Below are 55,345 nucleotides of genomic sequence, written 5' to 3' on the forward strand. Positions count from 1 at the left end.
TGGACACCGGTAACAACGTGCGCGCGCAGAACTGGCAGGCGGCGATCGATGCCACCGACCAGCTCGTGGTCACCATGTCCGCGCGTAACGACTCCGCGGAGACCGCCGCCCGCATGCTCGACCACCTGGAGCAGACCGGGCGGCAGCGGCTGGTGCGGCAGGCGGTGACGATCGTGTCCTCGCCGTCGACCAAGCGGGACCTGGACACCGACGCGATCTTCCGGCACTTCGCGGCGCGGACCCGGGTCGTGCTGTCCGCGCCGTACGAGCGGAGCGTGGACACCGGCGAGCCGATCCGGTACGGCACGCTCTCCTCCGCCACGCGCGACGCCTGGCTCAAGATCGCCGCCGCGGTCGCGGAAGGACTGTAGCCCCGTTCCCGGCCGGGCAGCTCGCCGCCGCCCGGCCGGGGTCCGGGGATCAGGCGCCGGCGAGCGCGTCCGCCGCGACCGGGTCGCAGTCGCGGAGGAACTGGGCGCAGCGCGCCGCCTCGTCCGCCTCGCCGATCGCGTCGGCGGCCCGGGCCAGCTCGTGCAGGCAGGCCAGGAAGCCGCGGTTCGGCTCGTGCGACCACGGCACCGGGCCGTGCCCCTTCCAGCCGTTACGGCGCAGCGCGTCCAGGCCGCGGTGGTAACCGGTGCGCGCGTACGCGTACCCGGTGATGGTCTGGCCGTTGTCGATGGCCCGCTTCGCCAGCGCCGCCCAGGCCGCGCTGTTCGTCGGGAAACGTGCCGCCACCTGGGCGTAGGCCTCGTCGTTGTCGGCCGCGGCCAGCGCGGCCGCCGCCTCGTCGTCGCCGGGCAGCAGCGTGGCCGGCGGCTGTGGCATCAGATTCTGCATGCGTTCATCTAACCCCGGCCGGGACGACAGCCCGGCGCACCGTGCCTGGCCGATCGGCTGAGTGTTTCGTCACGCGAGCGGCTCGCACGTCGACGCGCTCGGCCGGTGTCCGCGGATCGTCCGGTGCACTACAAACAGAGGTCCGGTGCCTCCCCAGGACCCGGAAGTCGAGAGCCCGGCGGCACCCCGCCGGGCTCTCCTCCTCGATCGGGTAGGAGACACTGAGCACGTGCCGACCCCTCCGCCGCATGACGTCCTCGACCATCACGACCACACCGAGTCCGAGGTGGAGACGCGCGCCGAGCTCGACCGCCACCTGGTCGCCGGATCGCTCGCCCGCCTCGCCGTGCTCGGGCTGACGCTGGACGAGGACCCGCCGGACCTGTCCGCCGTGGACGTGTCCGGCACGCTGTTCCTGGGTTGCGCGTTCGCCTCCGACGAGGTCGTCGCGGACCTGGTCCGGCGCGGCGCGTCCGTGGTGCCGGCGCTGCGCGCGCTGCCGTACCCGACGCATCCGGCACGGCTCTACACCCCCGAGGACCTGTCGGCCGGCTTCGCCGAGCACGGCTTCGACGGCATGTACGACACCGTGGTCTACCGGCACTTCCGGGCCAACGGTGGCGCGGTCCCGGAGGTCCGCGAGGCGCTCGCCCAGCGGCTGCACGACCACGGCATCGACAACGCGCTGGCGTACGCCACGCACGCCTGGCTGTCCGAGCACGGCCCCGCCTCAGTGGTCGGGGTGATGGGCGGCCACGCCGTCCCGCGCGGTTCCGCCGCGTACCGCTTGGCCGCCACGCTCGGCCGCGAGCTGGCCCGGCGTGACCGCCTGGTCGTCACCGGCGGCGGCCCCGGCGTGATGGAGGCCGCGAACCTCGGCGCCTACCTCTCCACCCGCCCCGAGGCGGACCTGATCGAGGCCGTCGACATGCTGGCCGCCGCGCCGGACTTCCTCGACCACGGCCCGTTCACCGAGGCCGCGCTCGCGGTGCGCACTAAGTTCGCCCCCGAGCCGGACTCGTCACCGACCGCCTGGGCCCGCCGCGGCGGGTTGTCCGTCCCCACCTGGCTCTACGGCCACGAGCCGGCCAACCTCTTCGCCGGCCGGGTCGGGAAGTACTTCAGCAACGCCATCCGCGAGGACCAGATCCTCCGCCTCTGCCGCGGCGGCCTGGTCTTCGCCCCCGGCCGCGCCGGCACGGTTCAGGAGGTCTTCCAGGCCGCCACCAAGACCTTCTACGGCACCGACGGCCCCAGCGGCGCCTACGTCTTCCTCGACGCCACCTTCTGGACCGACACGCTCCCGGTCCGCACCCTGCTGGCCCCTCTCTTCGCCCAGTCCCCCCACGGCGACCTCACCCCCTCCATCCACCTCACCGACGACGTCCACCACGCGGTACGACTCCTCACCGCCGCGGCATGAGAACGGGACCGGATCGCACGGGCTAGGCTGCTCTCGGACACCCTAGGAGGCACGATGCCGACGCTGGACCGGCCGCGGATCGAGTATCGAACTCCGGTCGATCTCGTGCGGGAGTTGCGCAACGGATCGCTGCGCATTCCGCCGTTCCAGCGGGGATTCAAATGGGAGTCGACCGACGTCATCGCGCTTTTCGACAGCCTGTTGCGCGGGTTCCCTATCGGGAATCTGCTGCTCTGGCGCCGTCCGGCACCGGCGGCCACCGTGCGCATCGGACCGCTCCAGATCGAGGCCGCGCGGATGGACTCGGCGTACTGGGTCGTCGACGGTCAGCAGCGGGTGACCAGCCTCGGTGGCGCGCTCCTGGCGGCCGAGGAGGCCACGGACCCGCGATTCCGCGTCTTCCTGGATCTGGAGACCGCCAGATTCCATTCGCTCGGCGTACGGCAGCAGGCGCCGCGTCAATGGCTCCCGGTGAATCAGCTGGTGGAGACGACGGCGCTCCTCACCTGGATGCGGTCGAATGCCGAGTGGCTGACGGATGCGCACCTCGCGACGGCGGATGCCGTGGCGAAGGCCGTTCGTGAATACCAGATTCCGACGTACATCGTCGACACCGACGACGAGAGCGCGCTACGGCAGATCTTCGACCGGCTGAACAACACCGGGAAGCCGCTGACCAAGGCGGAGGTCTTCCACGCCCTGCACTCGGGTCTGTCCGGGGAGGTTCCGAGCGACCTCCGCAGCATCGGCGCGGTGTCGGCGGAGGCGGGCTTCGGCAGCATCGATGACCGGCTGGCCCTGCGCTGCGTGCTCGCCTACCGCGGCGGTGACCTGTTCCGGGACGACTTCCACGACGAGTTCGTCTCCGACACGGACCGCGAGGAGACGTTCCGCGAGGTGGCCACGATCCTGCGTGTCGTCGTCGACCTGCTTCGCGGTGAGGTGGGCATCCCGCATCTCCGGCTGCTGCCGTACTCGCACGTGATCCCGGTCCTGGTCAGGTTCGTGCGCGTCCACGGAGAGCCGTCCGATCGGCTGGCACGGTTGCTGCGCCGGTGGGTGTGGCGGGACGCGATCGGCGGGCTGGCCGCCCGGGGCACGAGCGTCGCGGCGGTACGGCAGGCGATCGAGGTGCTGGACGCGGAGGACCCGTACGACGCGGCGGAGACGCTGCTGTCGCTGGCGGTGGATCGCGGTGACTTCCGGCCGGACCTGTCCAAGGTGCATCTGAACCACGCGGCCGCGAAGGTCAACCTGCTCGGCCTGCTGTCGGCCCGGCCCGTCGATCCCGCCACCGGGCAGCCGTTCGACCCGGCCGTGCTGTTCGACGCCGGGCACTCGACGAAGGACATCGTCAAGGAGATCGTCGCCGACCACTCGCTGCCGCTGGCGGACGGCTTCGCCAATCGGGTCGTGCTCGGGCGCGGACTCAACCGTACGGCGCGGAGCGTGCTGTCGACCGCGTCGGCGGGGGTACGCGCCTCGCACCTCATCGACGACGCCGCGCTCGAATTCCTGCGGTCCGGCCAGGACACGGAGTTCCTCGAGGCCCGTGCGGCGCTGGTCGAGCGGGCCATCCGCGAGCACGTCGGGGGCATGGCGGAGTGGGGAGCGCGCGGCGGCCGCTCGATCGCCGACATGATCCGGACCGCGGCCTGACGTGGCTGCCCAGGTCACGGCCGAGGTACGGCTGCACGGCGAGACGGTGGGTCTGCTCAGCTCAAGTTCTCGCTGCGCGGCGACCGTCTCACCGTACCGATGCGAAACAGCGACGGTTGGGTGATCGCCAAGCTGCCGGACCGCGCGCTGAACCGGCTGGCGGAGAACGAGTTCCTGACGATGCGCTGGCTGGCGGTGGCGGGGTTCGACGTCCCGGCGGTCGCGCTGGTCCCGGCCGAGACGCTGCCGACCGTACCGCCGGGTCTTCTGGAGCCGGGGGCGCCGGCGTACGTGATCGAGCGGTTCGACCGTACGCCGGACGGCCCGGTGCATGTCGAGGACTTCGCGCAGGTGGCGGACGTCGGCCCGCGGGAGAAGTACGGCGAGTCCGGGGCCACCTACGACACCATCGGCGGCGTTATCCGCCTGCTGGCCGGCGATGCGGACTTCGAGGCCTACGTCGATCGCCTCGTCGCCCTGGTCGTCACCGGGAACACCGACGGCCATCTGAAGAACTGGGCGCTGTGGTACCCCGACGGCGTGACGCCGCGTCTGGCGCCGGTCTACGACTTCCACTCCCTCTCGGTCTACCAGCGCTTCCGGTACCAGCCGCTGGTGCTCAGCCTGGGCGGTGAGCAGACGCCCGAGTACGTGACCGCCGACCACTTCCGGCGGCTGGCCGAATCCGCCGGCGCCGACCCCGATCGCGTCGGCCGGCGGGTCACCGAGACGATCGCGCGCCTCCGCCAGGCGTGGGAGACCGACGCACACCCGGAGGCGAAGCGGCTGTTCCCGGCCCTGGCCGACCACTACGAGCAGCGCCTTCGCCGGCTCCCGCTGACCCACCCCTGACGGCCGGGACCGGATCGTCAGGGGTGCGGGAGATGCGGTTGCGGCCGGCGTGTTTGGCGGCGTAGAGGGCCGTGTCGGCGTTCTCCAGGAGAGTCTCGGGGGTTTCCGGGCCGGTGCGGGTGGTGAGGCCGGCGCTGAAGGTGACCGTGACCGTGTGGCCGTCGCCGAGGTCGATCGGGGTGGTGGCGACGCGGGTGCGCAGCGCCTCCAGGCGGGGGAGGGCGTCGGTGCCGGTCAGGACCAGGACGAACTCCTCGCCGCCGTAGCGGGCGACCAGGTCGCCGGGGCGGGTGGCGGCGGCGAGGTGGGAGGCGACGCGGGTCAGGACCGTGTCGCCGGCGGCGTGGCCGTACCGGTCGTTGATGCTCTTGAAGTGGTCGAGGTCGATCAGCGCGACCGAGAGCGGGCCGTCCCCGGCGACCGCGCGGGCCAGGCCGGCCATCAGGTGGCGCCGGTTGTGCAGGCCGGTGAGGTGGTCGCGGAGGGCCTGCTCGGCGAGGTCGGCGCGGAGCAGTTCGATGGTCTCGAGCTGGCGTTCGAGTTCGCGGCGCTGGCGGTTGAGGTCGGTGACGTCGCGGGCGACGATGGCCCAGCCGACGCAGCGGTCGCTGCGGCCGTAGAGGCGGCTCACCCGGATGTCGAGGTCGAGGCCGGAGCCGTGCGCGTTCTCCACGGTGAGGTCGCGGTCCTCGCCGGGGAGCAGTGAGCGGCCGGGCGTCAGGACGGTGGTGGGGCCGAGGAGGTCCGCCATGGTCTGCCCGACGACGCAGGCGGGCGGGTTCGCGGCCAGCAGGCGGAGCAGTGACTCACCGGCCGGGTTGAGGTCCAGGACGCGGCCGTCGCGGCCGATCACCGCGACCGCGTCGCTGATCTTCTCGAAGACGCGGCGGTGGGCGACCGGGGCCTGAGCCGGCATCGACGCGCGGACCACCATCCAGTACATCAGCGGCGCGGTGATCACGAAGCCGAGCGCGGTCAGGTCGGTGAGCCGGCCGTGCTGGGCCAGGCCGAGCAGGTTGAGCAGCGCCGACGGCATCGAGATCAGCACCGCGAACGCGGCTGCGTGGTAGCGCGTCGAGGTGACCGCCCACAGGCGCACCACGCGGACGACCGCGAAGCCCAGGACAACGTAGCTGTAGGCGGAGTGTGCCCAGAACAGCGGCCCGTAGACGGGGACCAGGCCGCCGTCGAAGCCGGTGTTCCGGAAGCCGGCGAAGAAGAGCAGGTGCCACGGGTTGGTGGCCACGGCCGCCAGGCAGAGCGCCGGCTCGATCGCGAGCAGCGACACGAACCGGCGGGTCGGGTGCCAGGCGCGGTCCGCCAGCGCGTACGACAATCCCAGCCAGCCGACGACCACGACGCAGACGAAGGCGAACGACGTCGCGATCGTGACCTGGAACAGGCGCACGTCGTGCACGGTCAGCTCGATCGAGTCGACGAGGGACCAGCCGGCCAGCCCGAGGTTGAGGAACGCGGTCGCGGCGAAGCCGGTCGCCTCCCGTCGCCGCCGCCACGCCACCGCCGCGATGCCGGCCGAGACCACGGCCGCGGCCAGGAAGAGCACGCACAGCACCGCGGTGATCATGTGCGCACCCCCCGGACCCGATCTGGAACGCAGCTCCATCGGCGGGCCGGGGTGGCGGCCTGAGGCGATGTGAGCGGAGCTACCGGATCTGGTGCCCGGTGACGGCGCGCGCGATCACCAGGCGCTGGATCTCGGACGTACCCTCGAAGATGGTGTAGATCTTGGCGTCGCGGTACCAGCGCTCGACCGGGTGTTCGCGCAGGTATCCGGCGCCGCCGAGGATCTGCACGGCCCGCTCGGTGACCGCCACCGCGACCTCGCCGGCCTTCAGCTTGGACATCGAGCCCTCGCCGGCCGCGAAGGGGCGGTTGTTGCGGCCCATCCACGCGGCCCGCCAGACCAGCAGCCGCGCGGCGTCGATCTCCATCCGCATGTCGGCCAGCGCGAACGCGATCGCCTGGTTCTCCACGATCGGCCGGCCGAACTGCACCCGGTTCCGCGCGTAGTCCAGCGCGTACTCGTAGGCGGCGCGCGCCACGCCGATCGCCTGCGCGCCGACCGTGGGCCGGGACAGCTCGAACGTGCGCATCGAGGCCTGGCCTGCCGCGCGCTGGTTGGCGCGTGCCTTGGCCAGCCGCGCGTCCAGCCGGTCCCTGCCGCCGAGCAGGCAGCGCCCGGGCACGCGCACGTCGTCGAGGAAGACGTCCGCGGTGTGCGAGGCGCGCAGGCCGAGCTTGGCCAGCTTCCGCGGCGAGGACAGACCCTTCGTTCCCGGGGGTACGACGAACGCCGCCTGGCCACGGGTGCCGAGCGAGGGGTCGACGGAGGCGGTCACCACGTGCACCGCCGCGATGCCGCCGTTGGTGGCGTACGCCTTCTGCCCGTTGAGCACCCACTCGTCCGAGGCCTCGTCGTAGACCGCGCGGGTGCGGATCGCGCCGACGTCGGAGCCGGCCTCCGGCTCGGTGGAGCAGAACGCGGCGACGGCGGGCGCGGACTCGTCACCGAAGCACGGCGGCACCCACTCGGCGAGCTGGTCGGGCGTGCCCGAGCCGAAGATCGCGGCGACCGCCAGCGACGTGCCGGCGATCGACATCGCCAGCCCGGCGTCGCCCCAGAACAGCTCCTCGTTGGCGATCGGCATGGACAGCCCGCTCGGGTCGGACCAGGCGTTGGCCAGGAACTCGAACCCGTACAGCCCGACCCTGGCCGCCTCCTGGATCACCGGCCAGGGCGTCTCCTCGCGGGCGTCCCACTCCGCGCCGGCCGGGCGGAGCACGCCGGCCGCGAAGCCGTGCACCCAGTCGCGGAGCGTGGTCTGTTCCTCGTTGAGGTCCAGCGAGAACTCCACGGGCTCACGCCTTGGGGATGTCGAACAGCGTCTGGATCTGCGCGGCGAGGCCGAGGTCGCCCTGCGCCTTGAGCTTGCCGGTCATGAACATCATCACGGGGTTGCCGAGGCCGGCGATCAGCTTGACGAACGGCACCGGAGCCACCGCGAGCGTCAGGTCGGGCTTGCGGTCCGTGCTCGGTGAGAGCGCGCAGGTGCCGCCGTCGATCACCACTTCGTAGGTGTCCGCGCCGCCGTCCGGCCGCCCGGTGACGGTCCAGTGGATGACCGCGCTGGTGTCGCCCGCGCGCTCCGGCCGGAACTGCTTCGGCATGCGGCTGAAGACCTCGTCCAGGATGAGCTGGCGATGCGGGCCGCTCATGATCTCGGTGATCGCGGAGTCCGGCATCGACTTGACGATCCGCGCGAACTCCCGGGGCTCCATCGTGGCGAAGGTACTGGGATCGAAATCGGTCATTTCCGGCGTTCCTCTCCGCTAATCTACCCTGGCGTAACGTTACGCGTGGGTAGGTATGCTGACAAGCGTGCCGGCCTTCAAGCGCCTTCCGCGCGCCGTCCGAGAGCGGCAGATGCTGGACTCGGCCGTCCGCGTCTTCTCCCGCCGCGGCTACCACGCCGCGTCGATGGACGAGATAGCCGAGGCCGCCGGCGTCTCCAAGCCGATGGTGTACGCGTACCTCGGCACCAAGGAGGAGCTGTTCACCGCCTGCCTGCACCGGGAGGCGACCCGCCTGATGGAGACCGTCGCGGGCGCGGTGGAGCCGGACGTCCCGGCCGACCGGCAGCTCTGGAACGGTCTGCGCGCGTTCTTCGACGTCGTGGCCACCAGCCGGGAGGGCTGGACCGTGCTCTACCGCCAGGCCCGCGGCCTGGAGCCGTTCGCGGCCGAGCTGGCCGACATGCGCTCCCGCATGGTGCGGGTGGTGACCGTGCTGCTCGGCCGCGCGATGGCCGGCTCCGGCGGCCGGGCCACCGAGACCGAGCTGGAGGTGATGGCGCACGCGCTGGTCGGGGCCGGCGAGTCGCTCGCGGACTGGATGACCGACCACCCCGGCGCCGATCCGGCCAAGACCGCCACCCAGATGATGAACGTCGCCTGGCTCGGCGCCGACCGGCTGCTCGGCGGCACCAGCTGGCACCCGGAGGCCGGCCGCTAGGCGCTCACCGCGCGGGCGTGACGCTCCCGGTCAGCAGGGGTTTCCCGGTGCGCGGGTCGGTCACCGCGAACGTGCGCAGGTCCGTGCCGAACGCGACCGTGCCGGACAGCGGCACCGGCCGGCGGAACTCCGCGGTGATCATGCCGGTGGCGGGCAGCCGGCCGGCCATCGCGGCCAGGCACCGGGCCAGCGTCCACATGCCGTGCGCGATCGGCGCGCCGAACCCGAACGCGCGGGCGCCCAGCCAGGACGTGTGGATCGGGTTGTGGTCGCCGGAGACGGCCGCGTACTCCGGGCCGAGGTCCGGCGCCAGTCGCCAGCGCGCGGACGGTGCCGGCAGCTCCGGCGCGTCCCCGGTGCCGGACCGGCCGGGTCCGCGCTCCCTGCGCAGGTAGGTCGACCACGAGCGCCACGCGATCGCGCCGCCGGAGCTCACCGTGGTCTCCAGGTCGAACTGCCGCCCGCGCGGATGGTCCCGTAGGTCCACGGCGCGTACCGAGAGGTCCAGCCGGTCGTCCGCGGTGAGCGGCCGCAGCACCTCGATCCGGTTCGCCACGTGCAGCAGCCCGACCGCCGGGAACGGGAACGCGCGATCCGTCATCAGGTCGAGGGCCACACCGAAACCCAGCACATGGGGGTACGTGGCGGGCAGCGCGTCGGAGAGCCGGAAGCCGCACACCCGGTCGTACCGCGCCAGCCGGTCCCGGTCCACGACCACGCCGGTGCGCGCCGCCGTCCGGTCCGGCAGCTCGCCGGGCCGGGAACCGAGCGGCAGCAGCCCGAGCGCCGCGCGCAGGTAGACCGACATCAGGCGCCGATCAGGCTCTGGCCGCAGACGCGCACGACGTTGCCGGTGACGCCGGACGAGCCGGGCGACGCGAACCAGGCGATCGTCTCCGCCACGTCGACCGGCAGCCCGCCCTGGCTGAGGCTGTTCAGCCGGCGGCTCACCTCGCGCAGCGCGACCGGCATCCGCGCGGTCATCGGCGTCTCGATGAAGCCGGGCGCGACCGCGTTGACCGTCACGCCGCGCGCGGCCAGCGCCGGCGCCAGCACCTGGACCAGCCCGATCACGCCGGCCTTGGAGGTGGCGTAGTTGGCCTGCCCGCGGTTGCCGGCGATGCCGTTCATCGAGGAGACCTGGATCAGCCGGCCGCCGGGCGGCAGCAGGTCCAGGATCGCGTCGTTGATCCGCTCCTGGCTGGAGAGGTTGACGTCGAGCACGGAGTCCCACTCCGCCGCGCTCATCCGGCCCAGCGTCCGGTCCCGGGTGATGCCCGCGTTGTGCACCACCACGTCGACGCGGCCGTGCCGGTCGCGCAGGTACGCGGCGAGCCGAGCGGGCGCGTCCGCGGCCGTGACGTCCAGCTGCAGCGCCTCGCCACGGATCTCGTTGGCCAGCGCGGCCAGCGGCTCACCGGCGGCCGGCACGTCCAGCGCGATCACGCGGGCGCCGTCGCGGGCCAGCACGCGCGCGATGGCCGCGCCGATGCCGCGCGCCGCGCCGGTGACCAGCGCGACCTTCCCGGTCAGCGGGTGCTCCCAGTCCACCGAGGACGCCGCGGCCGGCCCGACCGCCGGGCCGACACGGACGACCTGGCCGGAGACGTACGCGGAGCGGCCGGAGAGCAGGAAGCGCAGCGTGGACTCCAGGGGCGCGTCCGGCGCGGCGTAGACGAGCTGGGCCGTGCTGCCGCGGCCGAACTCCTTGCCGATCGTGCGGACCAGGCCCTCCAGCGCGCGCTGCGCGACCGCCTCGCGCGGCGCGGCACAGTCCTCCGGCGCGGTGCCGAGCACGATCACCCGGCCGGACGGCAGCAGCGTGCGGGCGTGCGCGTGGAAGAAGTCGTAGAGCGTGCGCAGCCGCTCCGACGAGGTGACGCCGGTGGCGTCGAAGATCAGCGCGGCGAGCCGGCCGGGCGTGGCGGACGCGCCGGCCTCCACCGCGGCGGCGACCGGGTCGCGCAGTGGCACGCCGGCCTCATCCAGGATCGCGCGGACCGCCGGGCCCAGCCGCCCGCCGGGCGCCGCGTCGACCAGCACCGGGCCGGTGACCAGCGGGTCGCCGGGGGAGTAGCGGCGCAGCGGCGTCGGCGCGGGCAGGCCCAGGCGCGTGACGAGCGCCTTTCCCGCCGCGGAGTTGGCGAAGGTCGCGTACCGGTCCACCATAGGCGTAGCCTACCCGTGAGTAAGTCTGGAGGGAGAACTCGTGCAGAGCATCCGTCGGGTCGCGATCCTGGGCGGCAACCGCATCCCGTTCGCCCGGTCCAACGGGCGGTACGCGCAGGCCTCCAACCAGGACATGCTGACCGCCGCGCTGGACGGGCTGGTCGCCCGGTTCGGCCTGGCCGGTGAGGTGCTCGGCGAGGTGGTGGCCGGTGCGGTGCTCAAGCACTCCCGCGACTTCAACCTGACCCGCGAGGTGGTGCTCGGCTCCCAGCTGGACCCGCGCACCCCGGCGTACGACGTGCAGCAGGCCTGCGGCACCGGGCTGGAGGCCGCGATCCTGGTCGCCAACAAGATCGCGCTCGGCCAGATCGAGGTGGGCGTGGCCGGTGGCGTGGACACCACGTCGGACGCGCCGCTCGCGCTGAACGAGGACTTCCGCCGCGCGCTGCTGGAGCTGAACTCCGCGCGCACGCTCGGCGCGCGGCTCCGCGCGGCGGCGAAGCTGCGCCCGGCCCAGCCGTTCACGCCCCAGCTGCCGCGCAACGCGGAGCCGCGGACCGGCCTGTCCATGGGCGAGCACGCGGCGCGGACCGCGGAGACGTGGGAGGTCGGCCGGGAGGAGCAGGACGAGCTCGCGCTGCGGTCGCACCTGCGCCTGGCCGCGGCGTACGAGTCCGGCTTCTTCGACGACCTGGTGACGCCCTACCTGGGGCTCAGCCGCGATGAGAACCTCCGGCCGGACACCTCGCCGGAGAAGCTGGCCCGGCTCAAGCCGGTGTTCGGGACGTCGGGCGCGCACCCCACGATGACCGCCGGCAACTCGTCGCCGCTGACCGACGGCGCGTCGACCGTGCTGCTGGCGTCCGAGGAGTGGGCCGCGGCGCACAACCTCCCGGTGCTGGCCTACCTGGGCGACAGCCAGACCGCCGGCGTCGACTTCGTGCACGGCGACGAGGGCCTGCTGATGGCGCCGGCGTACGCGGTGCCGCGGCTGCTCGCCCGCAACGGCCTCACGCTGGGTGACTTCGACTACTACGAGATCCACGAGGCGTTCGCGTCGCAGGTGCTGGCCACGCTCAAGGCCTGGGAGTCGCCGGAGTTCTGCAAGGAGCGGTTGGGCCTGGAGGCGCCGCTCGGCCCGATCGACCGCGACCGGCTGAACGTGAACGGCTCGTCGCTCGCGGCCGGGCACCCGTTCGCGGCCACCGGCGGCCGGATCGTCGCCACGCTCGCCAAGCTGCTCAGCGACCGGCCGGGCGGGCGCGGGCTGATCTCCATCTGCGCCGCGGGCGGTCTGGGCGTGGTGGCCGTCGTCGAGCGGTGAGTCAGCTCACGGCCGCGCCGTACCCACGCCTGAATTTGATCTTGAAATAGCCGACCATGGATCTTGTCGGCGGGCGGGCGGGCGGAGACGCAGGTCGAACGTGAGAGACTTCGGCCGTGACTTCCCTCCCCGACACCCCCGAGCGCCCCCGCATCCCGAACGTTCTCGCCGGGCGGTACGCCTCGACCGAGCTGCTCGCGATCTGGTCACCGGAAGAGAAGATCCGCATGGAGCGGCGACTCTGGGTCGCCGTGCTCCGGGCACAGCGCGACCTCGGGATCGCGCTCCCCGAAGGCGTGCTCGAGTCCTACGAAGCCGTGCTCGACCGGGTCAACTTGGAGTCGATCGCGGCCCGGGAGCGGATCACCCGCCACGACGTGAAGGCGCGGATCGAGGAGTTCAGCGCGCTCGCCGGCCACGAGCACGTGCACAAGGGCATGACCTCCCGCGACCTCACGGAGAACGTCGAGCAGCTCCAGATCCGCGCCTCGCTGCTGCTGATCCGCGACCGCGTGGTCGCCACGCTCGCCCGCCTCTCCCGGCTCGCGATCGAGCACTCCGACCTGGTGATGACCGGCCGATCACACAACGTGGCGGCGCAGGCGACCACCCTCGGCAAGCGGTTCGCGTCCGCGGCGGAGGAACTGCTCATCGCGTACGAGCGGATCGACGACCTGATCCGGCGGTACCCGCTGCGCGGCATCAAGGGCCCGGTCGGCACCGCCGCGGACCAGCTGGACCTGTTCGACGGCGACGCGGACAAGGTCGCCGAGCTGGAGCGGCGCGTCGCGCTGCACCTCGGCTTCGAGCGCGTGCTGGACAGCGTCGGCCAGGTCTACCCGCGCTCGCTGGACTTCGACGTGGTCGCCGCGCTGGCCCAGGTCGCGGCCGCGCCGTCGTCGCTGGCCACCACGATCCGCCTGATGGTCGGCCAGGAGCTGGCCACCGAGGGCTTCAAGCCGGGCCAGGTCGGCTCGTCCGCGATGCCGCACAAGATGAACACGCGGTCCAGCGAGCGGGTCAACGGCTTCGCGGTGATCATCCGGGGTCACCTGTCGATGGTCGGCGAGCTGGCCGGTGACCAGTGGAACGAGGGCGACGTGTCCTGCTCGGTGGTGCGCCGGGTCGCACTGCCGGACGCGTTCTTCGCGGCGGACGGGCTGTTCCAGACGTTCCTCACCGTGCTCGACGAGTTCGGCGCGTACCCCGCGGTGATCGGCCGCGAGCTGGACCGGTTCCTGCCGTTCCTGGCGACCACCAAGATCCTCGTCGCGGCGGTACGCCGTGGGGTCGGCCGGGAGACCGCACACGAGGTGATCAAGGAGCACGCGGTCGCGGTGGCGCTCGCCATGCGGGAGAAGGGCGCGGCCGAGAACGACCTCTTCGACCGGCTCGCCGCGGACGGCCGGCTGCACCTGAGCCGGGCCGAGATCGACGCGCTCGTGGCGGACCGGGCCGCGTTCGTCGGTGCCGCGCCCGCGCAGGTGCATGCGGTGGCCGATCGGGTCGCCGACGTGGTTGCCGCGCACCCCGTCGCGGCCTCCTACCAGCCCGCGCCGATCCTCTGACCTTTATCCCGCTATAAGAGGCCATGACCGATTCACTGATCACCCGGGGAGCGACCGAGATCACTCCCCGGGTAATCGCTGGTGGTCGGGTCGGCCGGTGCGGTCGGTGCACCGGCCACCAGGTAGTCTGAGGGCGCTCGCCCCTCCAGGCCGGTGCTGGTGGGCCGGATGGTCACCGCCGGCCGCAGACAGCTAGGACAGCGCAAACAGTCAGGAGTGCCTCGTGGCTCGCGTCGTCGTCGACGTCATGCTCAAGCCGGAGATCCTCGATCCGCAAGGTCAGGCCGTCGCCAACGCTCTGCCCCGGCTCGGCGTCACCGACGTGACGTCGGTGCGCATCGGACGGCGCATCGAGCTGGAGTTCTCCGGCGACGCCGATCTCGACCGGGTCCGGGAGATCGCCGACAAGCTGTTGGCCAACCCGGTCATCGAAGACTTCACCATCCACGCCGGCGAGCGGGTCGAGGCCTGAGCATGCGGATCGGTGTGGTCACCTTCCCGGGCTCGCTGGACGACGGCGACGCCGCGCGTGCCGTCCGGCTGGCCGGCGCCGAGGCCGTCCGCCTCTGGCACGCCGACCCGGACCTGCACGGCGTGGACGCGGTGGTCCTGCCCGGCGGCTTCTCCTACGGCGACTACCTGCGCTGCGGCGCGATCGCCCGGTTCTCCGCCGCGATGGAGTCGATCATCGACGCGGCCAAGGGCGGCCTGCCGGTGCTCGGCATCTGTAACGGGTTTCAGATCCTCTGCGAGGCGCACCTGCTGCCCGGCGCGCTCACCCGCAACCAGCACCTGCACTTCCGCAACCGCGACCAGTGGCTGAAGGTCGAGTCGACCAGCACCGCCTGGACCGGCACGTTCACCGACGGGCAGGAGATCCTGATCCCGGTGAAGAACGGCGAGGGCTGCTACGTCGCGGACCAGCGCACGCTGGACGAGTTGGAGGCGACCGGCCGGGTCGTCGCGCGGTACATCCGGGGGAACCCCAACGGGTCCCAGCGTGACATCGCCGCCATCACCAACGAGCGCGGCAACGTCGTCGGCATCATGCCGCACCCCGAGCACGCCGTCGAGGCGCTGACCGGGCCGTCCCTCGACGGTCTCGGCCTGTTCGCCTCCGTCCTCGCTCACCTCGCCGGAAAGACCACGGCGGTCCCGGCGTGACGCAACCCACCACCGTCTCAAGTGAGGAGACCGCGGTGTCGGTGCCTCCTGTTCTGCCCGCCCCCGAGTCGACCGCCGCGGAGCCGGTCGACCTCGACGGCCCCGACACGGTCGGCCGCGCCACCGCCACCCCCGGCGAGCTGCAGCCCTTCGCCGAGCTGGGCCTGCTCGAGGACGAGTACGAGCGGATCCGCGCGGTCCTCGGCCGCCGCCCCACGCAGTCCGAACTCGCGATGTACTCGATCATGTGGAGCGAGCACTGCTCCTACAAGTCGAGCAAGGTGCACCTGCGGCAGTTCGGCGAGAAGAAGCCGCCGAGCGAGCACATGCTGGCCGGCATCGGCGAGAACGCGGGCGTCGTCAGGATCTCGGACACGCTCGCGGTCACCTTCAAGGTCGAGTCGCACAACCACCCGAGCTTCGTCGAGCCGTACCAGGGCGCCGCGACCGGCGTCGGCGGCATCGTCCGCGACATCCTCGCGATGGGCGCGCGCCCGATCGCGGTGATGGACCCGCTGCGCTTCGGCGACGCGGAGCACCCCGACACCCAGCGCGTGCTGCCCGGCGTGGTGGCCGGCGTCGGTGGCTACGGCAACTGCCTGGGCCTGCCCAACATCGGCGGCGAGGTCGTCTTCGACCCCTGCTACCAGGGCAACCCGCTGGTCAACGCGCTCAGCATCGGCGTGCTGCCGGTCGAGCGGCTGCAGCGCAAGGAGGCGGCCGGCACCGGCAACGTCGTCGTGCTGCTCGGCGCCAAGACCGGCCGGGACGGCATCGGCGGCGTCTCCGTGCTGGCCAGCGCCACCTTCGACGACGGCAGCGAGCAGCGCCGCCCGTCCGTCCAGGTCGGCGACCCGTTCATGGAGAAGCTCCTGATCGAGTCCTGCCTGGAGCTGTACGACGCCGGCCTGGTCGTCGGCATCCAGGACCTCGGCGGCGCGGGCCTCACCTGTGCGCTCACCGAGACGGCCGCCGCGGCCGAGGCCGGCATGCGGGTCTGGCTGGAGCGGGTGCCGCTGCGCGAGCCGTCCATGGAGCCGCACGAGATCCTGGCCAGCGAGTCACAGGAGCGCATGCTGCTGATCGTCGCGCCGGAGAAGCTCGACGAGGTGCTGCGGATCGCCGACAAGTGGGGTGTGCTCGCCACCGCGATCGGCGAGGTCACCGACGGCGACCGCCTGATCGTCACGTGGAACGGCCACACGGTCGTGGACGTGCCGCCGGGCTCGCTGGTCGACGACGGCCCGGTCTACCACCGGCCGATGCGCGAGCCGGCCGACCTGATCCTGCTCCGCGCGGACCGGGCCGAGACGCTGCCCCGCCCGGTCGGCGGCGACGCCCTGCGCGAGACCGTGCTGCGCATGATCGCCTCGCCGAACCTGTGCGACAAGACCTGGGTCACCGAGCAGTACGACCGGTACGTGCTCGGCAACACGGTGCTCGCCCAGCCGGAGGACGCGGGCGTGCTCCGCATCGACGAGCAGACCGGCCTCGGCGTCGCGCTCTCCGTCGACGGCAACGGGCGGTACGCGCGGCTCGACCCGTACAACGGTGCGAAGCTGGCGCTGGCCGAGGCGTACCGGAACGTGGCCGTGGCCGGCGGCAAGCCGATCGCGGTCACCGACTGCCTCAACTTCGGCTCGCCCGAGGACCCGACCGTCATGTGGCAGTTCGCCGAGGCCGTGCGCGGCATCGCGGACGGCTGCCTGGAGCTCGGCATCCCGGTCACCGGCGGCAACGTCAGCTTCTACAACCAGACCGGCGCGGCCGCGATCCACCCGACGCCGATCGTCGGCGTGCTCGGCGTGATCGACGACGTGGCCCAGCGGGTGCCGATCGGCTTCACGCCGTCCGCGCACCCGGAGGGCGACCTGGTCTTCCTGCTCGGTGAGACGCGCAACGAGCTGTCCGGCTCCGAGTGGGCGTGGGTCACCCACGGCCACCTCGGCGGCGAGCCGCCGCGCGTCGACCTCGACCGGGAGAGGTCGCTGGCCGCGGTGCTGGCCGAGGCCGCCCGCGTCGGGCACCTCACCGCCGCGCACGACCTCTCCGACGGCGGCCTCATCCAGACCCTGGTCGAGTCGTCGCTGCGGCGCGGCGTCGGCGTCACGGTCACGCTGCCGGACGAGTTCGCGGCCGGCTCGATGCCGTTCGTCTACCTGTTCAGCGAGTCCGCCGGCCGTGCCGTCGTGGCGGTGCCGCGCGGGCACGAGACCGCGTTCACCGCGCTCTGCGACCAGCACGGGCTGCCCTGGACCGCGATCGGCACCACCGACGCCGCGAGCGACGCGGTCGAGGTGACCGGCCAGTTCAGCATCCCGCTGGCCGAGCTGCGCGAGGCCCACACGGGCACGCTCCCGCGCCTCTTCGGGCACGTCGAGGTGCCGTCGGCTCCGGCCGCCTCGGGTCCGGCCACGCCGGTTCCGGCGGCATCGGTTCCGCCCGCTTCGGCGACCGCGTCCGAGGCGGTCTCCGCCGCGGCGTCCGAGGGCGCGGCCGCGGTGGCGGTCGCCGCCGCGGTGGTCGCTGCCGCGACCGAGGCGCAGGCCGGGCCGGTCGGCGAGGACCCGGCGCCGGACTCGGCCGCCGGGGCGGAGGAGGGCCTGCCGGCCGCCGCCGCGGACAGCACCCAGGCCGACCCGAGCGGCGACGACGGCGTCGTGTCGCCGGCGGACACCGCGCAGACCGAGACGAACGCCGCGGACCAGCCGACGGCCGAGTAACGGCGACACCACGACACAGAGCCCGCGCCGGTGCGATCGGCGCGGGCTCTGCCGTTCGCCCGATGCGCCGGTGGCGTCATCATGGTGGGCGTCCGGCCGGAGCGGTCCGGCGAACGGCGAGGCGAGGGCGGGCGACACGGTGAGCGGCGAGGCGGATCCGGTGGACGCGGTCTACGCGCAGCCGGGTGCGGGGGTGCGGTTCGACTGGGGGCTGGCCGGCGCGAGCGAGCTGGGCCGCGTCTGCGCCGCGCTGGTCGTGGTCGACGTGCTCTCCTTCACCACCGCGGTGGACGTGGCGGTGGGGCGCGGCATGCGCGTGCACCCGTTCCCGTGGAGCGAGCAGGCGGTGGCCTACGCGTCCCGGGTCGGTGCGGTCGCCGCGGTCGGCCGCACCGAGGTGAGCCCGGAACGCCCCTGGTCGCTCTCGCCGGCCGCGCTGCGCCGCGCGCCCGGCACGCCGGAGCTGGTCCTGCCCTCGCCGAACGGGTCCGCGATCTGCGCGGCGGCCAGCGCGACCGGGCTGCCGGTGGTGGCGGCGTGCCTGCGCAACGCCCGCGCGGTCGCCCGCTGGCTGCTGCATCAGGGGTACGGCACGGCCCGCGCACCGGTCGGCGTGGTCGCGGCCGGCGAGCGGTGGCCGGACGAGACGCTGCGGCCGGGGGTGGAGGACCTCCTCGGCGCCGCCTCCGTGCTGGACGGGCTGGCCGGCGTGCGCGGCGGCCTCTCGGTCGAGGCGGCGGTGGCGCTGGCCGCGCTGAACAGCGTGCCCGACGTGGCCGCCGCGGTCCGCGGCTGCGTCTCCGGCCGGGAGCTGGCCGCGCGCGGCTTCGCCGACGACGTGGAGATCGCGGTGGAACGCAATGCCTCCACGGTCGTCCCGCTACTGCGCGGCGGGGTCTTCAGCCCCGCCTGAGCGCCGGAAACGACGGGGCCCGTGCCGTTCCCGGCACGGGCCCCGTTCTCAGCCGATCGGCTCAGTCGTCCATCCAGTCGATGCGACGGTCGCCGCGCTGGTTACCGCCACGGTTGTCGCGGTAGCCCTCGTCGTCGTAGCCGCGACGGTCGCCGCCCTGCTGGTCATAGCCGCCGCCCTGCTGAGGCGGGTAACCGGGCTGGCCGCCGTAGCCGCCGCCCTGCTGGTCGTACCCGCCCTGCTGCTGGTCGTAGCCGCCCTGGTCGTAACCGCCACGATCGCCGTAGCCGCCTTGACCACCGCCGTAGCCACCCGCGGCACCGCCCTGACCGCCGTAGCCGCCACCGGCACCGCCGCCGTAGTTGCCGGCGCCGTACTCGTCGGCGGGACGCCCGCCGCCGTAGCCGCCGCCGTAACCGCCCTGGCCGCCACCGTAGTTGCCGCCGCCCTGGCTGTTCTGCGTGCCGTAGTCGATCTCCTGGGCGCCGTAGCCACCCTGGTCGGCCCGCTGCCCGTACGGCCCCGACGGGGTGGCGCCGTAGCCGCCGCCCTGACCGCCGTAGCCGTCCGCACCGCCGTTGTACCGCCCGGTCGGCTCGTCGTACTGGTCGCCGCCACCGCCGTAGCCGCCGCCCTGGCCGCCGTAGCCGCCGCTGCCGGCCTGGTTGTCGTACCCGCCGTCGTAGTCCCGCCCGCCGGCACCGTAGCCGCCGCCGGACACGGACGCGGCCCCACCGCCGTAGTTACCGCCGCGGTCGGTGCCGTACCCGCCGCCGCCGTAGTTGTCGTCACCCGCGCCGTAGCCGCCGCCCGAGACGGACGCGGCGCCGCCGTAGCCACCGCCACCGTAGTTACCGCCCCGGTCGTCGCCGAAGCCGATGCGGGTGGCGTCGTTGCCGCCGCCGAATTCGTCCTCGGCACCGGCCCACTTCGGGGCGCCCGGCGCGCCGGGGGGCGGCGCACCGTACGGGTCGGGGAACTCGTCCATCGCGGCACGCGGAGTGATCATCGTGGGCGCGTCGGAGATCGGCGTGGTGATCCGGGTGGCGTCGTCCATGCCGCCCGCGGCCATGCCGGCGCCGCCGACCCGGGTCGCGTCGTCGCCCGGGCGGTAGACGCCCTGGGACGCGACCGACCCGCGGGTCTTCTGCTCCTCCTCCGCCTCGGCCGCTTCCTTGTCCTGCTTGCGCCGGATCCAGAGCAGCACGACCGTGCCGACGCCGACGGCGACGAACAGCGCGCCGACGAGCACGATGAACCAGGGCAGGCCACCGTCGTCGTCGCTCTGGTTCGCCGCGTTCGTCGTGTCCGGGTCGTCCGTGACGTCGGAGACCGGCTCCTCGGACTCCTCGGCCGACTCCTCCGCGGAGGGCGTCGCGGACGGCGACGCGCTGGGGGAGGCGCTGGCCGACGGGGTCGGCGACGGGCTGGCCTTCGTGGAGGTCATCCGGAGCTCGACGCCGTCGACCGTCGCGCCGTTGCCGCCGTTGATGGCCTGGACGCCGCTGGGCGCGAAGTTCAGCGCGTTCGCCACGATCTGGATGCTGCCCGGCGTGATCGGCCGGTCCGTCGACCCGTTGAACGTGAACGTGCCACGCCCGTTGGTCGCCGTGTCGTACCGATGGCCGGCGCCGTCCTGAATCACCACGGCCGCACCGGAGATGCCCTGGCCGGACGCCGAGTCGATGACCCGGCCGCTGATCTTCCTGACCGTCTGGACCGCGTCCGGGCCCTTGACCGTCAGCGGCTTGGAGTCCTCGGCGGTCTCGGCTCCACCGATCACCGGCGTGCCGGTCGCCCTCACCGTCACGTTGCCGGACTTGGTCTGGCCGGCACCGAGGTTCGCCCCGGTCAACGTGACGTTGACCGTGCCGTCGCCGGTGAGCTCGCCACCGCACGGGTTGCAGCTGACGCCGTCGAACACGCCGACCGTCACGGCGATCTTGTCGGTCTGGTTGTCCGCGTCCACCGAGATGGCGAGCGAGGTCGACTGCCCCGATGTGAGCACAGCAGCGCCGAGAGTAAGGTTCAGCTCGGGCGGATCGGCCTGGGCCGGAGCGGGAGTGAGAAGGAGCGCGCCGCCGGTGAGTGCCAGGACCGCCGCGCCCGCGCGCAGTAGGCTGACGGCACGCGCGCGTAGTCCACGGCCCTCCTGACCAGCCAAATCGCGCCAGGGCCTTTGGTGTGCTGTCACGTCCACCGCCTTCCGGGATATCTGCTCCCGGCCTCGGACGTGCCGGGGTTCACCCCGTGATTGAGTACACCGTGCGCCACTATGCCTTGTCGGGTACCTCGCGCGCGACCCAGGGGAGCCATGAAGTGATGCGGGGACGAAGTCGTATCGTCCCGACGTGTCCTCTCCGCCTAATAAGTCCGCAGTCGTGGCGACAGTTCTGGCCTCGTTCGATGCCGGCGAGGCCCCCGAGCGCATAGCTCTCCGTGACGCCGTGCGTGCGCTGCTGGCAGATCTCGCCGCGAAGGTTCCCGGCCGATCGGTGGAGGTCCGAGTTCCCCCGTACGGCGCGATTCAGTGCGTCGAAGGGCCACGTCACACCCGCGGCACTCCACCCAATGTGGTCGAGATGGATCCAGAGACATGGGTGCGTCTGGCGACCGGCCGGTTGTCATGGGCGGACGCGATTACTCAGGGACGTCTACGGATCAGCGGAAACCGTGCTGATATATCTAACTACATCCCTATCTAGTTGCCCGTTCAATCACCTGTTGATCGACCGCTGGCAGCCAAAAGGTGGCTCTCTGTCATTCGCTCGGGCTCGCGTACACTGTTCCGGGCGGACGGAACTTCCGCCGGATGCACACGGATGGAGCGGCAGGTGCCCCGAGGCGACGGGCTGTTGAGCCACGAACTCGACCCCCAAAGGCCCGGCCCGCAAGATGCTTGCGGCGTGTTCGGAGTGTGGGCTCCGGGTGAAGAGGTGGCGAAGCTCACCTATTTCGGAATCTACGCACTTCAGCACCGTGGCCAGGAGGCCGCCGGCATCGCCGTGAGCGACGGCTCCGGCGTGGTGGTCTACAAGGACGTCGGCCTGGTCTCCCAGGTCTTCGACGAGCCCACGCTGGCGAGCCTGCGCGGTCACCTCGCCGTCGGTCACGCCCGTTACTCCACCACCGGCGGCAACAACTGGGAGAACGCGCAGCCCACGATCAAGGCCACCACCTCCGGCACCACGATCGCGCTCGCGCACAACGGCAACCTGGTGAACACGGCCGAGCTGGCCCGCGAGATCGCCGCGCGCGGTCTGGAGGCGGACGGCTCGACCACGGACACGTCGCTGGTCACCACGCTGCTCGCGTCGTACCCCGACCTGTCGGTGGAGCAGGCCGCCCTGGAGGTGCTGCCGCGGGTGCGCGGCGCGTTCAGCTTCGTCTTCATGGACGAGAACACGCTGTACGCGGCACGCGACGCCGCCGGCGTGCGCCCGCTGGTGCTGGGCCGGCTGGAGCGCGGCTGGGTGGTGGCGAGCGAGACCGCGGCGCTGGACATCTGCGGCGCCAGCGTGGTCCGCGAGGTCGAGCCCGGCGAGCTGATCGCGATCGACGAGGACGGCCTGCGCTCGGTTCGGTTCGCGACGCCGGACCCGAAGGGCTGCCTCTTCGAGTACGTGTACCTCGCCCGCCCGGACACCACGATCAACGGGCGGAACATCTACTCCGCGCGCGTGCAGATCGGCCGCGAGCTGGCCAAGGAGAGCCCGGTCGAGGCCGACCTGGTGATCCCGGTGCCGGAGTCGGGCACGCCGGCCGCGATCGGCTACGCCGAGGCCTCCGGCATCACGTACGGCCAGGGGCTGTTGAAGAACGCCTACGTCGGCCGCACCTTCATCCAGCCCTCACAGACCATCCGGCAGCTGGGCATCCGCCTCAAGCTGAACCCGCTCCGGGAGAACGTGCGCGGCAAGCGGATCGTCGTGGTCGACGACTCCATCGTGCGCGGCAACACCCAGCGCGCCATCGTGCGCATGCTTCGCGAGTCCGGCGCGCTCGAGGTCCACGTGCGGATCTCGTCGCCGCCGGTGCGCTGGCCCTGCTTCTACGGCATCGACTTCGCCACCCGCGCGGAGCTGATCGCCAACGGCTTGGACACGGAGGGCATCCGGCGCGCGATCGGCGCGGACTCCCTCGGTTACATCTCGCTGGCGGGCCTGATCTCCGCCACCGAGCAGCCGAAGACCCGGCTCTGCCGGGCCTGCTTCGACGGGGAGTACCCGATCGCGCTGCCGGCCGATGACATGATCGGCAAGCACGTTCTCGAGGGCGTCGGCCGCCGGGTCTCCGGTGGCGTGCCGCCCGTGCCCGCACAGGTCGCGGAGGGTGGGGCCCCCGGCCCGAGCCCCGACCACGAGCTGGAGAACGACGAGGCGGACCTGGTCGCCTCGCCCGGTGGCGGAGACAAGCCGCATCATTCTTAGGTCCGCACCGGCCGCGACCCACGCCGAACCGTGACGTCGCGGCCGTGCGGCCAGTCAAGCGCGCAGAGCGGCACGCCCGGCCTGACGCGAGAGCACAAGGGGAGAAACGTGACGCACGTGACCGAGCGAGCCAACGACGCGGACAGCGGTGACCGGCAGCCGTGGCAGGCCGGTGCCGGCCGGAGCAGGGGAAAGCGCACGGTCACGTACGCGGACGCCGGCGTATCCATCCACGCCGGCGAGCGCGCCGTCGAGCTGCTGAAGAACAAGGTGCGCCGCGCGTCCCGCCCCGAGGTCATGGGCGACCTGGGCGGCTTCGCGGGCCTGTTCCGGCTGGACGCCAAGAAGTACAAGAACCCGATCCTGGCCTCGTCCACGGACGGCGTCGGGACCAAGCTGGTGATCGCCCAGCAGCTCAACATCCACGACACGGTCGGCATCGACCTGGTCGCCATGGTCGTCGACGACCTGGTGGCGTGCGGCGCCGAGCCGCTGTTCCTGCTCGACTACATCGCCTGCGGCGAGGTCGAGCCGGAGAAGGTGGCGGAGATCGGCGCGGGCATCGCGGACGGCTGCCGCTACGCCGGCTGCGCGCTGCTCGGCGGCGAGACCGCGGAGCACCCCGGCGTGCTGCGCCCGGACGAGTACGACCTCTCCGCGACCGGTGTCGGTGTGGTGGAGGAGAGCGAGATCCTCGGTCGTGACCGCGTCGAGGTCGGCGACGTCGTGATCGCGATGCGCTCCTCCGGCCTGCACTCCAACGGCTACTCGCTGGTCCGCCACGTGCTGCTCGGCGCCGGCCGCATGCGCCTGGAGACCGTCGTCGAGGAGTTCGGCCGGCAGCGCACGCTCGGCGAGGAGCTGCTGACCCCCACCAAGATCTACGCCAAGGACTGCCTCGGCATGATCGCCGAGTGCGAGGTGCGCGCGCTCGCGCACGTCACCGGCGGCGGCATCCCCGGCAACCTGGTCCGCGTGCTCCCCGACCACGTCGACGCCGTGGTCAACCGCTCCACCTGGAAGCCGCAGTCGATCTTCGAGCTGGTGCAGGCCAAGGGCCGCATCGACGACCCGGAGATGGAGTCGACCTTCAACATGGGCATCGGCATGTTCGCCATCGTCTCCGCCGCCGACGCGGACCGCGCGCTCGCGTTCCTGGCCGGCCGCGGCGTCGACGCCTGGCACGCCGGCGAGATCATCGAGGGCACCGGCACGGTCCAGATGATCGGCCAGCACACCCGCGGCTGACGTCGGAGAGCTTTCCGGCCGCGCGAGCAGACGCCTGCTCGCGCGGCCTTTCTTTGTATATGCCCGCTTCCGGCGTGGTCGCCGGCCGCACGCTCCCGCGGGCACCGGTCGTCGCTGGCGCTCCTCCCTGCACGGTCCGCGGGTGGTCGCCGAAAAGGTTGCACCCGAGTCGAGTGATCCTCCAGATATGGGATGGGGGGTTCACCCGGCTGGACAGCTCCGCCTAGCCTGAAACGGCATAACCCGCTGTTCATGCGCGTGAGAGGAGGGTGCGGTGGACGATCCGGGGATGCGCGGCATCGCCACCGTCCCGTCATACGTGGTGATGCAGCCGACGACGCTGTGCAATCTCGACTGCACTTACTGCTATCTGCCGTTCCGTGCGGTCGACAAGCGCATGCCGGTCGCGGTCGCCGAGGCGGTCGCCGGTCCGGTGAACGCGTGGGCGCGCGACACCCGGTTCTCCGTGGTCTGGCACGGCGGTGAGCCGCTGGCCGCCGGGCGGGAGGCACTGGCCGCGCTGATGGCCCCGTTCGCGCCCGGCGTCGAGCATCACGTGCAGACGAACGCCACGCTGATCGACGACGCCTGGTGCGAGTTCTTCACCGCGCACGACATGCGGGTCAGTGTGAGCGTGGACGGCCCGCGCGAGCGCAACGGCGAGCGCGTCACCCGCGGCGCCCGCCCGGCGTACGACCGGATCGCGCGCGGCATCGAGACGCTGCGCCGGCACGGCATTCCGTACTCGGCGCTGTGCGTGGTCGGCGAACCGCACCCCGGCCTCGCCACCGAGCTCTACGACTACTTCCTCGCGCTCGGCTGCGACGTGCTCGGCATCAACGTCGAGGAGCAGGAGGGGGTCAACGCGCGCGACAACGGCTTCCCGGCCGAGGCGGTCACCGCGTTCTGGTCCGAGCTGGTCGCGGCCTGGCGGCGTGACCCGCGCATCCACGTGCGGGAGGTCGAGCTGTCGCTGCGGTACGCCGCCGCCGTGCTGGACGGCACCACCGCCGGCCTGCTGCCCCGCCGCCTCGACCCGATCCCCACCATCGCGCACGACGGCTCGGTCGTGCTGCTCTCGCCGGAACTGGCGGGCTTCTCCGACCCGCGGTACGGCGACTTCACCAGCGGCAACGTGCTCGAGCGCGGGCTCGCCGAGATCCTGGCGGACGCGACCGCGACGCCGTGGATCGGTGAGTTCCTCGCCGGGGTGGAGGCGTGCCGTGCCCGATGTCCGTACTTCGAGTTCTGCGGTGGCGCGCATGCCGCCAACCGATACTTCGAGCACGGGCGTTTCGACGGTACGGAGACGAACCACTGCCGGAACAGCAAGATCCGCTTACTGGAGGGAGTGCTGCACCATGCCCGAGATCACCAACCCTCGGCAGCCGGATAGCGCCGCCGAGGAGACGCACGACTCGGTGGCCGAGCGGGTGCGGAGCGCGGGTGCCGGACTGACCGCACTGCTCGACGAGGCGGCGGAGGCACGCTTGCGCCGGGAGGAGACGGACGGGACCGGCGGCTCCAGCGCGGTGTGCGCGTGGAACCACTTCGAGAACATCCCGACCTTCTACAACTGGAACAACCGCCCTCCCCGCTGAGCGGACGCGTCAGACTGGCGGATCGTCACAGGGACACTGCGACGATCCGCCAGTCTTTCCGTATGCGCACCATGACAATGACGTCGGCTGCTGAACATGCGCAGGCTGCATCGCGGCGAGGGGTGTGGACACATCCTCAAGCGATGCGGACATGCGTGAGCACGCGGGGGGCCGCGTGCTCAGGTTGCCCAGTCAGTCAGGAACGACGCCGAGGCGACGACCACGAATCCGTGTCGTCGTCTACGGTGTCGTCCTCGTCGTCATCGTCGAGGTGTTCGTTGTGCTCGTCGTCGAAGTCGTGGTCCGACTTCCGACCGCCGGTAAGCTCCCGCTGCAAGGCGGCGAGGTCGGTGTTCGGGGAGTGGTACTTCAACTCCCGCGCCACCTTCGTCTGCTTGGCCTTGGCTCGGCCGCGCCCCATGGCTCGACCCCCTCGCACAGAATTCGGGGCAGCCCGAAGGCGGGCCCCGATGACGTCAGGCATCTCTCGTGGCTCTTACGGTACATGGACGAGCCCACGTTCGGCACCTCGGGTAGCGCACGTTGCCCCTCGCGCGTCGCTAAAAGCCGTGGCGCGGCAGAAGAATCCCCCGAAGCCGCCCGACTTCGGCCATTCTGCGCTCGGCCAGGCGGTCCGCGGCGGCCGCCGGCGGTACGCCATCCGACTCCGCGAGCCGGAGGATCTTCTTCGTGGTGTCGTAGATCTTGCTCGCCCGGTGCTTCGCCCGCTCGAAGTTGAAGCCCTCGATCTCGTCCGCGACCTGGATCACGCCGCCCGCGTTGACGAGGTAGTCCGGCGCGTACAGGATGCCGCGCTCCTCCAGCAGCTTCTCCACGCCCGGGTGCGCCAGCTGGTTGTTGGCGGCTCCCACCACGACCTTCGCGCGCAGCCGCGGCACGGTGTCGTCGTTCAGCGCGCCGCCCAGCGCGCACGGCGCGTAGACGTCGAGGTCGGAGGTGATCAGTGCGTCCGTGTCGTCGACCAGGTCGACCTGCGGGTACGTGGAGCGCGCCCACGCCAGCGAGGCCTCGCTGACGTCCGTGGCCACCACCGACGCGCCGTCCTCGATCAGGTGGCCCACCAGGTACTTGCCGACCTTGCCCAGCCCCGCGACACCGACCCGGCGCCCGGACAGCGACGGGGTGCCCCAGACGTGCTCGGACGCGGCGCGCATGCCCTGGAAGACGCCCCACGCGGTGAGGATGGAGGAATCCCCCGCGCCGCCGTGCTCCACGCTGCGCCCGGTCACGTAGCGCGTCTCGCGCGCGATCACGTCCATGTCCGGCACGTACGTACCGACGTCGCAGGCCGTGTAGTAGCGGCCGCCCAGCGACTCGATGAACCGGCCGTACGCGCGCAGCAGCGCCTCGCTCTTCAGCTGCTCCGGGTCGCCCCAGATGACGGCCTTGCCGCCGCCGAGGTCCAGCCCGGCGAGCGCGTTCTTGTAGGCCATCGCACGTGAGAGGTTGAGCACATCCTCCACCGCGGACTGCTCGTCCGGATAGGGGAAGAAGCGGGTGCCGCCGAGCGCGGGGCCCAGCGCGGTCGAGTAGATGCCGATGACGGCCCGGAGCCCGGACTGCCGGTCCTGACAGAAGACGACCTGTTCGTGGCCGGTCGGTCCCTGGTCGTCGGCGTTGGCGAAGAAGGACATGTCTGCTCCCCTGGCGTAGCGGTGTGCCCTTGTGGGGCGTGCGTCTAGGCGGATTGTCGGCGCCTACACAGACCCTAGGACTTCGGCGTAGGACTGGGCGATAAGTACCGTGATCGGAGATGCTGTGGGCGAGCCCTTCACCGCGGCGTGGAAGGATCGGGCCGTGTCGTCACTGTTCGCGTCGTACCTGCGGGTCTACGAGCCCTTGACCGCTTTCGACCGGGAGCGTCAGCTGTTCTGGCGGCGGTACGCGCGCGAGGGCCGCGCCATCGCGACCGGCGATGGCCCGGGACGGCAGCGCACCGCGGTGCTGGAGGCGCTCGGCGCCGGCTGGACCCGCCTGCCCGACCTGCCCGACGAGGCGTACGTGCTGGAGGACGACGACACCATCCTGGTCTGCCCGTGGAACCTGCGGCTTCGGGTGGCCGAGGCCGCGCTCTCCGCGCGCGACGGCGTGCCGTCCGTGCTGGCCGACGCGTTCGTGCCGCCGATCCTCGCCGGTCAGGCGAAGGCCGTGGTGGACGACGCGCGCACCGGCGCCCGCGTGCTGGAGCAGGGCGTGCCGCGCAAGCACGAGCAGGCGTCCACCTGGGGCGTACCGCTGCGCTGGTTCGTGTTCGTGGACCAGGAGGAGCGGGAACTGGTGACCGGTCCGGGCAACCGCCGGACCCTGCGCTTCCGCACCGAGATCTCCAAGGCCCGCCGCCGCGCCCACCGGGGCGTCTCGGTGCTGCGCAAGAGCGTCGGGGACGCGCCGATCACCGAGGCGGTGGAGGAGGGCGCGCGCTGGCTGGAGGAGTTCCACCCGCGCTCGGTGGTGGAGCTCGACTACGCGGGCCTGGTGGATCTGCTGCCCGACGACGCGCTGGAGGCCGACGACTCGCCGGCTCTGGTCGCCAAGGGTCTCGCCGGCCTCGCGAACGGGGACGCGGAGGGCGCCACCGAGGCGTACGAGAAGCTCGTCGCCCGCTGGCGCGCCGTCCAACTCCTCGAGCGATGTAACTGAGAGCAACCGTCTCGACGGCCGCGGGGCGTGACGACACGCCCACTCGCGGCCGTCTCTCCGTTGTGGACGTCCTCGATCAGTCGTCGCCCGCTCGATTTGTCATGCAAATGGCGCACATTGCGGGTCGAATCGGGCGTTGGACACGCTCCCAAACCGCGCTAGGCTCGTAAGTGGCCAGATACGAAGGGTGACTAAGCGTCCAAATAAGTAGGTTTCTGGCGTAGAAAATCGCAATAAATCGGTCATGGCTCATCCGTCCATCCAGGGACGTTAGTCCGTTCGGCCCATGTCGGACATCGGGGACTAGCCGGACCATGAAAGACGCGTCGGCCGGCGGGACCCCGGCCGATGTCTTTAGGTACCTGTGGAGGAGTGACCGATGGCATCGCGTACGCACGAACCAGAGCCGCTACTCACGCCGGCCGAGGTCGCGTCGATGTTCCGTGTCGACCCGAAGACCGTGACCCGGTGGGCGAAGGCGGGCAAGCTCAGCGCAATAAGGACGCTGGGCGGCCACCGTCGCTACCGTGAGTCTGAGGTTCGCGCCCTGCTGCAGGGGCAGATTCCCACGCAGCGTCAGGGTGACTGACGGACCGCTCTTCAAGACCCGCCGGTAGTGCCAGGGCGGAGGGAATCACGGCATCGTCCGTGTGCCTCTCCGCCTTCGCTCTGTCCGGGCCGGCCGCGACGCGGAGCAGACCTCGGTGGGACGTGTTCAGTTGTGCTCGCTGACCTTATATACGCGATCGGGTCGCGAAAGGCTCAACGCGCGGCGGGCGAGAAGGTTGTCCGCGATCTGACAGGCTGAGAGCCGTGAACCCTGAACACCCCGCGCCCCGGCCGCGCATCGGCGACGTCTTCGGCGAGATGCTCCGGGACGCGTACGCGATCCGTACCGGCATCGGGCGCCGCCCACTGGCCGGAGGCCGGGTGCCGCGCCCGGTCATCGAGATCATCGAGCGTGAGGACGGCGTGATCAACGGCGCGCCCGCGGAGCAGTACCTGGCGGGCCCGGAGGAGTGGCAGCCGCACGAGCACCGCGCCGTCGCCCGCGTCCGCGGCCGGGTGCTGGACATCGGCGCCGGCGCCGGCCGGATCGCGCTGGAGCTGCAGAAGGCGGGCTCGGACGTGACCGGGCTGGACGTCTCGCCCGGCGCGATCGAGATCTGCCGCCGGCGCGGCCTGCGCGAGACCGTGCTGGCCACGGTGGACGATCACGCGCGCGAGGGGCGCCGCTACGACACGTTCCTGTTGCTGGGCAACAACCTCGGGTTGCTGGAGGGGCGCGACCGGGCGGCCGGCTTCCTGGCGGCGCTGGCCGCGATGGCCGCGCCCGGCGCGCAGGTGATCGCGCAGGGCACCGACCCGTACGGCACCACCGATCCGGTGCACGTCGGCTACCACGAACTCAACCGGTCGCGCGGGCGGTTCGGCGGGCAGCTGCGACTGCGGCTGCGGTACCGGGAACTCGCCACCGACTGGTTCGACTACCTGTTCTGCTCCGTGGACGAGCTGCGCGGACTCGTCGAGGGGACGGGCTGGCGACTCACCGATGTGGACACCGCGGATCACCCCTACTACCTGGCCACCTTCACCCTGGACGGCTGACATCACCCCCACCGCCCGGACGATCCGTGAGATCGAGCGCACGAATCGTCACCGCAACCGCTAGCGTCTATGTGTGGGGATGTGGCGTCGGCTGCTGCGTAACGGGTTCGGCAGCGGCGTCATCGTGCTCGTGCTCGGGCTGCTCGCCTACGGCCTCCCCGCGCTGGACCGGTCGCTGGACTCCACCCAGGCCGTTCCGGACGGCGTGCCGTACGACGTGGGCGGCGGCGTGACCGTGATCCCACCGCCTGGCGCGCTGCTGGACGTCACGCGCACCCGCCCGGCCGACGACCGCGGCACCGTGGTGTTCCTGGTCGGCCCGATCCGGTACGTCGTGGTGGTCACGCCGTTCGACGGCGGGCTGCCGGACGCGGCCGACAAGCTGCGCCGCAAGATCGCCTCGAACCGGGGCTACCAGGTGGTCGGGCGGGAGGCCAGCATCGCCACCGCGGACGGCCGGCTGCTCGGCCTGGCCGGCGGCTATAGCGCACCCGGGCTCGGCGGCCGGTACGCGGTCTTCACCGCGGGGGAACGCTCCATCGAGGTCACGGTGAGCGGCACCGACCCGCAGCTGAACGCGGCACGCGCGGCCATCGACGCCGCCACCCGCTCGATCACCGTCCGGAGCACCGAGTGAGCGAGGCGAACGAGGTCCTGCCGACGCCGGACACCTCGCGCGGGCGCGGCGCGCTGCTGACCCTGCCCGCGTTCTGGGTGCTGGCCGCGCTGCTGGTCGCCGGCGCGGTGCGGACGGTCGTGTTCCTGCGCGAGTCGATCACGGTCTACCCGGTGGCCACCGTGGTCGCGGTCGTGCTGTTCGCGCTCTACGCCGTACCCTTCTGGATCTTCGTGGGCGGTCTGGACTTCCTGGAACGCGAGCCGCCCGTGCTGCTGGCCACCGCGTTCGCCTGGGGTGCGCTGGTGGCCACCGCGGTCGCGATCCCGGGCGCGAGCGCGCTGCACAACGTGCTGGCCAAGCTGGTCTCACCGCAGTTCGCCGCCGCCTGGGGGTCCGCGATCGCGGGACCGAGCGTCGAGGAGACCGTCAAGGTCCTCGGCGTCTTCGCGATCGTGCTGGTCGCGGCGGGCCAGGTGAACAGCACGCTGGACGGCGTGGTCTACGGCGCCATGGTCGGGCTCGGCTTCCAGGTGGCGGAGGACGTGGTCTTCGCGGTCAACGCGGTCGCGATGGAGGGGCAGGGCGACCAGATCTCGCCGGTGGTGATCACGTTCTTCCTGCGCGGCTTCCTGGCCGGGTTGTGGAGCCACACGCTGTTCGGCGCGCTGGCCGGTCTCGGCGTCGGCTATCTGGTGGTCCGCACGGACCGCCGGCTGTCCCGCCGGATCGGCATCGCCGCGCTCGCCTTCGCTGGCTCCTGGGCCTGCCACTTCCTGTGGAACACGCCGGTCCTGCTGGACGGGCCGGTGGAGGGCGCGCCTGGCGTCCTGCTGGTGCTGGTGGTCAAGGGCATCCCGCCGCTGCTGCTGGTCGCGTACCTGGTGCGGGTGGCGCACGGCCGGGAGGCCGAGTACTACGTGTCGCTGCTGGCCGGCCTGGACGATCCGGCGATCGCCACCGAGGCGGAACTGCGCGCGCTGGGTTCGGGCCGGCGGCGGGCGGCGGCGCGCGGGCTCGCCCACCGGCGGGCCGGGTTCCGCGGGCGGCGCGCGGTGCGGCGGCTGCAGCAGGCGCAGGCGCGGCTGGCGGTGGCGCTCAGTCGCGCGGAGGGCGGCGGCGCGACCACGGCCGTGCGGCGCTGGACGCGCGAGGTGCGGGCGCACCGGGCCCGGCTGACGCGGCTGGGTCACGCCGAGGCGCTGGCGCCGGAGCGGCGCGGCGGCACCGTGCGCGGCGTCTTCACGGCCGCCGGTGCGGTCGGCATGTTCATGATGATCGTCTGGGCCGCCATCGCGGCGCTGGGAGGCGGATGAGCCCCACACCCGTACGGGCGTGGGGCTCATCTGTCGTGCAAGCTCAGACCGTCGGCGGGTGGCCGCCGTCACCGTCGACGACGGCGTCCGGCGTGCCGTCCTCGTCGAGATCGGTCATGGTGATGTCGACCTTGCCGTCGTGGTCGGTGTCGAACTGGAAGAGGTCGGCCTTGCCGTCCCCGTCGGTGTCGGCCACCCAGACGTCGGGCCGGCCGTCGCCGTCGGTGTCGGCGGCGAGCAGGTCGACTCGGTCGTCACCGCGCGTCTCGACGGTCTCCTGCGGCTCGGTCATGGCGGGCATCCTTCCCGAAGGCGTTTCGAGGGTGCGCTGAATCGTGGTGCAGCGCTGGTTCACCGTAGGGCCGATCGCGCGCCTCGCGCGACCCGCGTCTTACACGGGTCGTCTACTACCCAGCCTCGGCGTCCGCCAGTCCCGGTACCGCAGGGGGTGCGTCAGCTCGCGGCGTACGGGTTGACCGGCGTGTTCGGCGTGACCGGAACCGCGATCTCGTCGGCGTCGCCGTCGTAGTCGGTGTCCCGGACCGTGTAGTCGACCGCACCGTCGTAGTCCTCGTCGACCTCGACCTCGTCCGGCGAACCGTCGGCGTTGTTGTCGGTCAGGAAGACGTCCGCGACGCCGTCCGCGTTGGTGTCCTGGACACCCGCGTCGATCAGGCCGTCGCCGTCGACGTCGTACAGCTCGGTGTCGATCCGGCCGTCGCCGTCGCCGTCCGCGGAGATGACGTCCGCGGTGCCGTCGCTGTCGAGGTCCGACACGACCAGGTCGGCGAAGCCGTCACCGTTGGAGTCCAGGTAGACGTTGGTGGCGCCGTCCAGCGTCTGCTCGACCAGCAGCACGCCGTCCTCGCTGAGGCCGGTGTCGCTGTCGGTGTCGATCGGGGCGGCGGCGGCCGGGTCGTCCAGGCCGGTCTCGTTCAGGCCGGAGTCGCTCAGGCCGAGGCCCTCGTCCGTCGTGGTGTCGGCCGGGACGGTGGTGTCGTCGGCGGTGAAGTCGCTGCTCATATCCGTGATTCCCTTCGCGGCTACTCGTTGTTCGCTGCACCTCGCGGTTGCTGAGAAGAACTTACGAGGTGGCGCCGCGAAGGGACATCCCGGAAATGTGCCAGGCCCCACCTGGCTGAACGGATCAGTGCTTGAACTCGACGCCCGCGGAGAGTAGCGCCTTGATCACGTCGGCGGACTCGGCGAACCCGATCAGGACCAGCGCGTCCGGACCGAACTCCTTGATCTGCTCCGCGCCGCCGGAGAAGTCGATCGTCTCGGCGCTGTGGTCGTACGTCAGCGCCAGCAGGTTGTCCGACGTCACGCCCGAGCGGTCGAGCGCGGCCCGCACGTTCTCCTCGAGGCCGCTGCCGTACTCGTCGTCGCGCGCCACGATGGCGATCCGCTTCGGCCCGTCGCGCAGGATGACGTCGCCGAGCGCGGCGCCCTGCATGACGTCCGGCGGGGCGGTACGGAAGTAGAGCCCGGCGTCGTCCGCGCCGGTCAGGCTCGCGGCCGTGTTGCACGGCGAGAAGAGGATCAGCCCGGCCGCCTTGACCTGCGGCAGCACGGCGGTGGAGACGCCGGACGCGCCCGCGCCCAGGATCACGTGCACGCCGGCCGAGATGTGCGACGCCACGGTCGCCTTCGCCACCTCGGGGCTGGTGCCGTCGTCGCCCTTGATGAAGACCACGTCCTCGCCGAGCACACCACCGGCCGCGTTCACCTCCCGGATGGCGAGTGCCGCGCCGGCCGCCATTGGCGGGTACGCCAGCTTCAGGTCACCGGTCTCGGGCAGCAGCCCACCGATCTTCAGCGGCGCCCCGGACGCGGCCGCGTTGGCCGGACGGGCCCCCGGCGGCGCGGTCCTGGTGGAGGCCTGCGTCTCGTCGCCGGCGGTGACGAACTCCATCTTGCCGGCGTCGAGCTGGTCCTGCGCGTCGAAGTGCAGCGTGGCGAAGCTGGCCACGGACGGCTCGCCGACGTCGGTGAAGCCGCCGCTGCTCATCGAGACGCCGCTGTACACCAGGTCGGTGCCGGATGCGGCGAGCGACAGGCAGGTCTTCACGGTGTCGCACGGCGTGCCACCGCTGGTGACGCCGATCAACTGCGCGGCGATCGCGGCCGGTGCGGTCGATCCGGCCAGCTCGGCCGCGATCGCGCTCATCACCACCGCGTCGTACGTCTCTCCGGAGTAGACGAAGTCGCCGAGGTTCGGGTCGACGCTCCTGAGCCGGTTCTTGAAGTCGTCGGTCAGCGGGGCCATCGGGGTGGTGCCCTTCATGCCCCGGAGCGTGCCCGGCTGATCGAACTCGTCACCGAAGGAACTGATCATGTTACCGTCAGTGCCGTACAGTTGGATCGGTCCGGTGGATCCACCGCCCTCCGAGGATCCCTCGGTCGAACCGCATGCCGTCACTCCCGCTAACAGAGCCGCGCAAGCAGCGGCGATGGCCGCGCCACGTCGGGTGCGCATATGGAAGTTCCTCCTCCCCAGGGTCGCCGCTGCGCACATTAGCGCGCTTTGAACTCTTTGCCGATGGCTGCCAGGCCACGATATGACTCGGCGGTAACGTCACCGATGGTGAAGGACGAAAATGGTTGATCTTGTCGACGCGTCTCCCGGCCCCGGTGATCTTGTTCGCCTGATGGGAATCACGATCGGTGAGGTGACCGCCGAGCGCGTGACCGGCACCATGCGCGTCGAGGGCAATACCCAGCCATATGGCCTGCTCCACGGCGGTGCGTCCTGCGTGCTGGCGGAGACGCTGGGCTCGCTGGGCGCCGGGGCGCACGGCCGCACGGTGGGGCGGCCGATCGCCATGGGAGTGGATATCAATGCCACCCACCACAAGGCGGTACGCGAAGGGGTGGTCGTCGGCGTCGCTAGCCCCGTCTTCCGCGGGGTGTCCATAGCGACTTATGAGATCATTATCACTGACCAGTCGGGTGACCGCGTGTGTACTGCCCGTATTACCTGCCACCTGCGCCGTCCCTGATCGCCGGAACTGCGCATCTTTGAGGGCTCCTTAAGCAAATGTGCCTTCCTGGGGCATCCCGTCCCGCGCCCTTGACCGTCCGGCATAGGCTTCCGGACGTGACGGACCTTCCATCGGAGTCGCTCGACGACGCGGCGCAGGTGCTTCACCTCGCGCTCGCGGGTGACAGCGATGCGGTCGTCAACACCTTCGATGCGGTCGTCGACCGGGACGGCGTCGAGGGGGCGTACAACGTGGCGTGGTGCCTCGCCGCCGCGATGGTCGGCGTCGATGTCCCCGCTGGAGCGTGGACATTGGACTTCCCCGGCATCGACCAGGCGGACTACGACGCGCGCTGGGTCGCCCGCTTCGTCAGTGCGTATGCGAACTCGGACGTGCCCACCGGCGAGGCGCTCTTCGGGGCCGCGCTCGCCGACGGGCAGCTGCCGGACTGCCTGCTCACGCTGGCCGGCTCCGCCGTCGCCACGTTGAAGCGGCGCGCGGCCTGAGCCCGATGTCCGACCAGATCCTCGCCAAGGTCCGCAAGCTGCTGGCGAAGGCCGAGGACCCGGCGTGCACGCCCGCCGAGGCCGAGGCGTTCACCGCCAAGGCCGCCGACCTGATCGCGAAGTACGGCGTCGACCGCGCGCTGCTGGCCGCCCGCGAGCCCGGCACCGATCTGGTCGGCGACCGCGTGGTGGTGCTGCACCCGCCGTACGCGCTGGACAAGGCCGGTCTGCTGGCGGGCGTGGCCGGCGCGCTGCGCTGCCGCTCGGTGCGCCGCCGGGAGCGCGACGCCTGGACCATGCATCTCTTCGGGTTCGGCAGCGACCTGGAGCGCGCCGAACTGCTCTACACGTCGCTGCTGGTGCAGGCCGCGCACGGGATGGCGGCCGCGCCGGTGCCGCCGTGGGAGAACGCGGCCGCGTTCCGCCGGTCCTGGCTGGCCGGGTTCAGCACCGCGGTCGCCGGCCGGCTGCGCCAGGCGGAGGCCACCGCGGCGGCCGAGGCCGGTGCCTCCACCGACCTGGTGCTGGTGGACCGCTCGCACCGGGTCGAGGCGCGTGTCTCCGAGGTCTATCCCCGGCTGCGGACCGCGAGCCCGCGACGCCTGGCCGGCGGCGGGATGCGGCAGGGCTACGTGGCCGGCACCCGCGCCGACCTCGGTGGCATGTCGTCGATCTCGGAGTGAGCCGCCCCCGGGGGGCGTGTCTGGTAGATCTCGTCGAGCCGAGGTTCAGGTGCGGCCGTCCGGCCGTGCGGCGCGGAAGTCCGCCAACCGGTGCTGCATGGGGGCCTTCGCGACGTGCGGCCAGGCGACACCTGGGCCACACCGCAGGCCGGCGACGATCGGCCAGGCCCGCCCTAGCGCAGCCGGCGCCGCCGTTCCGGGGAATTTCGCGATTTACCCCGTTCAGGGTCGTTCGATCGCTCACGCCTGAGGACCGTCCGGCGCAATGGAAAAGACATCGATTGTCCGCTTGAGCCGGTTTACTTAGTGTCAGCGGTATGCCCACTAAGGGAGGATTGTGGGCATCGCCAGGGGCGGCGCACGCCGTACCCACGCTGGATCTTGATCTTCGACCGGGGGAGCGGGAACGTGCCTCAGACTGGGCCTGCCGAGGTGTATCGCCGGCTCGTGGAGAGCCGGGTCTGGCAGGAACAACGCCTGCCCGCCGTGGTCCTCGCGGCCACCGGCCTGATGGCGATGATCGGCATGGGCAGCGTCGCGGTGGCCGCCGCCGGCTGGTCCACCACCACGGAGGTGAGCGTGGAGGGCGTGACCGTGTCGCCGAGTTCCGCCGCACCGCGGGTGGGCGTGGTCGTGCAGACCACGCTCCCGCCCGGTGTCCCCCCGGTCGCGCCGAGCCCGGCCGTCACGCCGATCGCCTCCCCGCCGCGCGTCGAGACCTCACCGCTGCCCGCCACCACCGGGCAACCGGTCCCCTCGCCCCCGGCCGGCGTCACGACCCCGCCGCTCACCGAGATGACCGCGCCGGCCACCGCCACGCCCGCTCCGTCGCCGTCGCCCACGCCCTCCCCGTCGCTCTCGCCGCTGCTGGAGAGCGCGCCCGCCAGCGCCACCCCGTCCGGGAGCCTCGATGGCTGAGGGCGACAAGCGGGTGGCGCTCGTCGCGGTCGGACTGGCCGTCGCGGCCGTCCTCACCGGCGGCATCGCCTACGCCGCGTTCAACTCGACCGTCTCCAGCGGCTCGATCACCGGGTCCGCGCAGAGCCTGCGCCCGCTCGAGGTCGGCACGCCCGCCACCGACTACGCGGGCGAGGAGACCGGACTCTGGCCCGGCGACCTGCACGCCGCCGACATCGTCATCCCGGTCCGCAACGACAACGAGATCGCCGTCCAGGTCTCCAACACCAGCATCAGCAACGCGGAACTCCGCTTCACCGACGACGACGTCCAGGACGCCTGCGGCCGCTTCCTGACCGCCGACTCACCCGTCGCCATCACCGACGGCACCGACTACGACACCGTCGTCATCCCCGCCGGCGCCGACCGCACCATCCGCCTCCTCGGCGCGGTCGCCCTGAGCGGCGACGCCGCCGACCACTGCCAGGGCGCGCCGTTCACCAGCAGCTGGAAGGTCAAGGCCACGTCGCTCTGACCTTTCCTCCCGACCCGCGCCCCGCGTGGTCGCGATCCGCACGGTGCCGCGGGCCTCCGACCGTCCCGGAACCCCACGATCGATATGCCCGCTTCCGGCGTCCTCCGGCCCGCATGCTCCCGCGGGCAAACCTCGCGGCGGCTCCGCCGCCGCTCCGCCGCCGCTCCGCCGCCGCATCGGAGCCGGTCCCGCCGCCGGTCACTACACCCCGCGACCTCCCTCTCCGCTCACCATCCCGGCCGCGCCCGGCGGTTCGGGCGTCGGAGGCGGTCCCGCTGCCGGTCGCCAGACCTCACGATCTCCGCCCCGGCTCACCGTCCGGCCGCGCAGCTGGCGGCGACGACGTCTAGTGGCCTTAGTCGAGTAAGCTGCCGAGTTTGCTGGGGACGGCGAGAATCCATTTGGCGCCGCGGTCGGCGTAGCTGCCGAGGGGGCCGGGGGTGTTGCTGGCCAGTGCTCCGAGCACGGCGACCAGGACGAGGGCCAGCCACAGGCGGCCCTTCAGGTTGGCGATCACCGCGAGCAGGGCCACGACGACGATCACCGCGATTGCAGAGGCCATGACCCATTTTTACCCTTTTTTCGGTATTCGGGCGGCCTGATGACCCGCGGTGACAGCTATCCGTGACCGGCGGTGGCCGGGACGGTGGCGTGCGTGGGCGCGGTGGGAGCCGTCGAGCGCGGGTCGGACGGGGGCGGGGAGGGCTCGGGGTGGGAGGGCGTGACGGGGTGCGGCGCCGGCGTGAAGTCCGGGGGGATGGGCTGCGTCATGGTGGGCTCCCTGGATGCGGTCCGAGCGGGCGGTCCGGTGCCTCCAGTGTCCACTGGCAACGGTGGCGGAGGGAGGGTTTCCGGCATGAATCGCCTGATCAGGCCGGGTGCAGGTGGACCAGCAGGGTGACCGCGGTACCCGAGGAGCCGGAGTGGACGAGCAGGGAGTCGGTGCCGTTCCGGGCCAGCCACATGCCGCGGCCGGAGCGGGTGTCGGGTGCGGGACAGCGGGCGGGTGAGATCAGGCCGCCGGTGCCGTCGTCGGTGACCCGGCAGTAGAGGGCGGGACCGGATCGCCACAGCTCGAGCGTGCCGCTGCCGCCACCGTGCTCGACCGCGTTGACCGCCACCTCGTGCACCGCGAGCACGAACCGGTGGAGCGTGATGCCGGAGAGGCCGAAGCGGGCGGCGTGCCGTCGCACGTCGCGGCGCAGCGCGGTCAGCGTGGTCCGCGTGAAGTCCGCGTGCAACTGCGCGGCGACGGCCGGCGCGCGCTGCCGGGCGGCCGTCATGCGCCCGGCCGGCCGAGGCCGAAGGCGTCGAGCAGGCCGGCGATCCGGAGCTGGTCGCGCACGGCCGGGCTCGGGTGCTCGACCCGGAACCGCGCGTGCGTGGCGTGCGCCAGCTTCATCACGTCGACCAGGACGCCGATGCCGGAGCTGTCCAGGAACGTGACCGCGGCCAGGTCGACGCGGACCGAGGGCGGCCGGCGCGCGTTCATCTCGCCGTGGATCGTGGCCAGCACCGCGTCCGCGTTGCTGAAGTCGATCTCTCCGGCGAGCGCGACACCCAGCGCCCGTCCCGCGTACCCGGACACCGACACCGACACCGGTTCCATCCGACCTCCCGAGCTGACCTGGTCATTCTCCTCGGCGGACGGTCCCGGCAGGGTCACTCGGACGGTGAGTTTCCTCAGCCGCCGGGGCGGGCTACCGATACAGAGGGCACGGCAAGGACGGGAGCGCGACGGACGGGCAGGGCTGGTGCCCGTGACCGTCGATCCACCGCCCCGGCCGGCGCTACCCGTGGAACCCCCCTTGTCCGCGGGTAGCGCCGGGCAGCCGATCAGGCGCCGGTCCTCGACGGGGGACCGGCGCCTTTCACGTCAGGGGCGCAGCCAGACCGCCTCGTCCCCGTGCGACTCGAGCGGCGGCGGATAGTCCAGCCTCTCGAAGCCGTCCAGGCGCCACGGCTGGTGCACGGCGGGGCCGGGGATGCCGGCCAGCTCCGGTACGTACCGGCGCACGTAGTCGCCCTCCGGGTCGTACCGCTGGGCCTGTCTGATGGGGTTGAAGCGGCGGTGCGGGCGGGTGTCGTTGCCGGTCCCGGCGACCCACTGCCAGTTGCCGGAGTTGTTGGCCACGTCGCCGTCGATCAGCCACCGGAAGAACCAGGCCTGCCCGTCCCGCCAGTCGCAGCGCAGGTGCTTGGTGAGCAGCGCCGCGGTGATCAGCCGGGCCCGGTTGTGCATCCAGCCCTCGGCCATCAGCTGGCGCATGCCGGCGTCGACGATCGGCACGCCGGTGCGGCCGCTCTGCCAGGCCTCCAGCGCGTGCGCGTCGTACCGCCAGTCCCGGTCGCCGGACGGGCGCATCGGCTTCCTGGAGATGTCCGGGAAACCGGCCGTGACCTGGTAGTAGAAGTCCCGCCAGCAGAGCTGGCGGACGAATGCGGCGGCACCGGGGCCGCCCTGCCGGCGGGCCGCGTTCACCACCGCGAGCGGGGACAGACAACCGAAGCGGAGGTACGCGGAGAGCCGCGAGGTGTCGTCGTCGGCCATCGCGTCGTGCTGGTCGTCGTACGCGTCGATGTGCCGCAGCCAGGCCGTCAGCCGGCGCCGCCCCTCGGTCTCGCCGCCCTCGGCCGCGTCCGGCGACTCGCCCTTCGGCGGCTCCGGCAGCGCGACACCGAGCGCGCCCGCGTCCGGCAGCGGGGCGATCCGCTGCGGCGGTGCGGCCTCGTCCCGCAGCGCGGCCGACTCCCATGCCCGGAAATATGGTGAGAAAACGCGGTAGTGGCCGCCGCCACCGCCGGGCGAGACCTCGCCGGGCGGCAGCACGGTCACGCCGGGGAAGAGGCGCAGCGACATCCGGTGCCGGTCCGCCTCCGCGCGCAGCCGCTCCTGCCGCCGGGTGGCGAAGCGGCTCACGTCGTGCGAGACCGCGATGCCGTCCGCGCCGGCCGCCCGCGCCACCGCGATGGTCTCGGCCACGGTGTCGCCGCGCCGCACCACCAGGTCCGCGCCGCGCTCGCGCAGGCCCGCGCGCAGGTCGGCGAGGGCCTGGTGGAGGAAGCGGTCGCGATTCGCGGAGCGGCCGAGCAACGCCGGGTCCAGCACGAACAGCGGCACCACGTGCTCGGCAACGGCGCAGGCGGCGGCGAGCGCGGGGTGGTCGTGCACCCGCAGGTCCCGGGTGAAGAGGACGACGGCGGTCCTCATGCCAGGATCGCCTCGCGGTCGAGCCTCGGGCCGGGCAGCGGCACCGGCGTGCCCGCGGGGGTGATCAGCGCGCGGGCCGCGACCGCGGCGCGGCGCCGGTTCGGCACGGTGGCGCGCCGCTCGAAGACGTCGTACCGGGCGGCCGCGATCTCGTCCAGGATGCCGCCGTAGAGCAGGTACGCGGTGCGGATGCAGGCCTGCGACGCCGGGGCCAGCATGGTGACGCCGGCCGCCGCGGCCGCGTAGTGCTCCTGCGCGCGGGCCGTCTCGAACTCGATCAGCGCGGCCACCTCCGGCGTGGTGGAGCGGCGGTCCCGGCAGGCGAGCAGGTCGTCCGCGGTCAGCCCGAACCGGGCCAGGTCCGCCTCCGGCAGGTAGACGCGACCGCGGTCCAGGTCCTCCGCCACGTCCCGGATGAAGTTGGTGAGCTGGAACGCGAAGCCGAGTTGCCGGGCCGGCTCGCGCGCGGCGGCCCGGTCCTCCGCGCCGAGTATCGGCAGCATCATGGTGCCGATCACCGCGGCCGAGCCCTCCATGTACTCCAGCAGGTCGTCGTAGGTCGCGTACCGGGTGACGGTCAGGTCCATCGCCATGCTGCGCAGGAACGAGTCGAAGTCCGCCAGGTCCAGGTCGAAGACCGCGATCGTGTGCAGCACGGCGGGCAGCAGCGGGTCGTCGACCGGCTCGCCGCGCAGCCCGGCCAGGAACCGGTCCGACCACTCGGTGAGCAGCTCGGCCCGGCGCTGCGGCGGCAGGCTCTCGGTGCGGTCGACTATCTCGTCCGCGTGCCGGGTGAAGCCGTAGAGCGCGTGCACGTGCCGCCGCTTCCAGGCCGGCAGCAGCCTGGTGGCCAGGTAGTAGGTGCGGCCGTGTTCCCGGTGCAGCTCCCGGCAGCGTGCGTAACTGTCCGCCAGTGTCATGGACCGCTCCCAAACCTTTGTGTGCCCAAATCGACTCATGAATCGACGCAACTTCGATCGTAGAGTACCGTCGCTGGGGTGGCCAACGACACGCTCGCTCCATACGCGCTGGGTAAGCCGCCCGCCCCTCACCATGATCAATCAAATGACCCCTCGGTGCCCGCCATGCCCCTGAATCTGATCGAGGCAGTCGAAGGAACGCTCGCCGACTTCCTCGCCCGGGAGATCGCCGGGCTGGACGAGATCGATCCGGCGCTCGGCGGGTTCGCCCGTGCCGCGCGCGACAGCGTGCTGGCCGGTGGCAAGCGGCTGCGGCCGACCTTCGCCTACTGGGGCTGGCGCGGCGTGATCGGCGCGGAGCCGCCCGCCGACGCCGTGCTGCCCGCGCTCGCCGCGCTGGAGTTGCTGCACACGTTCGCGCTGGTCCACGACGACGTGATGGACGGCTCGGACACCCGGCGCGGCCGTCCGACCGTTCACCGGGTGTTCGAGGCCCAGCACGTCGCGGCCGGCCGGCGCGGCGACTCGGGCCGGTTCGGCGAGGCCTCGGCCGTGCTGATCGGCGACCTCTGCCTGGTCTGGGCGGACCGGCTGCTCGGCACCGCGGACGTGAGCCCGGACGTGTTGCTCGCCACCCGCCGCTGCTACGACCAGATGCGGATAGAGGCGGTCGCCGGGCAGTACCTGGACGTCCTCGGCGAGGCCGAGCCGGGAAGCTGGTCGGTGGCGCGGGCGCTGAAGGTGGCGCGGCACAAGACCGCCGGCTACACGGTGCTCCGTCCGCTCCACTTCGGACTTACACTGGCCGGGATGCCGTTGGCCGGGCGGATGCGGGCGGTCACGGACGCCTACAGCGGCTACGGTCTGGCCGTCGGCGAGGCGTTCCAACTCCGCGACGACCTGCTCGGCGTCTACGGGGAGCCGGCGATCACCGGCAAGCCGGCCGGCGACGACCTGATCGCCGGGAAGCCGACCGCGCTGCTGATGCTGGCGCGCGAGATGGCGACCTCGGCGCAGCTCGCCGAGCTGGACGGCGCCGGCGACGTGCACCGCAAGGCGCAGGTGGTCGCGGACACCGGCGCACCCGAACGAGTGGAAAAGATGATCGAGGAGCGAGTGGCCTCTGCGGTGTACGCGCTTCGGCGGGCACCGATCGACGATGCGGCCCGCGAAATCCTGACCGGGCTGGCGGTCACGGCCACCCAGCGGCAGGCATGATGTCCGTGCAGCGGAACGGAAGGGCACGAATGCGTACGGTGAGCGGAGCGACCGACCACGTGGTGGTCGTCGGCGCGGGGCTGGGCGGTCTCGCGGCCGCGCTGCACCTGGCCGGGGCCGGCCGCCGGGTGACGATCGTGGAGCGCGAGCCGGTCCCGGGCGGCCGGGCCGGGCGGCTGGACGCCGAGGGCTACACGTTCGACACCGGCCCGACGGTGCTGACCATGCCGGAGCTGATCGCCGAGCCGCTCGCCGCGGTGGGCGAGGAACTGTCCGACTGGGTGGAGCTCACGCCGCTGGACCCGGCCTACCGCGCGTTCTACCCGGACGGCTCGCAGCTGGACGTGATCGCGGACACGGTACGGATGGCCGCGGAGATCTCCCGGGTCTGCGGCCCGCGCGAGGCCGACGGATACCTGCGCTTCGTCGACTTCGCCCGCAACCTCTGGGAGCTGGAGCGGGACGACTTCATCGACCGCAACCTCGACTCGCCGCGCGACCTGGTCAACCTGGGCATGCTGAAGCTGCTCGGCACCGGCGCGATGCGGCGGCTGCAGCCCAAGGTCAACCAGTTCCTCAAGGACCCGCGTACCCAGCGCGTCTTCTCGTTCCAGGCGATGTACGCCGGGATGGCGCCGCACGACGCGCTCGCCATCTACGCGGTCATCGCGTACCTGGACTCGGTGGCCGGCGTCTACTTCCCCAAGGGCGGCATCCACGCGGTGCCGCGCGGCATGGCGGCGGCGGCCGAGAAGCACGGCGTGGAGATCCGGTACGACACCACGGTCAGCCGGGTGGAGACGGTGAACGGCCGGGCCACCGCGGTGATCACCACGGACGGGGAGCGGATCGCGGCGGACGCGTTCGTGCTCAACCCGGACCTGCCGGTGGCCTACCGCGACCTGCTGCCCGGGCCTGCGCCGCGCCGGCGCCTGCGCTACTCGCCGTCCTGCGTGGTGCTGCACGTCGGGTCCGACCGGGCCTACTCCAAGATCGCGCATCACAACATCCACTTCGGACGGAGCTGGCGCGGTACGTTCGACGAGGTGATCCGGCGCGGCGAGTTGATGACCGACCCGTCGCTGCTGGTGTGCAACCCGAGCCGCAGCGACCCGTCGGCCGCGCCGGAGGGGCGGCAGAGTTACTACGTCCTGGCCCCGGTGCCGAACCTGGAGCGCGGCCCGCTGGATTGGCGGGGCGGGCTCGGCGACCGCTACGCGGATCAACTGCTCGGCACGCTGGAGGAGCGCGGCTACGTCGGGTTCCGGGACGGCGTGAAGGTGCTGCGTACGATCACGCCCGCGGACTGGGCGGAGCAGGGCATGGCGGCCGGCACGCCGTTCGCTGCCGCGCACAACCTGCTGCAGACCGGCCCGTTCCGGCCGCACAACCTGCACCCCTCCCTCGGCAATGTCGTGTTCGCCGGTTCCGGCACCCAACCCGGGGTCGGCGTACCGATGGTGTTGATCTCTGGAAAGCTGGCCGCCGCGCGCATCACCGGGAGCACTGCATGACCTCACGTGAGGAACACCTCGTCGAGCTGTGCGGGGAGGACGGGACCGCCCTGGGCAGCACCACGGTCGCGGACGCCCACGTCGCACCGGGCCGGCTGCACCGCGCCTTCTCGGTGCTGCTGGTGGACGACGAGGGCCGGATCCTGTTGCAGCAGCGGGCCGCGGTGAAGACCCGCTTCCCGCTGCGCTGGGCGAACGCGTGCTGCGGGCACCCGGAGCCGGGCGAGTCGCTGTCCGAGTCGGCCAACCGGCGGCTGGGCGAGGAACTGGGCGTGGAGCCGCTGCCGCTGACCGAGATCGGCGTGCACCTGTACTACGCGGAGGACCCGGCGACCGGGCGCGTCGAGCACGAGTACGACCACGTGCTGCTCGGCCGCCTCCCGGCCGGTGCCACGATCGCGCCGGACCCGGACGAGGTGGCGGAGCTGCGCTGGGTCGCGCCCGACGACCTCCGGTCCGAACTGGACGGTGACGGCCGGGCGTTCGCGCCCTGGTTCTCCGGCGTGGCCGGTCGGCTGTTCGCCCTCGACGCGCCCGGTGACCCGGCCGCCGCGCCGATATCAGCCGCGGAGCGGTCGGGTGGGCGATGAGGGCCTGACGGCCGGGGCGGTGGCGCGCCGACTGGGCATCGCGGTCACCACGCTGCGCACCTGGCACCAGCGGTACGGGCTGGGCCCGAGCCGGCACGAGAGCGGACGGCACCGTCGCTACACGGAGGAGGACCTGGCCCGGCTGGAGGTGATGCGACGGCTGACCGCGGAGGGCGTCCCGGCGGCGGAGGCCGCCCGCTTCGCCAAGCGGGCGCCGATCCCCGACCGCACGTCGCAGAGCACCCCGGGCGACCTCGGGGAGACGTCCACCGTACCGCTGAATGATCTTGATGATTTTCGGCACGGCGGGGGTCACGCCATCGCTCTCGGTTACGCCGCTCCGGCGGCGCGCGGGCTGGCGACCGCCGCGATGCGGCTCGACGCGCCTGCCATGCGCGAACTGATCGCTCAGTCCGTCGCCGAGATCGGCGTGATCCAGGCCTGGACCGACCTGCTGGTTCCGGTGCTCGTGGGGATCGGCGAGCGGTACGCCGCGACCGGCCGATACATCGAGGTGGAGCACCTGCTGTCCCGCTGCGTGTCCGAGGCGCTCGGCGCGGTCGCCCGGCCGATCGCCTACGGAACGTCACCGCAGGTGCTGCTCGCCTGCGCCGACGAGGAGCAGCACAGCCTGCCGCTGGAGGCGCTCGCCGCCGCGCTGGCCGAACGCGGCGTCGCCTGCCGGCTGCTCGGCGCCCGCGTGCCCGCGGCCGCGCTGGCGGACGCGGTGGCTCGCACCGCGCCGCTCGCGCTGGTGGTCTGGTCCCAGCTGCCCACCACCGGCGGCGCCGGCCAGCTGCACACGCTGGTGTCCGCGGTCCGGCACGCGATGCTGCTGATCGCGGCCGGTCCCGGCTGGGACCGCGACGCGCTGCCGGCCGGTACCGTCGCGCCGAACTCGCTCGACGACGCGGTCGCGTTGATCGTGCCGCTACTCGCGCGCGTAGAGCGCGTCGATCGCGTTGGTTGACCAGCCGGCCGCCGCCAGGAACGTGGTGGTCAGCCGGCCCGGGTCGATGCCGCTCGCGCGGATCGAGTCCAGGTCGCCGCTCTCGTAGGCGCGCACGGTCCGCAGCACCGTGCCCAGCCCGCCGGCCTGGTCGGCCAGCGCGGCCGACACCTCCCGGGACAGCGGCAACTGGCCGGCCAGTTCGTCGGAGGGTACGTCGATCAGGTCCGCCACCCGGTCCAGCAGCCCCACCGTGAACGCGGCGTCCATCGGCTGATCCAGCTCCGCGGCCACCAACTGGCACATGCGGGCCCGGGAGAGCGCGGCGTCCACCGGCCCCTCGGTCGACTCGAACACGTCGCTGAGCGCCATCAGGGCCACCCACTGGCGCACCTGGCCGATACCCAGCATCATCACCGCCTCGTGCACCGAGGAGACCCGATTGGTGACGCCGGTCGCCACCGAGTTGCTGGCCCGCAGCAGCCGGAACGACAGCGCCGGGTCCTGGGTGACCAGCGACACGATCTCCGCGATCTCCACGTCCTGCTTGAGCAGCGCGGTCATCAGCTGGATGCGGCTGAACTTGGACGGCGACAGCGCCTGCGCGGACAGCACCTGCGGCCGGCCCAGCAGATAGCCCTGGAGCAGCCCGCAGCCCAGTTCCTCGGCGAGCGCCAGGTGCTCCTCGGTCTCCACCTTCTCGGCCAGCAGCGTGATCTGCGGGTACGCCCGGCAGGCCTCCGCGATCTCCCGCAGCTCGTCCGCCCCGGTGTTCAGCACGTCCATCTTCACGTAGTCGGCCAGCCCCATCAGCCGCTCGTGCCCGCTGCCCAGCACGAAGTCGTCGAGCGCGATGGCGTACCCCTGGTCGACCCGCCGCCGCACGCCCGCGATCAACTCCTCGTCGACCGTGATGGTCTCCAGCACCTCCAGGACCGCCTGCCCCGGCCCGAACGGCAGCGGCAACTCGTCGGTGAGGAACTCGCGCGTCATGTTGATGAAGCACAGCCGGTCACCCGCGATCTCGGCCAGTCCGAACTCGGTGAACGCGTTCACGATCACCTGGCTGGTGGCGAAGCTGCCGGAGACCCCCGTCCCCCCTCGGAACAGCAGCTCGTAGCCGACCAGCCGCCGCTCCGCGGACCAGATCGGCTGACGCCCGACGTGCACGGACTGCGCGAGATCGCCGTCTGCGTCGGGTACCTCACTCATAGTGAGTATTCTGCCCGTTTCTCGGTTGTTTTTTCATGATTTTCCGGGCCGCTGCGCCGCGCGGGGATACTGATTTGGAGGCGGTCGAGGGGATGACATATGCTTCTCATGCCTCCGGCGGGGCCGGTGAGAGCAAGACACCGCGGTCGAAGCAGGCGCTCTGCAGAGCGTGTGCGATGATTGCGGAGCCGCCCTCATCGTCTAGTGGCCCAGGACGCCGCCCTTTCAAGGCGGTAGCACGGGTTCGAATCCCGTTGGGGGCACGGCACCGGCCGAGCCGGGGCACTGTAAGGTAAGACCGGCAAGACAGTAAGACAGCAAGGTCCTGTGGAGCAGTCGGAGTGCTCGCCGCCCTGTCAAGGCGGAGGTCGCGGGTTCAAGTCCCGTCAGGACCGCCACGCAGCAATCGCCGTGCGAAAGCGCGGCGTTCTGCGTTACGGCCAGGTAGCTCAGTTGGTACGAGCGTCCGACTGAAAATCGGAAGGTCGGCGGTTCGACCCCGCCCCTGGCCACATAGCCTTTCGCCGGGCTATTGAAGCGCTGATCTGCGGAAACGCGGTCGGCGCTTTTTACTTGCACCGGCCCCTCAGGCTATCCGACCAGGGGCGTTGCTCACAGATTGCTCACAGCGGGTCTCGACGGGTCCTGTGCCGCGTCAGAAGGTCCGACGCCTTCTCCACCTGATCGAAGGTCTCCCGGCGTAGCAGGTGCGTGTACACCCGACGTGTGATCTCCGGCGACGAGTGCCCGAGGATCATTTGCACGATCTCGATCGGCACTCCGCCCGCCAGCAGTAGCGAGCACGCTCGTGCCGGGTGTCGTGCAGCCGGATCATCGGCAGTCCGCACGCGGCCACGTGCGCCTCAAACGCCACCGTAACGCGGTCAGGCCGCAGCGGCAGACCGTCCGGTCGGCAGAAGACCAGGCCGTGATCGTTGTAGTCGATCCCGAGGAATTCCCGCTCCTCTCGTTGCGCATAGGGGTGTCGCGCTAGCGCTTCCTGAGCGGCCTTGACCAGCGGTACCCACCGGCGGCCCTTGCGCGACTTGGGCGCTTTGAACAGGCGCCCGACATGCTCGCTTCCGCAGACAGGGCACTCACCTTCCACGACGACGCGAGCCGCACGTACCGGGTGAGTGGACCGCTCATGGCCGGCTTCCGCGAAGGTCAGGGCACACTGCCCCGCGGCTTCTATGTCATCAACGGCCCAGCCTGGCGTCTCGACGTCAGCGCGGACAACCACCGCACGGTCTCCGGCACCTACCGAATCCGCCAGAACATCTGCGAGGACCTCAGTTGGCGGTTGCCGGACGGAGCGAGGCCCGCACCATTACAAAGGTGCGGGCCTCGCCGGTGCGGAACTTAGTCAGGCGGCGGTCTCCGTAGTGACCTTCCACTTCGCCGCGATCCGCATACCTTGGCAACTGTTGTCGGTGTCCTTGGCCAGACGGAGGCCGTCCTCGAGAGTGATGGTGCCCGTGGCGGGGTTGCCCGCCGTACCCGCGCTGATGGGCACGTCGACCGCCCGAGTGACAAGGGTGACCTTGCCGCGGCAGTAGGTCCGGCTGCCGTTGGGGATGTTAGTGATATCGCCGTCCGTGAGGGGCACGAACTCCACGCGCGTTGCCTTGATCGGCACGTCGTTGACGTTGCTGACGGTGAGCGTGACGTCCGTGGCCTGGTTCGGGTAGAGGGAGTCGTCGGCGACCGTGCCCGAGACGGTGACCACCTCGAAGGTGTCGGCGCCCGCGGCGACGGCGGTGGACTCGGATTGCTGGGTGAACGCGGCCCAGGCGACACCGCCGCCGATGGCGACGGCGGCGACCGCGCCGGCGACTGCGATGGCGGTGCCGCGCTTCTTGGTCTTGGACATGGTGAGGCTCCTCTGTGTCGAAATCGGGGGTTACTGCCGAAGCCCGTTACGGGGCTGGGGTCTGGGTGCCGGACTCGATCGGGTCCGGGCTGGGAATGACGGCGGCCTCGGTCGGCACCGTCTCGGTCCGCTCGGGTGCCGGTTCGGCGTCGGCCGTGCGCGGCGGTGGCGGCACGGCGGCCGGGGCCGGTTGGGCCGCGGGCTTCACCGCGGCTCCCTTCGGCGTCGTGGCGGCGGTGTCCGGTGCTTTCGCCACGCCCTTGCCGGTGTCGTGGGACGCCCGGGGTACGGGAGTGGTGATGCTGGGGCTGGGCGACGGCGGGATGTTGAGGGTTGCTCCTACCTCCACCGTCGTGGTCTGGCGGTAGCCGACTCCGGCGGCGGCCGTGCCGACCACCGCGCCGACGGACACGACCGCGGAGAGTGCGACGAGCGCCATGCCCGCGAGCGCGGCCCAGCGCCGGTGCCGGCTGGTGTTGCTGCTCATCCGCGTGCCTCCCGTGATCGGTGTGCCGGGAAGCAACTCTGCCGGTTGATCACGCTGCGTGGCATCGGATGCACCGGTCGCAATCGGCGCGGTCCGGTGACGCGGTTTCACAGGTCGGGGGCGGGGCGCCGGCGGAGGGCCGAGAGGGTTCGTCGTGTCGGTTTAGCCCATTCGGCGTATTCATCGCTTACGCGACAGTCCAGTTCGGCGTGTCCCGCCGCAAGGCTCAGCCGGCCGGTGGCCAGGTGCGCTGGGGTGAGCCGTTGCGCTGGACCACCCAGATCTCGCCGCCCGTGGCGGTCTCGCAGATCACGTGGATGCGAGGCATGGCGGTCAGGAGCGCGTCAGCCATGGCGGTGAAGCCCAGGTTGGCGTTCGCCAGGGCGAAGAGCAGCACGACGTGTGTGGTCACCGCGTTACGTCCGCTGGGCGCTGGCGGATGCGCGAGTCCTTGGTGATGGCGGCCCAGCCGTGGCCGCCGGCCAAAGCCATCCGATCCTCGTCGGTGACCAGCTGAGCGGCTTCCTCACCGAAGACGTCGGCCAGCGTGTGTACGAGGTGGCCCGCATCGCGGAGGGCGGTGACGACGCGCCTGCCCGGGTTTCGGTCGGCTAGGAACTCATGCGGCGCGCCGTGCCATCACCCTGAGCACGGTTTCGACCTCAGCTGTGCTGGAGGTTGTATTCGTCGGCGATGTCGTCGATGGACTCGCCGCCCTCGTAGGACAGCTCGGCGATCGTCTCGGCGCGGATCTTGCTGGCGGCGAACACCGGCTGGCCGAATCCGAAGCGAGGATCGATGATGACCTCGGCCGCGCCGTACGGCCGAAGCCGGATGCGCTCGGCGTAGCCGTCGTCGGCGTATGAGACGAACCGGATCGGCGGGGGCCGGCGGGGTCAGACGATCGTGTTGAGGATGTCGACGAGGTGGTCGACGCGAGGGGAGTCGGACAGGTGGTGGGTGGTGTAGGCGAATGCGTAGTCGCGGGATGGGTCGGCGAAGGCGCAACTGCCTCCGATGCCGCCCATGCCCCAGCTGCCGTCCGGTTCCAGTTGCATGCCGAGGGTCCAGGTGACGTCGCGGTCCAGGACCAGGTCGTGGCCCTGGTAGGAGGCGGTGGTGAGCAGCGGCGACGGCAGCAGGTCGCCGGCGAGGAGGTGGGTGTAGAGGCGGGCCAGGGCGGTCGCGGTGCTGTGCAGGTTGACGGCGGGGATCTCGGTCTCGCGCCACAGCGGGCCGTTGATGACGTCGGCGGAGGTGACGCCGGGCGGGGTGGCCAGGGCACGGTGACGCCAGCTGCCGGGCTCGCCGATCGGGTCGGAGGACCAGGCGGGGATCAGGTCGGCGCAGCGCGCGATCTGGTCGGGGGAGAGGCCGAAGGCTAGATCCAGGTCCCACGGTACGGCGATCTCCTCCCGCAGGAAGGTGCCGATCGTGCGGCCGTCGACGCGCCGGACGAGTTCGCCGAGCGGGTGTCCGTAGGTCAGCGCGAACTCGCCGGCCACGGTGCCGGGCTCCCAGGCGGGTGGCGCGGCGGCCAGCGCGGAGGTGAGCAGGTCCCAGTCGGCCAGGTCCGCGGCGGTGAGCGGGCGGCCGGCCGGTGCGGCGGGGAACTCGACCAGCCCGGCCGTGTGGTTCAGCAGCTGGCGTACCGTGATGGCGGCCTTTCCGGCCTCGCCGAAGGCGGGCCAGTGGAGCGCCACCGGATCGTCCAGCCCCAGGCGGCCGCGCGCGACCAGCAGCAGCACGCAGAGCGCGGCCACCGGCTTGCCCACCGAGTAGACGCCGACGAGCGTGTCCGGCGTCCAGGGCACGCGGCGGTCGGCGTCCCGCCAGCCGCCGCACAGCTCGACGGCGACGGCGCCGTCGTGGATGACGGTGAGGGCGGCGCCGGTCTCCTCGCCGGAGGCGAGTGACTCGGCGAACGCGGCGCGCATCGGGGCGAACGCGTCCAGGGTCCGGCCGTGCAGAGGGATCACGGTGGGGAACGCTACAACGCGGCGGGCGATCACGAGTGGCATGCTGACGGGCATGGGGCAGCCGGAGCAGGTCGATGTGGTCGTTGTCGGGCTCGGTGTCGGCGGTGAGGAGGCGGGTGGCCGGCTGGCCGCTGCCGGACTCAGCGTGGTCGGCATCGAGAGCCGGCTGGTGGGCGGCGAGTGCCCGTACTACGGGTGTATTCCGACGAAGATGATGATCCGCGCGGGGAACGCGCTGGTCGAGGCGCGCCGGGTGGCGCAGCTCGCGGGCCGGTCGACGGTCACGGCGGACTGGGCACCGGTGGCGAAGCGGATCCGCGAGGAGGCGACCGACACCTGGAACGACAAGGTGGCGGTGGACCGCTTCACGGGCAAGGGCGGGCGGTTCGAGCGCGGCCGGGCGCAGATCGTGGGGCCGGGCCGGGTGCGCGTGGGCTCCACCGAGTTCGTGGCGCGCCGGGGCATCGTGGTGGCGACCGGCACCGCGCCGGTGGTGCCGCCGATCGAGGGGCTGGCCGGCACGCCGTTCTGGACGAACCGGGAGGCGATCGAGGTCGAGCAGCTTCCGCCGTCGCTGGTGATCCTGGGTGGCGGCGCGATCGGCGTCGAGTTCGCCCAGGTCTTCGCGCGCTTCGGCGTGCAGGTGACGCTGGTGGAGGGCGCGGACCGGGTGCTGGCGGCCGAGGAGCCGGAGGCCTCCGAGGTGGTGGCGACGGCCCTGCGGGCCGACAACGTCGAGATCCACACGGGGGTACGGGCGGAGCGCGTCCGGTACGACGGGGCCGGGTTCGTGGTGGGCCTGTCCGACGGCTCCGAGGTGTCCGGCGTGAAGCTGCTGGTGGCGCTGGGCCGGCGGGCGGAGCTGGGTGAGCTGGGCCTGGAGGAGGCCGGCGTGGACGCGTCCGGCCGGTTCATCGAGGTCGACGACCGGCTGCGGGCCGGCGAGAACGTGTGGGCGATCGGGGACGTGACCGGCAAGGGCGGGTTCACGCACATGGCGATGTACCAGGCGGACATCGTGGTGCGGGACATCCTGGGCCAGGGCGGGCCGGGCGCCGACTACCGGGCGCTGCCGCGGGTGACGTTCACGGACCCGGAGGTCGGCGCGGTGGGGCTGACCGAGCGTCAGGCGCGCGACCGCGGGCTGAACGTGCGGGTCGGGGTGACGGACGTGTCCGCGTCGTCGCGCGGCTACATCCACGGCCCGGGGAACGCCGGCGTGATCAAGGTGGTCGAGGACGTGGACCGCGGCGTGCTGGTCGGTGCCACGTCCGCGGGCGTGACCGGCGGCGAGGTGCTGAGCGGGCTGGCCGTGGCGGTGCACGGCGAGGTGCCGGTGCAGCGGCTGCGCCACATGATCTACGCGTACCCGACGTTCCACCGGGCGATCCATGAGGCCGTCAAGGCGCTTGATTAATTTTGCGGCTTGCTGACGTCGGCTTTCGGTCGTACGGCACTTATCGGTTCGGTTCTTGCATCCTGGCGCACGTAGGATTGCGGGCGTGACAAGACGACTGACCGAGGTGGCGAAGAAGGCCGGCGTCAGCGAGGCCACCGTCAGCCGCGTGCTGAACGGGCGGGAGGGGGTCTCCGAGGCGACCCGCACCGCCGTGCTGACCGCGCTGGACGTGCTCGGCTACGAGCGGCCGACGAAGCTGCGCGGCGAGCGTGCCCGGCTGGTCGGCCTGGTCCTGCCCGAGCTGCAGAACCCGATATTCCCGGCGCTGGCCGAGGCGGTGACCGGCGCGCTGGTGCAGCGCGGGTTCTCGCCGGTGCTGTGCGCGCGCACGATCGGCGGCGTCTCCGAGGTCGAGTTCCTGGACATGCTGCTGGAGCACCAGGTCTCCGGCATCATCTTCGCCGGCGGCAACTACGCGATGGCGGATGCCTCGCACGAGCACTACCGGAAGCTGACCGACCGTGGGCTGCCGGCCGTGCTGGTCAACGCGGGGGTGGACGGGCTGGGCTTCCCGCTGGTGTCCACGGACGACGCGGAGGCGGTCGAGCAGGGCTTCGCGCACCTGGTCTCGCTGGGGCACACCCGGATCGGCGCGCTGCTCGGGCCCGCGGACCACGTGCCGTCCCGGCGGAAGCTGGCCGCGGCGGAGTCCGCGGTGGCGGCGCACGGTGGCGGGGTGCGGCTGGACGTGGAGCGGTCCGGGTTCTCCACCGAGGGTGGGCGGGCCGCCGCGGCGAAGTTGGTGAGGCAGGGCGTCACCGGCATCCTCTGCGCGAGTGACGTGCTGGCGCTGGGCGCGGTCCGGGCGGTGCGGCGGCTGGGGCTGCGCGTGCCGCAGGACGTGTCCGTGGTCGGGTACGACGACTCCGCGCTGATGAACAGCGTGGACCCGCCGCTGACCACGGTCCGGCAGCCGATCGAGGCGATGGGGCAGTCCGCGGTGGAGTTGCTGGTGCAGCAGATCGACGGTGCCGAGATCGCGGCGGACGAGCTGCTGTTCGAGCCGGAGCTGGTGGTGCGGAGCTCGACCGCGCCCGCGCCGCGCGAGTAACCACAAAGCCGGACGAAAGGCCCACGGTCGACGGACCGTGGGCCTTTTCGCGCGCCGAGCACGGTGAAGTCACAAACTTTCTTGATGTTGTACAGTTCTTGCGGTCACAGGTTGGTGTTTGTATCGTCATCGGCACGAAACACGGCGTGACGGCACCACCACTTTGACTGACTTCACCCCAGGAAGGGGTCCGTTCCCATGGGCACACCTCGGACGCGGACGATTCTCGGGCTCCTGCTGGTCGTCGGGCTCGGATTCGGAACCGCCGCGTGCGGCTCCGGCGCTGACGACACGGAGGAGGGCGGCAGGGTCACCCTGGTGATCAATGGCCTGCCGCCGGCCACCGAGGCCGCCAACCACCAGCGCTTCCTCGACAACGTGGCCGAGTTCGAGAAGCTGAATCCCGACATCGACCTCGAGCCCCGCGAGGGCAAGATGGACCCGCAGACGTTCGCGGCGAAGCTCGCCGGCGGCCAGCTCGAGGACGTCTTCTACGTCTACTTCACCGATCCGGCGAACCTGATCGCCAAGCGTCAGGTCGCGGACGTCAGCGAGTACCTGGCCGACTTCCCGGTGACGCAGCAGATCAAGCCGGAGGTGCTGCGCGTCTTCCAGGACGACAAGGGCGGCGTCTACGGCCTGCCGTACAAGAACTACTCGATGGGCCTGCTCTACAACCGGGAGCTGTTCACCAAGGCCGGGCTCGACCCGGCCAACCCGCCGAGGACCTGGGCCGAGGTGCGCGAGGCGGCCAAGAAGATCACCGCGCTCGGCGATGGGCACGTGGGCTACGGCGAGTACTCGAAGAGCAACACCGGCGGCTGGCACTTCACCGCGGAGATCTACTCGCTCGGCGGCGAGGTGGCGGTCAACGACGGCGGTACGTGGAAGGCCGCGTTCAACAGCGCGCAGGGTAAGCAGGTCCTGCAGCAGCTCAAGGACATGCGCTGGACGGACAACTCGATGGGCGAGCGGCAGCTGCTGGAGTGGTCGGACCTGCTCCAGCTGATGGGCTCGGGCAAGCTCGGCATGTACGTGGCGACCGCCGACAACATCCCCACCATCGTCAACCAGTACCAGGGGAAGTACGAGACGTACGGCCTCGGCCCGATCCCGGGCGGCGCGGGCA

At 71.9% G+C, this 55,345-nt stretch carries 58 protein-coding genes, 3 tRNA genes and 2 pseudogenes (2 of these 63 running past the window's edge); 36 read left to right on the top strand and 27 right to left on the bottom strand.

Features of this window, described 5'->3' with window-relative positions:
- On the top strand, positions 1-371 hold the final stretch of the coding sequence (locus J2S41_RS34760) for a MinD/ParA family ATP-binding protein (protein ID WP_310374411.1). 1,147 nt of this gene lie to the left of the window's left edge; the window shows 371 of its 1,518 coding nt (coding positions 1,148-1,518); its start codon lies off the left edge, out of view; its stop codon occupies positions 369-371.
- Positions 372-420: 49 nt separating this feature from the next.
- Here the strand turns inward: J2S41_RS34760 and J2S41_RS34765 are convergent, their stop codons facing one another.
- Entirely contained in the window at positions 421-840 is a 420-nt protein-coding gene (locus J2S41_RS34765; protein ID WP_310374413.1) for a DUF3151 domain-containing protein, read from the bottom strand.
- Between the two features lie 229 nt (positions 841-1,069).
- On the opposite strand from J2S41_RS34765, the gene J2S41_RS34770 reads away from it, so the two are divergent.
- The 3 genes from J2S41_RS34770 to J2S41_RS34780 all read left to right on the top strand — a co-directional run bounded on the left by J2S41_RS34770 (position 1,070) and on the right by J2S41_RS34780 (position 4,774).
- A complete protein-coding gene (locus J2S41_RS34770; protein ID WP_310374414.1) occupies positions 1,070-2,263 on the top strand; it encodes an LOG family protein in 1,194 nt (397 codons plus the stop codon).
- A gap of 54 nt (positions 2,264-2,317) precedes the next feature.
- A complete protein-coding gene (locus J2S41_RS34775) occupies positions 2,318-3,922 on the top strand; it encodes a DUF262 domain-containing protein (protein ID WP_310374416.1) in 1,605 nt (534 codons plus the stop codon).
- Positions 3,923-4,021: 99 nt separating this feature from the next.
- The gene (locus J2S41_RS34780; protein WP_310374418.1) at positions 4,022-4,774 is read left to right on the top strand and encodes a HipA domain-containing protein; all 753 of its coding nucleotides are present in this window, start codon (positions 4,022-4,024) and stop codon (positions 4,772-4,774) included.
- 40 nt (positions 4,775-4,814) lie between these two features.
- Here J2S41_RS34780 and J2S41_RS34785 read toward each other — a convergent pair.
- From J2S41_RS34785 to J2S41_RS34795, 3 genes and pseudogenes are all read right to left on the bottom strand, one after another.
- Positions 4,815-6,398: pseudogene (locus J2S41_RS34785) on the bottom strand (diguanylate cyclase); the annotation flags it as partial.
- Between the two features lie 40 nt (positions 6,399-6,438).
- Positions 6,439-7,650 (bottom strand): acyl-CoA dehydrogenase family protein, encoded by a 1,212-nt coding sequence (locus J2S41_RS34790; RefSeq protein WP_310374420.1) that lies wholly within the window; start codon positions 7,648-7,650, stop codon positions 6,439-6,441.
- A gap of 4 nt (positions 7,651-7,654) precedes the next feature.
- Positions 7,655-8,107 (bottom strand): SCP2 sterol-binding domain-containing protein, encoded by a 453-nt coding sequence (locus J2S41_RS34795; RefSeq protein WP_310374422.1) that lies wholly within the window; start codon positions 8,105-8,107, stop codon positions 7,655-7,657.
- Positions 8,108-8,165: 58 nt separating this feature from the next.
- Here J2S41_RS34795 and J2S41_RS34800 point away from each other — a divergent pair, with 58 nt between their 5' ends.
- On the top strand, positions 8,166-8,807 hold the full coding sequence (locus J2S41_RS34800) for a TetR/AcrR family transcriptional regulator (protein ID WP_310376737.1): 642 nt from the start codon (positions 8,166-8,168) through the stop codon (positions 8,805-8,807).
- A gap of 4 nt (positions 8,808-8,811) precedes the next feature.
- On the opposite strand, the gene J2S41_RS34805 is transcribed toward J2S41_RS34800, so the two are convergent.
- Both J2S41_RS34805 and J2S41_RS34810 read right to left on the bottom strand, forming a co-directional pair.
- Positions 8,812-9,615: a MaoC family dehydratase gene (locus J2S41_RS34805; RefSeq protein ID WP_310374424.1), complete on the bottom strand. Its 804-nt coding sequence runs from the start codon at positions 9,613-9,615 to the stop codon at positions 8,812-8,814.
- Positions 9,615-10,976 carry a 3-oxoacyl-ACP reductase gene (locus J2S41_RS34810; RefSeq protein WP_310374426.1) on the bottom strand — a complete coding sequence of 454 codons (1,362 nt, stop codon included), beginning with the start codon at positions 10,974-10,976 and terminating at the stop codon, positions 9,615-9,617. The genes J2S41_RS34805 and J2S41_RS34810 overlap by 1 nt, the downstream gene beginning before the upstream one ends.
- Before the next feature lie 40 nt (positions 10,977-11,016).
- On the opposite strand from J2S41_RS34810, the gene J2S41_RS34815 reads away from it, so the two are divergent.
- The 6 genes from J2S41_RS34815 (at position 11,017) to J2S41_RS34840 (ending at position 18,668) form a co-directional block, all read left to right on the top strand.
- Positions 11,017-12,300, top strand: a complete 1,284-nt coding sequence (locus tag J2S41_RS34815; protein WP_310374428.1) for an acetyl-CoA C-acetyltransferase — start codon at positions 11,017-11,019, stop codon at positions 12,298-12,300.
- 152 nt (positions 12,301-12,452) lie between these two features.
- Positions 12,453-13,868 carry an adenylosuccinate lyase gene (gene purB, locus J2S41_RS34820; protein WP_445343949.1) on the top strand — a complete coding sequence of 472 codons (1,416 nt, stop codon included), beginning with the start codon at positions 12,453-12,455 and terminating at the stop codon, positions 13,866-13,868.
- Positions 13,869-14,091: 223 nt separating this feature from the next.
- The gene (gene purS / locus J2S41_RS34825; RefSeq protein ID WP_310374430.1) at positions 14,092-14,340 is read left to right on the top strand and encodes a phosphoribosylformylglycinamidine synthase subunit PurS; all 249 of its coding nucleotides are present in this window, start codon (positions 14,092-14,094) and stop codon (positions 14,338-14,340) included.
- The gene (gene purQ, locus J2S41_RS34830; RefSeq protein WP_310376739.1) at positions 14,337-15,032 is read left to right on the top strand and encodes a phosphoribosylformylglycinamidine synthase subunit PurQ; all 696 of its coding nucleotides are present in this window, start codon (positions 14,337-14,339) and stop codon (positions 15,030-15,032) included. Before purS ends, purQ begins: the two co-directional genes overlap by 4 nt.
- Before the next feature lie 41 nt (positions 15,033-15,073).
- Entirely contained in the window at positions 15,074-17,755 is a 2,682-nt protein-coding gene (gene purL, locus J2S41_RS34835; protein WP_310376741.1) for a phosphoribosylformylglycinamidine synthase subunit PurL, read from the top strand.
- A 160-nt stretch (positions 17,756-17,915) separates the two neighbouring features.
- Positions 17,916-18,668: a 2-phosphosulfolactate phosphatase gene (locus J2S41_RS34840; protein ID WP_310376743.1), complete on the top strand. Its 753-nt coding sequence runs from the start codon at positions 17,916-17,918 to the stop codon at positions 18,666-18,668.
- Between the two features lie 61 nt (positions 18,669-18,729).
- Here the strand turns inward: J2S41_RS34840 and J2S41_RS34845 are convergent, their stop codons facing one another.
- On the bottom strand, positions 18,730-20,676 hold the full coding sequence (locus J2S41_RS34845) for a carboxypeptidase-like regulatory domain-containing protein (RefSeq protein ID WP_310374431.1): 1,947 nt from the start codon (positions 20,674-20,676) through the stop codon (positions 18,730-18,732).
- Positions 20,677-21,019: 343 nt separating this feature from the next.
- On the opposite strand from J2S41_RS34845, the gene J2S41_RS34850 reads away from it, so the two are divergent.
- From J2S41_RS34850 to amcA, 5 genes are all read left to right on the top strand, one after another.
- Entirely contained in the window at positions 21,020-21,373 is a 354-nt protein-coding gene (locus tag J2S41_RS34850) for a sterol carrier family protein (protein WP_374728205.1), read from the top strand.
- Positions 21,374-21,502: 129 nt separating this feature from the next.
- The gene (gene purF / locus J2S41_RS34855) at positions 21,503-23,098 is read left to right on the top strand and encodes an amidophosphoribosyltransferase (RefSeq protein ID WP_310374434.1); all 1,596 of its coding nucleotides are present in this window, start codon (positions 21,503-21,505) and stop codon (positions 23,096-23,098) included.
- Positions 23,099-23,206: 108 nt separating this feature from the next.
- Positions 23,207-24,346, top strand: coding sequence for a phosphoribosylformylglycinamidine cyclo-ligase (gene purM, locus J2S41_RS34860; protein WP_310374435.1), 1,140 nt, complete (start codon positions 23,207-23,209; stop codon positions 24,344-24,346).
- Between the two features lie 289 nt (positions 24,347-24,635).
- Entirely contained in the window at positions 24,636-25,742 is a 1,107-nt protein-coding gene (gene amcB / locus J2S41_RS34865; RefSeq protein WP_310376745.1) for a cyclophane-forming radical SAM peptide maturase AmcB, read from the top strand.
- Complete coding sequence (gene amcA / locus J2S41_RS34870) at positions 25,708-25,947, top strand: multiple cyclophane-containing RiPP AmcA (RefSeq protein ID WP_310374437.1); 240 nt, start codon at positions 25,708-25,710, stop codon at positions 25,945-25,947. Before amcB ends, amcA begins: the two co-directional genes overlap by 35 nt.
- 196 nt (positions 25,948-26,143) lie before the next feature.
- Here the strand turns inward: amcA and J2S41_RS34875 are convergent, their stop codons facing one another.
- Both J2S41_RS34875 and J2S41_RS34880 read right to left on the bottom strand, forming a co-directional pair.
- Entirely contained in the window at positions 26,144-26,368 is a 225-nt protein-coding gene (locus J2S41_RS34875; protein ID WP_310374439.1) for a DUF3073 domain-containing protein, read from the bottom strand.
- A 139-nt stretch (positions 26,369-26,507) separates the two neighbouring features.
- Positions 26,508-27,602 (bottom strand): Glu/Leu/Phe/Val family dehydrogenase, encoded by a 1,095-nt coding sequence (locus tag J2S41_RS34880; RefSeq protein ID WP_310374441.1) that lies wholly within the window; start codon positions 27,600-27,602, stop codon positions 26,508-26,510.
- A 163-nt stretch (positions 27,603-27,765) separates the two neighbouring features.
- Between J2S41_RS34880 and J2S41_RS34885 the strand changes: the two genes are divergently transcribed.
- The 5 genes from J2S41_RS34885 to J2S41_RS34905 all read left to right on the top strand — a co-directional run bounded on the left by J2S41_RS34885 (position 27,766) and on the right by J2S41_RS34905 (position 32,148).
- Positions 27,766-28,608 (top strand): DUF8083 family protein, encoded by an 843-nt coding sequence (locus J2S41_RS34885; protein ID WP_310374443.1) that lies wholly within the window; start codon positions 27,766-27,768, stop codon positions 28,606-28,608.
- Positions 28,609-28,987: 379 nt separating this feature from the next.
- Complete coding sequence (locus J2S41_RS34890) at positions 28,988-29,197, top strand: BldC family transcriptional regulator (RefSeq protein ID WP_033343489.1); 210 nt, start codon at positions 28,988-28,990, stop codon at positions 29,195-29,197.
- A 278-nt stretch (positions 29,198-29,475) separates the two neighbouring features.
- Positions 29,476-30,216 carry a class I SAM-dependent methyltransferase gene (locus J2S41_RS34895; RefSeq protein WP_310376747.1) on the top strand — a complete coding sequence of 247 codons (741 nt, stop codon included), beginning with the start codon at positions 29,476-29,478 and terminating at the stop codon, positions 30,214-30,216.
- Positions 30,217-30,295: 79 nt separating this feature from the next.
- Positions 30,296-30,853: a hypothetical protein gene (locus tag J2S41_RS34900; protein WP_310376750.1), complete on the top strand. Its 558-nt coding sequence runs from the start codon at positions 30,296-30,298 to the stop codon at positions 30,851-30,853.
- Complete coding sequence (locus J2S41_RS34905) at positions 30,850-32,148, top strand: PrsW family intramembrane metalloprotease (protein ID WP_310374446.1); 1,299 nt, start codon at positions 30,850-30,852, stop codon at positions 32,146-32,148. Before J2S41_RS34900 ends, J2S41_RS34905 begins: the two co-directional genes overlap by 4 nt.
- A 43-nt stretch (positions 32,149-32,191) precedes the next feature.
- Here J2S41_RS34905 and J2S41_RS34910 read toward each other — a convergent pair whose 3' ends face one another.
- From J2S41_RS34910 to J2S41_RS34920, 3 genes are all read right to left on the bottom strand, one after another.
- The gene (locus tag J2S41_RS34910) at positions 32,192-32,440 is read right to left on the bottom strand and encodes a hypothetical protein (protein ID WP_310374448.1); all 249 of its coding nucleotides are present in this window, start codon (positions 32,438-32,440) and stop codon (positions 32,192-32,194) included.
- Positions 32,441-32,601: 161 nt separating this feature from the next.
- Complete coding sequence (locus J2S41_RS34915; RefSeq protein ID WP_310374450.1) at positions 32,602-33,171, bottom strand: hypothetical protein; 570 nt, start codon at positions 33,169-33,171, stop codon at positions 32,602-32,604.
- A gap of 124 nt (positions 33,172-33,295) precedes the next feature.
- Positions 33,296-34,627 (bottom strand): ABC transporter substrate-binding protein, encoded by a 1,332-nt coding sequence (locus J2S41_RS34920; RefSeq protein WP_310374452.1) that lies wholly within the window; start codon positions 34,625-34,627, stop codon positions 33,296-33,298.
- 121 nt (positions 34,628-34,748) lie between these two features.
- Here J2S41_RS34920 and J2S41_RS34925 point away from each other — a divergent pair, with 121 nt between their 5' ends.
- The 5 genes from J2S41_RS34925 (at position 34,749) to J2S41_RS34945 (ending at position 37,753) form a co-directional block, all read left to right on the top strand.
- Positions 34,749-35,150, top strand: coding sequence for a PaaI family thioesterase (locus J2S41_RS34925; protein WP_310374454.1), 402 nt, complete (start codon positions 34,749-34,751; stop codon positions 35,148-35,150).
- Positions 35,151-35,248: 98 nt separating this feature from the next.
- On the top strand, positions 35,249-35,638 hold the full coding sequence (locus J2S41_RS34930) for a hypothetical protein (RefSeq protein ID WP_310374456.1): 390 nt from the start codon (positions 35,249-35,251) through the stop codon (positions 35,636-35,638).
- Positions 35,639-35,643: 5 nt separating this feature from the next.
- On the top strand, positions 35,644-36,321 hold the full coding sequence (locus J2S41_RS34935; protein WP_310374458.1) for a DUF2786 domain-containing protein: 678 nt from the start codon (positions 35,644-35,646) through the stop codon (positions 36,319-36,321).
- 408 nt (positions 36,322-36,729) lie between these two features.
- Positions 36,730-37,239 carry a hypothetical protein gene (locus J2S41_RS34940; protein ID WP_310374460.1) on the top strand — a complete coding sequence of 170 codons (510 nt, stop codon included), beginning with the start codon at positions 36,730-36,732 and terminating at the stop codon, positions 37,237-37,239.
- A complete protein-coding gene (locus tag J2S41_RS34945) occupies positions 37,232-37,753 on the top strand; it encodes a hypothetical protein (protein WP_310374462.1) in 522 nt (173 codons plus the stop codon). Before J2S41_RS34940 ends, J2S41_RS34945 begins: the two co-directional genes overlap by 8 nt.
- Positions 37,754-38,108: 355 nt before the next feature.
- On the opposite strand, the gene J2S41_RS34950 is transcribed toward J2S41_RS34945, so the two are convergent.
- The 6 genes from J2S41_RS34950 to J2S41_RS34975 all read right to left on the bottom strand — a co-directional run bounded on the left by J2S41_RS34950 (position 38,109) and on the right by J2S41_RS34975 (position 41,884).
- The gene (locus J2S41_RS34950) at positions 38,109-38,315 is read right to left on the bottom strand and encodes a hypothetical protein (RefSeq protein WP_310374464.1); all 207 of its coding nucleotides are present in this window, start codon (positions 38,313-38,315) and stop codon (positions 38,109-38,111) included.
- Between the two features lie 56 nt (positions 38,316-38,371).
- Positions 38,372-38,524 (bottom strand): hypothetical protein, encoded by a 153-nt coding sequence (locus tag J2S41_RS34955; RefSeq protein WP_310374466.1) that lies wholly within the window; start codon positions 38,522-38,524, stop codon positions 38,372-38,374.
- A 98-nt stretch (positions 38,525-38,622) separates the two neighbouring features.
- A complete protein-coding gene (locus tag J2S41_RS34960) occupies positions 38,623-39,036 on the bottom strand; it encodes an ATP-binding protein (protein WP_310374468.1) in 414 nt (137 codons plus the stop codon).
- Positions 39,033-39,362 carry an STAS domain-containing protein gene (locus J2S41_RS34965; RefSeq protein ID WP_310374470.1) on the bottom strand — a complete coding sequence of 110 codons (330 nt, stop codon included), beginning with the start codon at positions 39,360-39,362 and terminating at the stop codon, positions 39,033-39,035. The genes J2S41_RS34960 and J2S41_RS34965 overlap by 4 nt, the downstream gene beginning before the upstream one ends.
- A gap of 267 nt (positions 39,363-39,629) precedes the next feature.
- The gene (locus J2S41_RS34970) at positions 39,630-40,964 is read right to left on the bottom strand and encodes a cryptochrome/photolyase family protein (RefSeq protein WP_310374473.1); all 1,335 of its coding nucleotides are present in this window, start codon (positions 40,962-40,964) and stop codon (positions 39,630-39,632) included.
- Positions 40,961-41,884, bottom strand: a complete 924-nt coding sequence (locus J2S41_RS34975) for a phytoene/squalene synthase family protein (RefSeq protein WP_310374475.1) — start codon at positions 41,882-41,884, stop codon at positions 40,961-40,963. Before J2S41_RS34975 ends, J2S41_RS34970 begins: the two co-directional genes overlap by 4 nt.
- A 78-nt stretch (positions 41,885-41,962) precedes the next feature.
- On the opposite strand from J2S41_RS34975, the gene J2S41_RS34980 reads away from it, so the two are divergent.
- Genes J2S41_RS34980 through J2S41_RS34995 form a run of 4 tightly spaced genes read left to right on the top strand, consistent with a single transcriptional unit; the run spans position 41,963 to position 46,176 of the window.
- Positions 41,963-43,102 (top strand): polyprenyl synthetase family protein, encoded by a 1,140-nt coding sequence (locus J2S41_RS34980; RefSeq protein ID WP_374728206.1) that lies wholly within the window; start codon positions 41,963-41,965, stop codon positions 43,100-43,102.
- A gap of 29 nt (positions 43,103-43,131) precedes the next feature.
- The gene (crtI, locus tag J2S41_RS34985; RefSeq protein ID WP_310374479.1) at positions 43,132-44,616 is read left to right on the top strand and encodes a phytoene desaturase family protein; all 1,485 of its coding nucleotides are present in this window, start codon (positions 43,132-43,134) and stop codon (positions 44,614-44,616) included.
- Positions 44,613-45,206, top strand: a complete 594-nt coding sequence (gene idi, locus J2S41_RS34990) for an isopentenyl-diphosphate Delta-isomerase (protein WP_310374481.1) — start codon at positions 44,613-44,615, stop codon at positions 45,204-45,206. The genes crtI and idi overlap by 4 nt, the downstream gene beginning before the upstream one ends.
- The gene (locus tag J2S41_RS34995; protein WP_310374483.1) at positions 45,196-46,176 is read left to right on the top strand and encodes a MerR family transcriptional regulator; all 981 of its coding nucleotides are present in this window, start codon (positions 45,196-45,198) and stop codon (positions 46,174-46,176) included. The genes idi and J2S41_RS34995 overlap by 11 nt, the downstream gene beginning before the upstream one ends.
- On the opposite strand, the gene J2S41_RS35000 is transcribed toward J2S41_RS34995, so the two are convergent.
- Positions 46,138-47,367 carry an EAL and HDOD domain-containing protein gene (locus J2S41_RS35000; protein ID WP_310374484.1) on the bottom strand — a complete coding sequence of 410 codons (1,230 nt, stop codon included), beginning with the start codon at positions 47,365-47,367 and terminating at the stop codon, positions 46,138-46,140. The two genes, J2S41_RS34995 and J2S41_RS35000, sit on opposite strands and share 39 nt — an antisense overlap.
- A gap of 190 nt (positions 47,368-47,557) precedes the next feature.
- Here J2S41_RS35000 and J2S41_RS35005 point away from each other — a divergent pair.
- From J2S41_RS35005 to J2S41_RS35015, 3 genes are all read left to right on the top strand, one after another.
- Positions 47,558-47,630 (top strand) — tRNA-Glu (locus J2S41_RS35005).
- A gap of 58 nt (positions 47,631-47,688) precedes the next feature.
- Positions 47,689-47,765, top strand: a tRNA-Asp gene (locus J2S41_RS35010).
- A gap of 40 nt (positions 47,766-47,805) precedes the next feature.
- Positions 47,806-47,879 (top strand) — tRNA-Phe (locus J2S41_RS35015).
- Between the two features lie 111 nt (positions 47,880-47,990).
- Here J2S41_RS35015 and J2S41_RS39975 read toward each other — a convergent pair.
- From J2S41_RS39975 to J2S41_RS35050, 8 genes and pseudogenes are all read right to left on the bottom strand, one after another.
- A complete protein-coding gene (locus tag J2S41_RS39975; protein ID WP_374728207.1) occupies positions 47,991-48,215 on the bottom strand; it encodes a tyrosine-type recombinase/integrase in 225 nt (74 codons plus the stop codon).
- The gene (locus J2S41_RS35020) at positions 48,122-48,610 is read right to left on the bottom strand and encodes a site-specific integrase (protein ID WP_310374486.1); all 489 of its coding nucleotides are present in this window, start codon (positions 48,608-48,610) and stop codon (positions 48,122-48,124) included. Before J2S41_RS35020 ends, J2S41_RS39975 begins: the two co-directional genes overlap by 94 nt.
- Positions 48,611-48,733: 123 nt before the next feature.
- On the bottom strand, positions 48,734-49,240 hold the full coding sequence (locus J2S41_RS35025) for a hypothetical protein (protein ID WP_310374488.1): 507 nt from the start codon (positions 49,238-49,240) through the stop codon (positions 48,734-48,736).
- Between the two features lie 46 nt (positions 49,241-49,286).
- Positions 49,287-49,727: a hypothetical protein gene (locus J2S41_RS35030; protein WP_310374492.1), complete on the bottom strand. Its 441-nt coding sequence runs from the start codon at positions 49,725-49,727 to the stop codon at positions 49,287-49,289.
- 226 nt (positions 49,728-49,953) lie between these two features.
- On the bottom strand, positions 49,954-50,139 hold the full coding sequence (locus tag J2S41_RS35035) for a hypothetical protein (RefSeq protein ID WP_310374494.1): 186 nt from the start codon (positions 50,137-50,139) through the stop codon (positions 49,954-49,956).
- Positions 50,136-50,288, bottom strand: a pseudogene (locus J2S41_RS39980) (PIN-like domain-containing protein); the annotation flags it as partial. The gene J2S41_RS35035 and the pseudogene J2S41_RS39980, both read right to left, overlap by 4 nt.
- Before the next feature lie 101 nt (positions 50,289-50,389).
- On the bottom strand, positions 50,390-50,605 hold the full coding sequence (locus J2S41_RS35045) for a DUF433 domain-containing protein (protein WP_310376752.1): 216 nt from the start codon (positions 50,603-50,605) through the stop codon (positions 50,390-50,392).
- Positions 50,606-50,623: 18 nt separating this feature from the next.
- Positions 50,624-51,706, bottom strand: a complete 1,083-nt coding sequence (locus tag J2S41_RS35050) for a serine hydrolase domain-containing protein (protein ID WP_310374497.1) — start codon at positions 51,704-51,706, stop codon at positions 50,624-50,626.
- Positions 51,707-51,758: 52 nt separating this feature from the next.
- Here J2S41_RS35050 and J2S41_RS35055 point away from each other — a divergent pair, with 52 nt between their 5' ends.
- The 3 genes from J2S41_RS35055 to J2S41_RS35065 form a co-directional block, all read left to right on the top strand.
- A complete protein-coding gene (locus tag J2S41_RS35055) occupies positions 51,759-53,123 on the top strand; it encodes a dihydrolipoyl dehydrogenase family protein (RefSeq protein ID WP_310374500.1) in 1,365 nt (454 codons plus the stop codon).
- A gap of 85 nt (positions 53,124-53,208) precedes the next feature.
- Complete coding sequence (locus J2S41_RS35060) at positions 53,209-54,216, top strand: LacI family DNA-binding transcriptional regulator (protein WP_374728208.1); 1,008 nt, start codon at positions 53,209-53,211, stop codon at positions 54,214-54,216.
- Between the two features lie 198 nt (positions 54,217-54,414).
- A protein-coding gene (locus J2S41_RS35065) for an ABC transporter substrate-binding protein (RefSeq protein ID WP_310374502.1) crosses the window boundary here: on the top strand, positions 54,415-55,345 show its 5' portion. It continues 425 nt past the right edge of the window; the window shows 931 of its 1,356 coding nt (coding positions 1-931); its start codon is at positions 54,415-54,417; its stop codon lies beyond the right edge, outside the window.

This window comes from Catenuloplanes atrovinosus (genome assembly GCF_031458235.1).
In the GTDB taxonomy this organism is placed as follows: domain Bacteria; phylum Actinomycetota; class Actinomycetes; order Mycobacteriales; family Micromonosporaceae; genus Catenuloplanes; species Catenuloplanes atrovinosus.

Excerpts from the sequence above, each read along its gene's own strand:
- J2S41_RS34765 (WP_310374413.1), bottom strand. The coding sequence starts at position 840 with ATGCAGAATCTGATGCCACAGCCGCCGGCCACGCTGCTGCCCGGCGAC.
- J2S41_RS34775 (WP_310374416.1), top strand. The coding sequence starts at position 2,318 with ATGCCGACGCTGGACCGGCCGCGGATCGAGTATCGAACTCCGGTCGAT.
- J2S41_RS34780 (WP_310374418.1), top strand. The coding sequence starts at position 4,022 with ATGCGAAACAGCGACGGTTGGGTGATCGCCAAGCTGCCGGACCGCGCG.
- J2S41_RS34795 (WP_310374422.1), bottom strand. The coding sequence starts at position 8,107 with ATGACCGATTTCGATCCCAGTACCTTCGCCACGATGGAGCCCCGGGAG.
- J2S41_RS34805 (WP_310374424.1), bottom strand. The coding sequence starts at position 9,615 with ATGTCGGTCTACCTGCGCGCGGCGCTCGGGCTGCTGCCGCTCGGTTCC.
- J2S41_RS34810 (WP_310374426.1), bottom strand. The coding sequence starts at position 10,976 with ATGGTGGACCGGTACGCGACCTTCGCCAACTCCGCGGCGGGAAAGGCG.
- amcB (WP_310376745.1), top strand. The coding sequence starts at position 24,636 with ATGCGCGGCATCGCCACCGTCCCGTCATACGTGGTGATGCAGCCGACG.
- amcA (WP_310374437.1), top strand. The coding sequence starts at position 25,708 with ATGCCCGAGATCACCAACCCTCGGCAGCCGGATAGCGCCGCCGAGGAG.
- J2S41_RS34875 (WP_310374439.1), bottom strand. The coding sequence starts at position 26,368 with ATGGGGCGCGGCCGAGCCAAGGCCAAGCAGACGAAGGTGGCGCGGGAG.
- J2S41_RS34880 (WP_310374441.1), bottom strand. The coding sequence starts at position 27,602 with ATGTCCTTCTTCGCCAACGCCGACGACCAGGGACCGACCGGCCACGAA.
- J2S41_RS34890 (WP_033343489.1), top strand. The coding sequence starts at position 28,988 with ATGGCATCGCGTACGCACGAACCAGAGCCGCTACTCACGCCGGCCGAG.
- J2S41_RS34895 (WP_310376747.1), top strand. The coding sequence starts at position 29,476 with ATGCTCCGGGACGCGTACGCGATCCGTACCGGCATCGGGCGCCGCCCA.
- J2S41_RS34900 (WP_310376750.1), top strand. The coding sequence starts at position 30,296 with ATGTGGCGTCGGCTGCTGCGTAACGGGTTCGGCAGCGGCGTCATCGTG.
- J2S41_RS34910 (WP_310374448.1), bottom strand. The coding sequence starts at position 32,440 with ATGACCGAGCCGCAGGAGACCGTCGAGACGCGCGGTGACGACCGAGTC.
- J2S41_RS34915 (WP_310374450.1), bottom strand. The coding sequence starts at position 33,171 with ATGAGCAGCGACTTCACCGCCGACGACACCACCGTCCCGGCCGACACC.
- J2S41_RS34920 (WP_310374452.1), bottom strand. The coding sequence starts at position 34,627 with ATGCGCACCCGACGTGGCGCGGCCATCGCCGCTGCTTGCGCGGCTCTG.
- J2S41_RS34925 (WP_310374454.1), top strand. The coding sequence starts at position 34,749 with ATGGTTGATCTTGTCGACGCGTCTCCCGGCCCCGGTGATCTTGTTCGC.
- J2S41_RS34935 (WP_310374458.1), top strand. The coding sequence starts at position 35,644 with ATGTCCGACCAGATCCTCGCCAAGGTCCGCAAGCTGCTGGCGAAGGCC.
- J2S41_RS34945 (WP_310374462.1), top strand. The coding sequence starts at position 37,232 with ATGGCTGAGGGCGACAAGCGGGTGGCGCTCGTCGCGGTCGGACTGGCC.
- J2S41_RS34950 (WP_310374464.1), bottom strand. The coding sequence starts at position 38,315 with ATGGCCTCTGCAATCGCGGTGATCGTCGTCGTGGCCCTGCTCGCGGTG.
- J2S41_RS34955 (WP_310374466.1), bottom strand. The coding sequence starts at position 38,524 with ATGACGCAGCCCATCCCCCCGGACTTCACGCCGGCGCCGCACCCCGTC.
- J2S41_RS34960 (WP_310374468.1), bottom strand. The coding sequence starts at position 39,036 with ATGACGGCCGCCCGGCAGCGCGCGCCGGCCGTCGCCGCGCAGTTGCAC.
- J2S41_RS34965 (WP_310374470.1), bottom strand. The coding sequence starts at position 39,362 with ATGGAACCGGTGTCGGTGTCGGTGTCCGGGTACGCGGGACGGGCGCTG.
- J2S41_RS34970 (WP_310374473.1), bottom strand. The coding sequence starts at position 40,964 with ATGAGGACCGCCGTCGTCCTCTTCACCCGGGACCTGCGGGTGCACGAC.
- J2S41_RS34975 (WP_310374475.1), bottom strand. The coding sequence starts at position 41,884 with ATGACACTGGCGGACAGTTACGCACGCTGCCGGGAGCTGCACCGGGAA.
- crtI (WP_310374479.1), top strand. The coding sequence starts at position 43,132 with ATGCGTACGGTGAGCGGAGCGACCGACCACGTGGTGGTCGTCGGCGCG.
- idi (WP_310374481.1), top strand. The coding sequence starts at position 44,613 with ATGACCTCACGTGAGGAACACCTCGTCGAGCTGTGCGGGGAGGACGGG.
- J2S41_RS35000 (WP_310374484.1), bottom strand. The coding sequence starts at position 47,367 with ATGAGTGAGGTACCCGACGCAGACGGCGATCTCGCGCAGTCCGTGCAC.
- J2S41_RS35025 (WP_310374488.1), bottom strand. The coding sequence starts at position 49,240 with ATGTCCAAGACCAAGAAGCGCGGCACCGCCATCGCAGTCGCCGGCGCG.
- J2S41_RS35030 (WP_310374492.1), bottom strand. The coding sequence starts at position 49,727 with ATGAGCAGCAACACCAGCCGGCACCGGCGCTGGGCCGCGCTCGCGGGC.
- J2S41_RS35055 (WP_310374500.1), top strand. The coding sequence starts at position 51,759 with ATGGGGCAGCCGGAGCAGGTCGATGTGGTCGTTGTCGGGCTCGGTGTC.